We start from the raw sequence: 54,913 nt of genomic DNA on the forward strand, positions 1-54,913 counted from the left end.
CTTTGGTGCGTGGGTGAGGCAGGCCCCACCCGGACCGCCGCCTCACCCCGGTCCCTGACACGCCTGCTGCGGCCAACGTGGGCCGCAACGTACCCGACCAAACATAAAGCCCGCTGATGCGGGCTTTATTGTTTTTGTTGCCGAGTTGCTGCTGGGTCGCGGGGTTGGAGTGAATCGCTTAGCACTACTCCGCGCTACACAACCCTGCCGTGCTCTTGCAGGCGAATGGAATTGCGAGAGAGCGGCTGCAGTCAGAGCAAGCGATAAAATAGCCGGTCGATGCGAAACTTTCCTAGCCGGCCGAGGAGTTTGCGCACTTTTTCCGGATAGTCCTGCAGTTTCTGCAATTGTCGGTAGTGGCTCAGTACTGTGGTGTGCTGACGAATATTAGTTAATTCCTCAGTGATCTGGGCCTGCAGGATATGTTGCGGATCGTGAATTAGCAGGCCGTTTTCCAGATCGAGGTTGAAGGCGCGGGGGTTCAGGTTGTTGCCGGTGATCAGCATGTACTGTTGGTCAATCCACAGGCCTTTCAGGTGGTAGCTGTTGCCATCATGTTTCCACAGGCGCAGCGTGAGTTGGCCATTTTGCAAGTAGGATTGGCGCTTGCGGGCAAAGCGCCGCAGGTTCATTTCATACAGATAGGGCAGGCAGCCAATGACCTTGAATGCTTGCTCTGGTGGAATGTAGAAATCGTTGGCCTGCTTGTCGCCAACAATGATTTCGACATTAACGCCGTGCGCGAGCAGGGCGTCTATTTGCAGCAATACGCTACGAGGCAAGTTGAAATACGGTGTGCAGATGACGAGTTGCCGCATTGGCTGCCGCAGTAATTGCAGCAGCAGGCCATTGAACGGGTTGCCGCGGCCTTGTCCGCAAACTGGATGAATACTGGTGCTGCGGTGTGTGCCCGGCGGCAGCCGGTATTGCGTGTGCGCCAGCTTTTGGCGTAGCTGGCGTATCAATTGGCGTTGGGTGCGGCCATCCGTTTCTGATGGGCGATCCAGGCGGATAACCGCTGGGTCGGTGGCTAACTGCGCTATCAGGTAGTGCGACATGCTGTCGGCGAGCTCGGCATGGTGCAGCAGGTGGTAGCGATCAAAGCGATAGCGCTCGCCCACGTGCAGATAGACGTTGTTGAGGCTGGCACCGCTGTAGAGCACATCGCTATCGATGATGAAGCCCTTCAGGTGCATCACGCCGAACAGCTCTTTGCTTTGTGCCGGGACGCCGTAGATGGCCAGATTGGCTAACGGCTGCTGTTGTGCGCGTTGGCGATACCAGGCGGCATTGCCGGCCTGCTTTCCTTGTCCGATCAGACCGCGTTGCGCGCGGTGAGCGTCAACAAACAGCCGCACATCCAGTTGCGGGTTGCTGCTGGCGGCCTGATAGAGCGCCTCCAGCACCTCTTCTCCGCCTTCGTCCTGCTGCAGATAGAGTGCGGCCAGATGAATGCGGACTTTGGCGCTGCGAATCAGTTCGAGCAGGGCCTGTCGGAACGCGCTGGCTGAATGCAGGGTTTGCATGCAGTCAGCTGGCATGGCGAAGCCTGGCAGGCTTTCCAGCGAGGGTTTACGAGAGAAAAACGGCATGAGGGTTAACTGTCGAGGCAACAAGCGATGCTAACACTTGTGCCAAGAAAAAGGGCCGGCTAGGCCGGCCCGGTTGGCTTACTTGCCGGTCTTGAATTCTTGCCACAGGCGAGTGGTCAGGCGCTGGGTTTTCGGATCCATGCTCGGCATCACGAAACTCTTGGCCACGACGTCTTTGCCCGGGAAGATGGATGGATTAGCCAGGTTCTGCTTGTCGATGAACGGGCGGGCTGCCAGGCTGCCCGGTGCATAGCTCACCGAGTTGGCATTGGCTGCTGCCACCTTGGCGTCCAGCATGTAATTGATCCAGGCGTAGGCGTTATCCACGTTCTTGGCGTCTTTCGGCATCACCATGCTGTCTACCCAGATCGCCACGCCCTGTTTCGGTACCAGTGGTTGTACCTTCACGCCGTTCTTGGCTTCTTCTGCGCGCTTCTTGGCGATGTTCAGGTCACCACCGTAGCCCAGCACCATGCACAGCGAACCGCCGGCCAGCTCGTTGATGTAACCGGAGGACGAGAAGCGGGTGATGCTGCTACGCAGCGGCTTGAGCAGCGCTGCGGCGGCCTTGTAATCGGCTTCGCTGGTGCTGGCCGGGTTTTTGCCCATGTAGTGCAGGATCACCGGGAACACTTCCGCCGGGGAGTCCAGCATGCTCACGCCACAGCTTTTCAGCTTGGACAGGTATTCCGGCTTGAACAGCAGGTCCCACTGGTTGTCCGGCAGCTTGCCGCCCAGTGCCTTGTTGACCTTGTCCGGGTTGATACCGATGGTGTTAATGCCCCAGAAGTACGGTACCGCGAACTTGTTACCCGGGTCGAAAGCGGTCATCAGCTTCATCAACTCCGGGTCCAGGTTCTTGTAGTTCGGGATCTTGGCGCGATCCAGCGGTTGATACAGACCACCCTGGATCTGCTTGGCCAGGAAGGTGTTGGACGGGTGCACCAGATCGTAGCCGGATTTGCCGGTCAGCATCTTGGCCTGCAGGATCTCGTTACTGTCGTAGACGTCGTAACGCACCTTGACGCCGGTGGCTTTCTGGAAGTTCGGGATGGTGGACTCGGCAATGTAGTCCGACCAGTTGTAGACGTTCAGTTCTTTGGTGGCGGCAGCAGCGCTACCAGTGATACCTGCCAGGGCCAGCCCGAGTGACAGGGCCAGGATAGATTTCTTCATGGTTTCTCCTTGAAGTGCTCCCGCAGAAGCCTGTAAGCGTTATATACAACAAGCCTGCTAATTAAACCCCCCCGTAGGGGAGAAAACAACTCTGATGAGTTAATAAATCGAAGTGCATAAACCAATGGCACGGCTTACGCCTGATCCAGAAGATGCGTGCGTTCCCATTGGCTGATCTGCTGCTGGAAGTCGGCCAGCTCTACCTGTTTGAGGGCAATGAACTGGCTGACAAATTCACTTCCCAGCATTTGGCTCAGCCTGCTGTCTGCCGCCAGCGCGGCTAATGCGGCCGCCAGGTCCGCTGGCAGCGTGGCCTGCTTGCCATAGGCACTGCCAGCGAGTGGCGGAGTGGCCGACAATTCGGCCTGCAGACCAAGCAAACCACAGGCCAGCGTGGCGGCCAGCGCCAGGTAAGGATTGCAGTCGATGCCGGGCAGGCGGTTTTCCACCCGCCGTGCCTGCGCGGCAGATGCCGGTACGCGCAGGCCGCAGCTACGGTTGTCGTAACCCCATTCCACATTGATGGGGGCGGCGGTGTTGGCTGCCAGCCGGCGGTAGGCATTGGGGTTGGGGGCCAGTAGCGCCATGGCGGCCGGCAGATGCTGCTGCAGCCCGGCGATGTAGTGTGCAAAGCGCGGATGCTCGCTGCCGTCGTCATGGCTGAAGACATTGCGGCCAACCTTGTCCAGCAGGCTCTGATGAATGTGCATGGCGCTGCCGGGCTGGCCGGCAAACGGCTTGGCCATGAAGCAGGCTTTCAGGCCGTGCGCTGCCGCCAGCGCGCGCAGGGTGCGTTTCAGCAGAAAGACCTGGTCCGCCAGCTGTAGTGCATCGCCGTGTTGCAGATTGAGTTCGTACTGGCCGTTGCCGACTTCGTGCAGCAGGATGTCGGTGGCGATACCCTGCTGATGACATTGTTGCTCCAGTGCGGCAAAGAACCCTTCGTGTCGCTGGGCATGGTCCAGCGAGTAGGCGGCGCCCAGCGCCTCTGCCTGTTGGCCGTCGGCATTCAGCAGGTAAAACTCGATTTCCGGTGCCACCTGTGGCGTCAGCCCGGCCTGCTGGTATTGTGCCAGCACGTGCTTGAGAACGCTGCGCGGGGCAAATGGCACCATGCGGCCATCTTCATAGTGGCAATCGTGAATCAGCTGGGCAATGCGGCGCCCGTTGCCCGGCTTCAGACTGAGGCTGCCGTCATCCGGCAGTAGCAGCATGTCCGGGTCGTTGTCTGGTACCAGTTGTTGCTGTGGTTCGCCCATCAGCGTCTGCAGCAGGCTGACTTGCGGAAAATGCAGCTGGCCGCTGCCCGGGTAGTGGCTGACCGGTACCAGCTTGCCGCGTGGCAGGCCGTTCAGGTCGGGGATAAGGCATTCAATGTGGGTGATGGCGTGCGCGTGCAGCCAGTCCTGGCGTGTTTGACTCATGGGGTAGCTCCGTCATTTGGACAGTGGAAAAAACAGCGATGCGATGCTGTTTGCTGCCCCCGACGGCACTGAGTGGCTGTTCGAACACGCCAAACGCCAGCTGACTGCCGCGGCGGGGTGGCCAAGGCGCAGAACTGCAGTCCATGAGTGGCTCCAGGTGGAGGTGTGTCTAATTTTTTAGCCGAATATTCGATAATTCGTCAATTTTATTTAACGAATGGCATCGGGTGGGGCGCGGTGTTGTGACGCCGGCGCCACGCTCGTGGCAACCGGCGCTGCATGGCGCACAAATGCGAAATGTGCAAAAATCGAGCCAACTAACGAACTACAGGTTTTTCCATGCTGGACCGGGACGGATATCGCCCCAATGTCGGAATCATCCTCGTGAATGGCAAGAACGAGGTGTTCTGGGGCAAGCGGGTGCGTGAGCACTCGTGGCAATTTCCGCAAGGAGGCATCAAACCTGGCGAAAGCCCCGAAGCCGCCATGTACCGCGAGCTTTTGGAGGAAGTCGGCCTGCTGCCGCAACATGTCAAGATTCTGGGGCGCACCCGCGACTGGCTGCGCTACGACGTGCCTACCAACTGGGTGCGTCGCGAATGGCGCGGTAGTTACCGCGGCCAGAAACAGATCTGGTTTCTGTTGCGCATGGTTGGCCGCGAGTGTGATGTCTGCCTGCGGGCAACCAGTCACCCCGAGTTTGATGGCTGGCGCTGGAACGACTACTGGGCGCCGGTGGATGCGGTGATTGAATTCAAGAAAGATGTGTACGAGCGTGCGCTGACCGAGTTGACCCGCTTTCTCAAGGGCGTGGAAAGCTACAGCGACTATCTGAAACGGACAGGCGGGGGCGACGCGCCCTAGCCCGGAGTGGCCGGACTCGTGATGATCTCTTCTTTGCCACGGCCACGCGCTGCATTTGCAGCCGTGGCCGTTGTTGCTGCCTGGTCGGCATGGCAACCGCATGATGCCGCCACCTGGTGGCTGGAAGCGCTGCCCGCCGTGCTGGGGCTGCCGTTGGTGTGGCTGCTGTGGGGGCGTTTTCCGTGGACCAGGTTGGCCGCATGGGCGATGGCGCTGCATGCGATCATCCTGCTGATCGGTGCGCACTACACCTACGCACTGACGCCGCTGGGCTTCTGGCTGCAGGATTTTTTCGATTTTAGCCGCAATCACTACGATCGCATCGGCCACCTGGCGCAGGGCTTCTTTCCGGCATTGCTGGCGCGCGAGGTGCTTAGCCGCCGTACGCCCTTGCGTGGCGGCTGGCTGGCCTTTCTTGCCACCTGCTTCTGCCTGGCATTTTCCGCGCTGTACGAGCTGATTGAATGGTGGACCGCGCTGGCGCTGGGCTCGGGCGCCGATGCCTTTCTCGCCACCCAGGGCGATCCGTGGGACACGCAGTGGGACATGTTCCTGGCGCTGTGTGGCGCCTTGCTGGCCCAGCTGACGCTGACGCCGGCCCACAACCGACAACTCGCGACGCTGCAGGCGGCGCGTTACTGATCTGAATAACAGCCATGACACAACAAAACTACGACGAATCCTCGGTACGGGTACTCAAGGGGCTGGAGCCGGTCAAAGAGCGGCCCGGCATGTACACCCGCACCACCGATCCCACCCACATCTGCCAGGAAGTGATCGACAACGCCGCCGACGAGGCACTGGGCGGTTTTGCGCGCAAGATCGCGGTGACCGTGCACCAGGACGGCTCGCTGACAGTGGAAGACGACGGCCGCGGCATTCCGGTCGGGCTGCACCCGCAGGAAGGCGTGCCGGTGGTGGAACTGGTGTTCACCCGCCTGCACGCCGGCGGCAAGTTCAACAAGAAGGACGGCGGCGCCTACGCCTTCTCCGGCGGCCTGCACGGCGTCGGCGTGTCGGTGACCAACGCACTGTCCACCCGGCTGGAAGTCGAGGTCAAACGCGAGGGCGGCGTGCACCGGCTGGTATTCGCCGGCGGCGACGTGATCGAGCCGCTGGCCCGCGTCGGCGACTGCGGCCCGCGTACCAGTGGCACCCGCGTGCGGGTGTGGCCGGATGGCAAATACTTCGAAAGCCCGCGCTACTCGATGCAGGAGCTGGAGCGCCTGCTGCGCGCCAAGGCGGTGTTGCTGCCTGGCGTGGCGGTAACTCTGACGGTGGAGCGCCCCAGCGGCGACGAAGTCAAGGTATGGCAGTACCCGGAAGGGCTGAAAGGCTATCTGGCCGAGCTGTGCGGCGATGACGACCCGGTGGCGCCGCTGTTCGCCAGCGAAGCCTACATCGGCGACGATCACGAGCAGTTCGCCCGTGGCGAAGGCGCACAGTGGGCGATGGCCTGGTTCGAGGATGGCGCCAGCGGCGAAAGCTACGTCAACCTGATTCCCACCCCGGTGGGTGGCACCCACGAGGCCGGCCTGCGCGCTGGCGTGTACGAGGCGGTGAAGAGCTTCATCGACCACCACAACCTGCTGCCGCGCGGCGTCAAGCTGATGGCGGAAGACGTGTGGAGCCGGGTGCGCTTCGTGCTGTCGGCGCGGGTGCTCGATCCGCAGTTCCAGGGCCAGACCAAGGACAAGCTCACCAGCCGCGACGCGCTGAAGCTGATCTCCGGCCTGTCGCGCGATCCGGTGGAGCTGTGGCTGAACCAGCACGTGGAAGCCGGCAAGAAGATCGCCGAGCTGGCCATCCGTCAGGCGCAGAGCCGCCTCAAGTCCGTGAAGAAGGTGGAAAAGAAAAAAGGCTCCGGCGTGGCGGTGCTGCCGGGCAAGCTTACCGACTGCGAGAGCGAGGATATCGAGCGCAACGAGCTGTTCCTGGTGGAGGGTGACTCCGCCGGCGGCTCGGCCAAGCTGGCGCGCGACAAGGAATACCAAGCCATCCTGCCGCTGCGCGGCAAGGTGCTCAACAGCTGGGAGACCGACCGCGACCAGCTGTTCTCCAATGCCGAGATCCACGATATGGCGGTAGCCATCGGCGTCGATCCGCATGGCCCGGACGACACGCCGGACCTGTCCGGCCTGCGCTACGGCAAGATCGCCATCCTGTCCGATGCCGACGTCGACGGCTCGCACATCCAGGTGCTGCTGCTGACGCTGTTCTTCCGCCATTTCCCGCGCCTGATCGAGAACGGCAACATCTACATCGCGCAGCCGCCGCTGTTCCGCGTCGACGTGCCGGGGCAGGGCAAGAACCGCCCGCCGCGCAAGCTGTACGCGCTGGACGAGGGCGAGATGACCGCCATTCTCGACCGCCTGCGCAGCGAAGAGGTGAAGGAAAACGCCTGGAGCATCTCGCGCTTCAAGGGTCTGGGCGAGATGAACCCGGAGCAGCTGAAGGACACCACCATGAACCCGGATACCCGCCGCCTGTCCTGCGTGCAGGTGCGTCCGGGCGCGCTGCAGGAAACCCGCGACATGTTCATCAAGCTGATGGGCAAGGGCGAGGCCTCCAGCCGCCGCAGCTGGATGGAAGAGAAAGGCAACGAGGTCGAAGCCGACATCTGATGCTGGATGGCGGCGGCTGGCGCTTGCCCGTCGCCAGCGCCAGCATAGCCTGCTACGGCGACACAATAATGGCCATGGTTTGCTCCATGGCCATTGTCATTGCCGCGGCACTCAGCCGCTGCTACATGCTGCCAAGGTGTGGCGGCCGTGCCGGGGGCTCAGCGCAAGCGGGTCATGTCGTGACGGCGTTCGGTGCAGCCGGTGGACAGGGTCAGACCGTGCAGCTTGGCCAGTAGCCGCGCCTGGCCGGCGCCCAATTCCTCCACCGCGGTCTGCTGCTTGCTGCTGACCATGCTGCCGTCGGCGGCGAAGGCTTCGTGCGCGGCGCCAACCGCCAGCTGCTCCGGCAGCACGATCACGCCGAGGTTGCCGAGAATGGCGCGCACGTGCACCAGCCCGCGCAGGCCGCCGAAGCCGCCGGGCGAGGCGCTCAGCAGCGTGGCCACCTTGCCGCCGTACGGCGATGGTCCGTTGCTGCCGGGTACCGGGCGCGAGGTCCAGTCGATCAGGTTCTTCAGCAGCGGCGAGATGGAGCCGTTGTATTCCGGCGAGGCGATCAGCAGGCCCTGGTGCTCCAGCATCAGCTCGCGCAGCGTCAGCACATTGGCCGGCATGCCGTATTCGCTTTCGTCGTCGCCATCGTAAAGCGGGATCGGAAAGTCGCGCAGGTCGATCTGCGTCACCTCGGCGCCGGCGATTGCCGCGCCTTCCGCCGCGATGGCCACCAGTTTCTTGTTCCAGGAATCCCTTCGCGCGCTGCCGGCAAAGGCCAGGATTTTGGGGGCGTTGCTCACACTGTTCTCCTTGTCGCAGGTCTTGCCCGGTGGGGTAGGAAGACTCAGCTTCCAGTGTAGGTAACGGCGGCCAAAACCCAAGCCGCGACATGTAGCGCGACCATCGCGGGCATGGCGTCATGCCCGCGATGGTCGCTCAGGCGGCGCGGCTGTGGCGCGCCTGGGCCGCCAGCGCCAGCCAGCGTTGCACCGCCGGGCGCTGCCATTGCTGCCGCGCGTAGTGCGCCAACCTCTCCGGCACGGCATCTCCATGCAGCACCAGGCGGTTCAGCGTGGCGGCCAGATCCAGGTCGGCGATGCTCCAGTCGCCGAACAGGTTGGCCGCAGCGTCCGGCAGCAAGGCATCGGCGATGCTGAACAGCTTGCTGGCGGCCTCCTGGGCCGCCGGTGTCAGCGCCGCCTTGCGCGCTGCGGCAAAGATCACATCACTGCCGCGTTCCTGGCGCAGCAGTTGCAGGTCGCTACGCAGCCAGGCTTGCAGCTGGCGGGCGCGGGCCCGCAGTTGCGGCGCAGCCGGGTACAGCGCGCGGCCGGCAAACTGCTCGTCCAGGTATTCGCTGATGGCGGAGGATTCCGACAGCGCAAAATCGCCGTGCTGCAGCGTGGGCACGCGGCGGGTCAGCGACAGCGCGGCATAGCCGGCGGCGTGCTGGGCACGGGCGGCCAGGTCGACGGTGTGGAGCTGGAAGTCGAGATTTTTCTCGGTCAGCGCCACGAATGCCGATAGTGCGTACAGGCTGGAGAACTGGCTATCGACATACAGGTGCAGTGCGGATTGAGACAAGATGATCCCCTTGCTGGTGATGGATACGGCCGCCGCGGCGGTGCGGCCGGCGCAAGGGCAGGTATAGCAGGCGGGCGGGGCACCACGAAGCGAGAAGAAATGCTAAACAAATCAGCGTGGCAAGGTTGGCCGCATGGCGCGCGGGCGCTGCCGCATGCTCAAGCCTGCGGCCAACCATGCCGCGCCTGGCGGCGGCCGGCGTAACAGCCCGCCGCCGTGCGGCCGCCGGTCTGGCTACAGCCGGGCCAGCAGCGCCGCCAGCTGGTCGGTGGCCTGGCCCCAGCCGCTGTGGAAGCCCATTGCCTCGTGCGCTTCGCGGTCGGCCACGCTCCAGTGCCGCACCAGCGCGGTATAGCGCGTGCCGCCGGCCTCGGCGGCAAAGGTCAGGATCACGGTCATGAACGGTTTTTCCGCCGGCTGCCAGGCACGGCTATAGGCATCGGTGATCACCAGCTTCTGGTTGGGGATCACTTCCAGGTAGACGCCGGCATTGGGGTAGTCGTTGCCGTCCGGGTCGCGCATCACCACCAGGTTGCTGCCGCCGGGGCGCACGTCCAGCTCGGCGTGCGGCGTGGTATAGGGCAGCGGGGCAAACCACTGGCACAACAGCGCGGGTTCGGTCCAGGCGCGGTATACCTGTTCGGGCGTGGCGGGTAACAGCCGGCTGAGTTGCAGTTCGCGCGGGTCGCTGTGTGCCTGGGTGCTCATGGTGCCTCCTGGGGGGGCGGTGGGGACGCTTCAGTGTAGACGCTGACGCGACCGGCGCCGCCCCCCGCCTCAGGGGGGCGGTATGCTGGCGATCGCCCACTGGGTGAAGGCGCTGGCCAGGGCCGAGGCGGTGGCCTGCACCAGCACCACCCGTTGTGGCGGCAGCGGCTCGGCCAGCGGCCGGCAGGCGATGGCCACACCGTCGTAGCTGTAATCGCCCGTTGGCCGCATGCAGGCCAGCGCCACGCCGCAGCCATGCGCCACCAGCCCGCGCTGCATCTCGAAGCTTTGTACTGTCTGCACCACCCGCGGCGTCAGCTGCTGCTGCCAGAACAGCGACAGCAGGTATTCGCGGCTGTGCGGGATGTCTTCCAGCACCAGCGGCTCTGCGGCCAACTGTTGCAGCGACACCTTGTCCTGCGCGGCCAGCGGATGATCGGCCGGCAGCAGCGCATATGGTGGTAGCTCGGCCAATATCTGGCGCGGCATCTGTGGGTCGGTGGCCAGCTCGTAGGTCAGCGCCAGCTCGGCCTTGCCGCTGCGCAGCGCGCGCTGCACGCTGGCCAGATCGCCTTCCAGCAGGGTGATCTCCACCTGCGGGTGCTGGCGACGGAAGCCGGCCAGCAGCCGCGGTGCGAAGTAAGGGGCCAGATCCTGAAAGCAGATCAGCGACAGTTGGCCGCGCAGCGGTGCCGCGGCGTCCTGTTGCCCCAGTGCGGCGGCCAGCGCCAGTAGCTGGCGCGCCTGCTGCAGCACCTGCTGACCGGCATCGGTCAGCTCCACGCGGCGGCTGGCCTGGCGGCGGAACAGCGGCGTGTCCAGCGTGCGTTCCAGCTCGGCGATGGCCTGCGATACCGACGGTTGCGACACATGGCGCGCCCGGGCGGCGGCATTCACCCCGCCGTGTTCGGCGGTGGCGACGAAGTACTCTAGCTGGCGCAGCGAGAAGGTGATCATGTTTTCCGATATTGCAGAATAGAAAAGAGATATTTTTATTATTACCTGATGCGCGGAGATACTGCACTGGCCTTACCACCCACCCGGAGTCCCCCATGTCCACCGTAAGCCTGAGTCAGCAACAGATTGCAGATTTCCAACGCGATGGCGTCATCGTGCTGCGCGGCGTGTTCCGCGACTGGATCGACACCCTGCGCGACGGGTTCGAGCAGGTGCTGGCCGCCCCCGGCCCGTTCGCCATCGAAAACGTCGGCAACGGCGAAGCCGGCCGCTTCTTCGAGGATTACTGCAACTGGCAGCGCATCGCGCCGTTTAGCCAGTTCATCCGGCAGTCACCGGCCGCCGACCTCGCCGGCCGGCTGATGCAGTCGCAGCTGGTGCAGATCTTCCACGAGCACATCCTGGTGAAAGAGCCGGGCACCGCCAAGCCGACGCCGTGGCACCAGGACATCCCGTACTACTGTGTCAACGGCGAACAGACCGCCAGCTACTGGATTCCGCTGGACCCGGTGCAGGCCGACAACACCCTGCGCGTGGTGCTGGGCTCGCACCGCTGGCCCAAGCTGGTGCGCCCCAAGCGCTGGGCCAGCAACGAGAACTTCTTTGCCGGCGAAGACGATTACATGGAAATGCCGGATGTCGAGGATGGCAGCTACACCATCCTGGCGCCGGAAATGCAGCCGGGCGATGCGGTGGTGTTCGACTTCCGCACCGTGCACGGCGCCGCCGGCAACCTGGGCGGCAATCGCCGCCGTGCGTTCTCGGCGCGCTTTCTCGGCGACGACGTGCGCTTCGAGCAGCGCCCGGGACGTACCTCGCCGCCGTTCCCCGGCATTGACCTGCACACCGGCGAACGCATGCGCGAGGACTGGTTCCCGGTGGTGTGGCGCGCGGCCAACTAGTCGCCATGCATGCCGCGCCGGCGGCAGTGTCGGCGCGGCGGCAGCTCGTGCCCACGGCTGCCGCCGACACGGCCACGCGGCTACAATTGAAGTATCCAACTGCCCGTGGCTGCACCATGTCCCGTCTGCTGTACCTGCAATCCGGCGGCCCCACCGCCGTACTCAATACCTCGGCGCAAGGCGTGATCGAGACCGCGCGTGCCCACGGCGTTGCCGTGTGCGCGGCGGCCGATGGCCTGGCCGGGCTGCTGGCCGGTCGGCTGCTGGATTGCGATGCGTTGCCGGCGGCTGCCATCGCCCGGCTGGGGTTGCTGCCGGGCGCGGCGTTTGGCAGCAGCCGGCAGATGCTGCCGCCACAGGCGGAGGCGCCGCAACAGTGGCAGCAACTGGCCGCACTGCTGCAGCGCTTCGACATCTGCCAGATTCTGCTCAATGGCGGCAACGGCTCGATGGAAACCGCCTTGCTGCTGCAACAGTTGGGTGAGCAGTTCGGCCTGCCGCTGACGGTGGTGGGCATCCCCAAGACCATAGACAACGATCTGGAAGGCACCGACTTCAGCCCCGGCTTCCCCTCTGCCGCCAAATACCTGGCCAGTAGCCTGCGCGAGGTGCTGCTGGACATGCGCAGCATGGCGCAGGGACGGGTGTTCATCCTGGAAACCATGGGCCGCCATGTCGGCTGGCTGGCTGCTGCCGGTAGTCTGGCGGCGCTGCCGGACGAGGCGCCGCCGCTGTTGCTGCTGCCGGAGGTGGCCTACGACGAGGCGCGGCTGTTTGCCGCCGTGCGCTGCCAGATCGACGCGCAGGGCTACTGCGCCATCGTGGTGTCGGAAGGGCTGCGCAGTGCCGATGGCCGCTTCGTGGCGCAGATGCATGCCGACCGGGTGTATGGCCACGAGCAGTTGGGCGGCGCTGGCGTGTGGCTGGCGCAGCGCATCCAGCACGGCCTGCAGCTGCACGCGCACGTGGCGGTGGCCGATTGCCTGCAGCGCGCGGCGCGGCATTTGCTGTCGGCGGTGGATGCGCGGCTGGCGTACCAGGTTGGCCGCATGGCGGTGGAATGGGCGCTGGCCGGGCAGGGCGGGGTGATGGCCGGCTTGCAGCGGATCGCAACGCCGCATGGCTGCGACTGGCAGGTGGTGCCGCAGCCGCTGGCAGCGGTGGCCAATCTGGAGCGCGCGCTGCCGGCGGCCTTCATCGCCGCCGATGGTCTGGACGTGACGCCGGCCTGTCGTGCCTACCTGCAACCGCTGCTGCTGGGCGAGGTGGCGCTGCCGTTCGTGGCCGGGCTGCCGGACATGCAGCCGCTGCAGTTTCCGCCGCTGCCGGGCTGACGGTATGCGGCCAACGTTGGCCGCATTGCCGCGCTGGTGTGGCCTGTGCCTGTCCACCGCCAGCCGCTGTTCACTCCTCGCCTTCTTCCTCCAGCCAGGCACAGAAATCAGCGCACAGCGGGTCTTCCGCCAGCGCCAGTGGCAGTACCCAGGAATAACCGCGCACCCGCACCCGCGGGCCATCCAGCGGCGTCACCAGCTTGCCGCTGGCCAGCAGTTCCTCGATCACCGGCAGCGGCCCCAGCGTCACCCCCAGGCCGTCGATGGCCGCCTGCAGCGCCAGGTAGTAGTGATCGAAATGCTGCTGCCCGGCGGCCTGCAGCGCCGGCTCGCCGGCTGCCGCCAGCCAGCGCTCCCACGCTACCGGGCGGGTTTCCGAGTGCAGCAGCGTGTGCTGCGCCAGATCTGCCGCGGTGTGCAGCGGCAGCCGCGCCAGCAGCGCCGGGCTGGCGGCCGGCAGCTCGTGCTCGGTGAGGAAGGTGTGCGACACGAAACCATGCCAGTGGTCGTTGCCACGACGGATGGCGATGTCGAAATCGGCATGCTGGTTGTTGATGGCGGCGTCCGAGGTGGCCAGCCGCAGCTCCACCCCGGGGTGGCGGCGCTGGAAGCGGGTCAGCCGTGGCAGCAGCCAGTGCATCGCCAGCGTGGGGGTGACATTGATGCGCAGCAGCCGCGGCCGGTTGCTTGTGAGTTTTTCGGTGGCGCTGGCGATGCTGTCAAACGCGGTTTGCAGCACCGGCAGATATTGGCGGCCGGCGTCGCTCAGCTGCACGCGGCGGCCGTGGCGCACAAACAGCGCCACGCCCAGCCACTCTTCCAGCTGGGCGATCTGGCGGCTGACGGCGCCGTGGGTGACATTGAGCTGCTCGGCGGCGGCAGAAAAACTGTCCAGCCGGGCGGCGGTTTCAAACACGCGCAGGGCGTTGAGCGGGGGCAGGCGGCGGTTCATGCTGGTGAGTTTATTGCACAACGCTTGCCGAAAAAACTCGTTTGTGAGCGCGGCGGTCAGCGGACTAAGCTCAACACCATGATGACGAGCGTAGTGCCTGACCGGCGGGCCTTGTTTGCCGGTTTCTTTATCGTGGGGCTGTCCGGCTTTGGCGGCGTGCTGCCGCATGCGCAGCACATGCTGGTGGAGCGGCGGCGCTGGCTGTCGGAGCAGCAGTTTGCCGAGGTGCTGGGGCTGGGGCAGGTGTTGCCGGGGCCGAATATCGTCAACGTGGCGGTGGCGGTGGGGGCGCGCTTCCATGGCGCCAGCGGGGCGCTGGTGGCTTGCGCCGGTCTGCTGCTGGCGCCGCTGGGCGTGGTGCTGCTGTTGGCCGCACTGTATGCCGGCTACCAGCAGCTGCCGCTGGTGCAGGGGCTGCTGCGCGGACTGGCGCCGGCGGCGATCGGGCTGATTTTCGGCATGGGGCTGAAACTGGCGGCGCGGCTGCCGCGCAAGCGGCGGCCATGGGTGCTGGCGCTGCTGACCTTTGCCGCGGTGGCGCTGTGGCAGCTGCCCTTGTTGCTGGTGTTGCTGCTGCTGGCGCCACTGGGGGTGGCGCTGGCGTGGCACTGGCCGGAGGGCGCGCAATGATGCTGCTATGGGTGTTGTTTCTCTTGTTCGCGCAGTTTTCGCTGCTGGCGGTGGGCGGCGCCAACGCGGTGGTGCCGGAAATCCACCGCGTGGTGGTGGGCGAGCTGGGCTGGCTCAGCGGCCAGCAGTTTGCCGATCTGTTTGCCATTGCCCAAGCGGCGCCAGGGCCGAACGTGCTAATCGTCAGTCTGATCGGCTGGCATATGGCCGGCGTGCCGGGGGCGGCGGTCAGCCTGCTGGGTATCTGCCTGCCGTCGTCACTGCTGAGCTTTGCTGTGGCGCGCTGGTGGCAGCGGGTGCAGGGCAGCCGGCTGGCGCTGGCGATAGAGCGCGGCCTGGCACCGCTGACGGTGGGGCTGGTGTTGGCCGGCGCCAGCATGATGCTGCACGCGCTGACGCTGGACGCGCGCGGGCTGCTGCTGTGTGCCGCCAGTGCGCTGCTGGCCTGGCGCCTGCGCCTCAATCCACTGTGGCTGCTGGCGGGCGGGGGGCTGCTGGGGATGCTGGGCTGGGTGTAGCGGCGGGCGGCACCGGGTTGCCGTCGTCGTCGAACTGGCAGCCGCACAGCGGCTCGTCTACCGCGGCTGGCGGGGTGTCGCACCAGGCGGCGCGGAAAAAGCGCGGCGAACCCCAGCGCTGGTGCGGCTGCCAGCCGTCGGCCGGCAGCTGCAGGCCGCGGATGCCGAAGCGCGCCAGATCCTGTGGCGAGTAATCGAACCCCAGTGCCTGTGGCACTGCGCGTCGCCACTGCTCATGTTGGCCGCAGACGCTGATCAGCTGGCTGACGCCGATGCTGGCGTAGAAGTCGCGTTCCTGCTGCTGCCACAAGGCGAGGTCGTCGCGTGCCGCCTGTTGCCGCGCTGGGTTGTGCGGCCAGCGGGCGCGGATGATGGCCTGCCAGTCCGGCTGCAGCGCACCGCCATGCCACAGCAGCATGCTGCCGGCTGCGAGATATTTGTTGCGCCCGGCCGGAAACACATAGTTGGCGCAGGCCGACGCGCACTGCTCGCGCACGCGCACGTCCAGCCCCCACCCGTGTACCAGATAGCCCAGCAGCAGCCCCAGCCGCGCGTCGCCGCCTGGGCTGTTGATCAGCAGCTCGCGCGGTTTTGCCGCGCTGCGCTGGTATAGCGCCTCCAGCTGCTGGATGGCGGGCAGCAGCAGCGGGCCATCGTACTGCAGGGTCTGCCCGTCGGCGCTGAGGCTGGCGCTGGCGCTCTCCTCTGCCTGGCTGCTGCCGCACAGCAGCGCCAGCAGGGCTGCAATCAGGTGGCGGCTGACGCTGGATTGGCAGGGCATGGCTGGCTCCGTGCAAGGTTGGCCGCAGGCTGGCTCAGTCGGCCAGCGCGATCACCACGCGCTTGTTGCGCGCGCCCTTGCTCTCGATCTTCTTCACCAGCACCTGGCCGATTTCGCCGGTGCGGCGCACGTGGGTGCCGCCACAGGGCTGCAGGTCGATGCCGTCGATGGCGATCAGGCGGATTTCCGGCAGCTCCAGCGGCGGCGTCACCGACATGGTCTTGATCAGCTCCGGCTGCGCCTTCAGCGCCGCGCCGCTGGTCATCTGCACGCTTACCGCATGGTCGGCGGCAATCAGCGCGTTCAGCTCGCGTTCGATGTGATCCTTGTCCAGTTCCATGCCTTCCGGCAGGTCGAAATCCAGGCGCCCGGATTCGGCGGACAGATTGCCGCCGGTGACGCCAGCCTTGATCACGCAGGACAGCAGGTGCAGACAGGTATGGATGCGCATGTGGCGGTGACGGCGCGCCCAGTCCAGCTGCAGCGTCACCGCCGTGCCGGCGACCAGCCGTGGCGCGTCGGCGGCCACCTGATGCACGATGGCGCGGCTAGTCTTGTCGCGGCGGGTGTCGCTGATGGCGAGGCTGCTGCCGTCGGCCAGCTGCAGCGTGGCCGTGTCGCCGGGTTGGCCGCCGCCCAGCGGGTAGCACAGGGTATCGGCCAGCACGATGCCGGCATCGTCATGGCTGACGACGGTGGTGCTGAGGCTGGTCTGGTACGGGTCGAGATAGAAGCGTTCCGGCATGATGTCCTCTGTTGTTATGCGGCGCGTAGCGCCAGTCATGACAGAGTGCTGGCGGCGGGCGCGCTTTTCAAGTGCCGCTGACGCCGGAGGCGGGCTTGCGCGATAATCGGCGACTGTCTTTTCCGCGTTATCGCCATGTCACTGCACACCCTGGATCACTACACCCCGCCGCCGGATGAGGGGCTGTCGCTGCTGTACGCGGATGAAGCGCTGCTGGCGGTGGATAAACCGGCCGGCCTGCTGAGCGTGCCGGGGCGCGGCGCGGCGTTTGCCGATTGCCTGATTGCCCGCGTGCAGCGGCAGTATCCGGAGGCGCTGATCGTGCACCGGCTGGATATGGCCACCTCCGGCATCCTGCTACTGGCGCGCGGTGCGGCGATGCAGCGCACGCTGTCACTGCTGTTTGCCAGCCGGGTGGTGCGCAAGTGCTACAGCGCGGTGCTGGCTGGCCGCTTGCAAGGGGAGGGGCGCATCATGCTGCCGCTGGGGCGCGACTGGCCGAACCGGCCGCGGCAGCGGGTGGATCTGCTGGCAGGCAAATCGGCGCATACCGACTGGCAGGCCCAGGACTACGACCGCGACGCCGACTGCAGCCGGGTGTTGCTGTGGCCGCATACCGGCCGCACCCACCAGCTGCGGGTGCATATGCAGGCGCTGGGGCACCCGATTCTGGGCGACGGCCTATATGCCCCGGCGGAAAGCTTGGCCGCCGCGCCGCGGCTGCTGCTGCATGCCAGCCGGCTGCAACTGCCGCATCCACTGACCGGCGCGGCGCTGGATATCGCCTGCCCGGCACCGTTCTAGACCGCGGCCGCGCCGCCAAACAGCAGCGCACCGGCGAACACTGCCAGCATGGCAAAGGCGCAGGCGATCTTCACCGCCGTGCCGGCGAGAAAGCCGACAAAGGTGGCCACGCCGACTTTGCCGGCCTGCGGCAGCGAGCGCCGCGCCTGTAGCTCGCCGATCACCGCGCCGACGATGGGGCCGATGATGGCGCCAAACAAGCCCAGGAACATGCCCACCACGCCGCCGATAAAGGCGCCGAGCAGTGCCTGGCGGCTGGCGCCGCTTTTCCTGGCACCCAGCAGGCCGGCCAGGTTTTCCACTACCATGCCCAGCAGCGCCAGCAGGCCGATGACGACCAGCGGCCACATGCCGACATGGGCAAAATCCCCCAGCCATGCCGCCAGCAGCATGCCGCCGCCCAGCAGCAACAGCCCAGGCAGCGCCGGGTAGACGGTGCCGGCCAGACCGGCCAGCATCAGTATCACGGCGAGGGCGTAGCCCAGCCAGCTCCATTCCATGAGAGTGCTCCTGCGTGGGGTAATGGCAGAAAAGAACACGGCGCCGACGGTAAGTTCCGCCAGCGCCGTGTTGCGGCCAACCTTCGGACCAGGCTCAGCTGGTGTATTCCAGCTGCAGGATCTCTTGTGCGCAACGGCCCTTGCCACGCGCCACACGGCGGCGATAGCTACCATCCGGCTGCATTTCCCAGGTGTTGGCGTTGTCTTCCAGGTAGATTTTCAGGCCTTCCTTGATGATGCGGCGCTTGAGCTTGGCATCCAGGATCGGCACGCAGGTCTCGATGCGACGGAACAGGTTGCGACCCATCCAGTCGGCACTGGCGATAAACAGATTTTCCGCCTTGTCGTTGGAGAAGTAGAACACGCGGGTGTGTTCCAGGAAGCGGCCAACAATGGAACGCACGGTGATGTTTTCCGACAGCCCTTCCACTCCCGGGCGCAGCGCGCACACGCCGCGGATGATCAGCTGGATCTTGACCCCGGCCTGGCTGGCGCGGTACAGCGCGTTGATCATCTGCGGCTCCAGCAGCGCGTTCATCTTGGCGATGATGTGCCCCTGGCGGCCTTCCTGCGCATGCTGGATTTCGCGGTCGATGGCGCTCATCAGCATGTTGTTGAGGGTGAACGGCGACTGGTACAGATGGGTAAGTTCGCTGGCGTGGCCGAGGCCGGTGATCTGCACGAACAGGTCGTTGACGTCGCTGGCGATTTCCTCGTTGGCGGTCAGCAGGCCGAAGTCGGTGTACAGCCGCGCGGTGCGCGGGTGGTAGTTGCCGGTACCCAGGTGCACGTAGCGCTTGAGCAAGCCTTCCTCGCGGCGTACCAGCAGCAGCATCTTGGCGTGTACCTTGTAGCCGAACACGCCGAACACCACGTGCGCGCCGGCGTCTTCCAGCCGGTTGGCCCAGCTGATGTTGGCTTCTTCGTCGAAGCGCGCCATCAGCTCCACCACCACGGTGACTTCTTTGCCGGCGCGGGCGGCGGCAATCAGCGATTCCATCAGCACCGAGTCGGTGCCGGTGCGGTACACCGTCATCTTGATCGCCAGTACGTCCGGGTCGGTGGCGGCCTCGTTGAGCAGGTCGATCACCGGCTGGAAGCTCTGGAACGGGTGGTGCAGCAGGATGTCGTGCTGGCGGATGGCGGCGAACAGCGGCGCCTTGTTAGCCAGCTCCGGCGGCAGCGACGGTTCGAACGGGGTGAATTTCAGCTCCGGGCGCTCCACCTTGTCCGGCACCTGCATCAGCCGCACCAGGTTGACCGGGCCATCGACGCGGAACACGTGTTCCTTGCTGAGGTTCAGCGTACCGGTGAGGAAGTCCTCGACATGCTGCGGGCAGGTGTCGGCGATTTCCAGCCGCACCGCATCGCCAAACTGGCGCTGGCGCAATTCGCCCTGCAGCGCGGTGCGCAGGTTTTTCACGTCCTCGTCTTCCACGTTCAGCTCGCTGTCGCGGGTGACGCGGAACTGGTAGCAGCCTTTCACCGTCATGCCCGGGAACAGCTCCTGCACATGCGAGTGCAGGATGGAGGACAGGAACACGAAGGTATCCGGGTTGCCGCCACAGATCTCGGCCGGCAGCTTGATCACCCGCGGCAGGATGCGCGGCGCCTGCACGATGGCGATGCCGGATTCGCGACCGAAGGCGTCGGTGCCTTCCAGCTCCACGATGAAGTTCAGACTCTTGTTGAGCAGGCGCGGGAACGGGTGCGACGGATCCAGCCCGATCGGGGTGAGGATGGGCATCAGCTCGCGGAAGAAATAGCCGCGCACCCACTCGCGGTGATGGCTGTCCCATTCGTTACGGCGCAGGAACACGATGTTCTGCTCGCGCAGCGCCGGCAGGATTTCCTCGCGCAGCAGCCGGTATTGCTCGCGCACCAGCTCGTGCGCGGCGGCGGCAAGCTGGCTCAGCGCCTCGCACGGGGTGCTGCCATCGGCCAGGATGCGCTTGGGTGTCAGCTCGGCGGCTTCTTTCAGCCACGCCACCCGTACTTCGTAGAACTCGTCCATATTGGACGAGACGATGCACAGGAACTTGAGTCGCTCGAGCAGTGGCAGGCGTTCTTCTTCGGCCTGCGCCATCACGCGGCGGTTGAATTCGATCAGACCCAGTTCGCGGTTGAGCAGATTGTCGTTTGGCGTGGACATTTTTTATGCAATTTAAATGATTTGAGCGGCAAAAAAAGCCCTCTTGCGAGGGCTGCGGCTTATTGCTGCGGGGTAAACCCGGCTACCTGATCGGCACCCTGGCCGAAGAAGTAGGCCTCCAGCTGGGCGGCCAGGTACTGACGGGCGCGCTGGTCGGCCAGGCTGAGGCGGTTTTCGTTGATCAGCATGGTCTGGTAACGCAGCCAGCCCTGCCAGGCTTCCTTGGACACGTTCTCGAACACGCGCTGGCCCAGTGCGCCCGGCAGCGGCGGGAAATCCATACCTTCAGCTTCGCGGCCGAGTTTCACACAGTTAACCATTCTTGCCATGGTGCATTCCTTACTAAAAGTTTTGACACAGTAGAGGGCAATTGTGACACAGCGATGACAGGTCACCAACCTTGCTGCCGCTATCGGCTGTCGCCGGTCAAGCCAGCGGCTTGATGAATACCTTGGAGCGGCGGTTGTGGTTGTAGAGTTCCTTGCGTGCCGCCGGCAGGTCGGCGATCTCGGCCGGCTGGAACCCGCGCTCCATGAACCAGTGCGCGGTCTGGGTGGTGAGGATGAACAGCTTCTTCAGTCCGCGCAGCTGCGCCTGTTTTTCCACATGCCCCAGCAGCAGGTCGCCAAAGCCGCCCTTGCGCCGCTCCTGGCTGACCGCCAGGCAGGCCAGTTCCGCCATGCCTTCGTCCGGGAAGCTGAACATCGCCACGCAGCCGCAGATGCGCTCGTCGTGCTCCACCACGAAATACTGGCGGATGCTGATCTCGAAATGCTCGCGGCTGCGCTTGATCAGGATGCCCTGTTCTTCCAGCGGACGGATCAGCGCCATGATGTCGCCGACGTCGTCGATAGTGGCTTCGCGCACTTTCACCAGCGAATCGCGGGCGATCATGGTGCCGGTGCCGTAGTCGGTGAACAGCTCTACCAGCAGCGCGCCGTCGGCGGCATGGCTGACCAGATGGGCGCGGCCAACCCCTTCGCGGGTGGCGCGAATGGCAAACGGCAGGCTGACATTCACCTCGTCGCTGTCGATGCCGCGCTGCTGGATGCTTTCCGCCTGTTCGGCGGAGATGGCGCTGTGCAGCACGCCGTCGGCATCCACCAGACCATTGCTCTGCATCATGAAGATCAGCTTCTCCGCCTTCAGCTCGATGGCGGCCTGGCAGGCGACTTCTTCCATGGTCATGTTGAAGGTTTCGCCGGTGGGCGAGTAGCCGATCAGCGACATCAGCACCAGTTCGCCCTGGTCCAGCCGCTTGTTGATGGCGCTGGTGTCGATCTTGCGCACCCGGCCGCTGTACTGCATGTCCACGCCGGCGATCACCCCCAGCGGCTGCGCGGTGACGAAATTGCCACCGGCCACGTGCAGGCAGGCGCCGTGCATCGGTGAATTGGGCATGCCCATCGACAGGAAGGCTTCCAGATCGTGGCGCATGCCGCCGACGGCGGCCTTGACTGCTTCCAGCGTGGCGGCATCGGTAACGCGGCGGCCGTGGTGGAACTGGCGCGGCAGGTTGCGGATGCGCAGCTGTTCGTCGATCTGCGGACGGGCGCCGTGTACCAGCACGATACGCACGCCCAGGCTGACCAGCAGGTTGATGTCCTGCGCCAGGCCGTACAGATTGCCACGGGCGATGCACTCGCCGTTGACGGCAATCACGAAGGTCTTGCCGCGGAAATTGTTGATGTAGGGCGCGGCCTCGCGAAAGGCCAGCACGAAATCGGGATGCAGCATGCACAGCTCCAGACGGAAGGGGCCGGAAAAAGCGCAAGGTTAGCAGGAATGCGCCGCGCACGGGGCGGCCAACGTTGGCCGCAGGCGATCAGCGCTCCAGGCGCAGCTCTTCCGGGGTGTCGTCGTGGTCGCCGTGCGGATGCTGCTGGTACAGCTGGCAGAACACTTCGCGCACCCGGGCGCTGCCGGGCGTGTCGTCCAGATTGTCCAGCTGCACTTGTTCGCTATAGCCGATCAGTCGGCAGTGTGCGCGCTGCCACCAGGAGCCGGCCAGGGGGATGCCGGCGGCGGCCAGCGCCGGCAGCAGCTGCGCCAGGCTGTGCTGCGGCAGCTGGTAGTGCAGGACCAGCCGCGACTGTTGCGGCAGGGCCAGCACCTGCAGGCCGAACTGCTGGCGCAAAAAAAGCGCCGCACGCTCCACCTGCTGAGCATCAGCCAGGTGCAGGGTGCGGCACTTGTGGAGTTCCGACGGTGTCATGGTGGCCTCCAGTCTGGCGGCCAACCATGCGCGGGCGCGTCAGGACGGGTTTTTCTTCAGCAGGATCTGCTGCACCTTGAGCACATTCAAGGCTTGCTCCAGCTGGCTGTCAACCGGCTTGGCGTTGCTGTCGCTGTCGCCGTTCTTGGCCGCAGGCTTGGCTGCCGGGGCGGCCGGCTTGCTCTTCGGTGCTTCCTCGCCGCCGTTCGGGTTGCTCAGATGCTTGTCCAGATCGGCTTCGCGGATGCGGAAGCCGGCATCGCTGTTGTCCTCGGCGGTAATGTCCGGGGTGATGCCCTTGGCCTGGATGGAGCGGCCGCTCGGGGTGAAGTAGCGCGCGGTAGTGAGCTTGATGCCGCCCTCGTTGGACAGCGGCAGCACCGACTGCACCGAGCCCTTGCCGAAGGTCTGGGTGCCGACGATCAGCGCGCGCTTGTGATCCTGCAGTGCGCCGGCGACGATTTCCGAGGCCGAGGCCGAGCCGGCATTCACCAGCACCACCAGCGGCACGGTTTTCAGCTCGGCCGGGGACTTGGTGTAGTAGTCGCTACCGCCGCGCAGGTAGTACTTCGGACTGGCGTACAGGCGCATCTGGGCATCCGCCACGCGGCCTTCGGTGTACACCACCAGCGCATCCTTGGGCAGGAAGGCGGCGGACACGCCCACCGCGCCGTTGAGCAGGCCACCCGGGTCGTCGCGCAGGTCGAGGATCAGGCCGTTGAGCGGCGCCTTGTTGTCCTTGTACAGGCTGCCCAGCGCGCTGGCGAAGTTCTCCACCGTGTGTTCCTGGAACTGCGACACTCGCACGTAGCCGAAGCCCGGCTCCAGCAGGCGCGATTTCACGCTCTTGGTCTGGATGGTGGCGCGAGTCAGCGTCAGCACGATGGGCTTGGTTTCGGTCTTGCGGGCGATGGTCAGCGTGACCTTGGTATTGGGCAGGCCGCGCATGCGTTTTACCGCATCGTTGATCGACAGGCCGCGTACCGGGGTGTCGTCGATCTTGACGATGAAGTCGCCGCTCTTGATGCCGGCCTTCTGCGCCGGGGTGTCCTCGATCGGCGACACCACTTTCACCAGGCCGTCTTCCATGCTGATCTCGATGCCGAGACCGACAAACTCGCCCTGGGTGCCTTCCTTGAAGTCCTTGAATTCCTTGGGATCAAAGTAATCCGAGTGTGGATCCAGCCCGGACAGCATGCCGCGGATGGCTTCGTTGATCAGCTTCTTGTCTTCTACCGGTTCAACGTAATCCTGCTTGATGCGGCCGAAGACCTCGGCAAAGGTGCGCAGCTCGTTCAGCGGCAGCACGCTGTCGCCCTTGTCGGCGAAAGCCTGGATGCTGAGGGTGAGTGCGCCACCGAGCAAGGCACCGGTGGTCAGCAGAGTCAGCTTGCGGATGCGTGTATTCATATCGGGTTCTCGTCTGTTGCCTGCGTGCCGTCAGCGTGCCCACGAAAGCGGGTTGATCGGTCTGCCCAGGTAGCGTAATTCAAAATAAAGGCCGGTTTCGCCGCTTTCCATGCTGCCGGAGGTGCCCAGCACGTCGCCGCCGCGGATCGGTGCGCCATTGCCGCGCACCATGGTGCCAAAACCGGTGTATACGGTGAGATAGCCGCCGCCGTGATCGACAATCATCGCATTGCCGAAGCCGCGCAGCCAATCGGCATAGACCACGGTGCCGTCGGCCACCGCGCGCACCGGTGTACCCGGCGCGGTGCGGATGTAGATGCCTTTCCAGCTGTTGCCTTCGCCGCGGCGGGCGCCGAAGCGGCCGGCGATATCGCCGGACACCGGCAGCTTGAGCCTGCCTTGCAGGCTACGGAACGCCTTGCCGGCGGCGCTGCCATCCACCACTTCATCCACGGATTCGACTGGAGGCAGCGATTTCGGTTCCGGCGGCGGTGCCTTGCCTTGTTTCTTCGCTTCGGCCACCTGCTGGCGGCGTTTCTCTGCGGCCAACCTGTTGGCTTCTTCGCGTGCCTTCTTGCGTTCTGCCGCCTTGCGCATGGCGTCCTGGCGTCGGCGCTCGATGTCGGCGTTGATGCGGGCAATCAGGTTGGACAGCTGTTTTTCGTCTTCTTTCAGCTGCAGCAGCTTGTTCTGCTGCGCCTTGATGCTGGCGTCCAGCTGGGTGGCCTGGGCCAGGTGCTGGTTCTTGGCTGCCTGCAGCTGGCGCTTCTCGCGTACCTTGTCGGCGGACAGTCGTCCCAGCCGCACCAGCTCGTCTTCCAGCCGCTCGGCCACGGCGGCGAGCTGGATTTCCTGCTCGTGCAGCTTCTCGATCAGATGCTGTTGCGCGCGGGAGATATGGGTGTAGTAGGTCAGGTCGCGGCCGGCCTGGTTGGGGTCGGCCTGATTGAACATTAGCGCCATGGCGTCGTGCTGGCCGCGCTTGTAGCTGCCCTGCAGCAGCTTGCCCACCCGCTGGCGCGTTTCCGCCACCTTGAAGCGGATGGCCTGCAGCTCTTGCTGGTATTGCTCCAGCTGGTTGCTGGAGCTGCCTTTTTTCTGCTCCAGTGCCGACAGCGCCTGATGTGTCTCTTGCAGCGCCTCTTCCGATTCGGCTATCGCACTAGCCGCCTGCTGGCGCACCACTTCCTTCTTGGCGATGTCCTGCTGCAAGGTGGTGATTTCCTTGCGCACAGCCTGCAGATCCCGCTGCGGGGCAGCGGGATCCGGCTGGGGCTTGCCGGTGGCGGCGGCAACGTTGGCCGCGGCCGCCAGCAAGCTGAGCAACAACAGTTTGTTCACTGGAACTCGATCAGCGATTGGCCGGTCATCTCGGCCGGTTGGTCCAGGCCCATCATTGCCAGCAGGCTGGGGGCGATGTCGCGCAGCGCGCCGCCCGCTTTGATGCTGGCGTTGCGGCCAACGTACAGGAACGGCACTTTTTCCAGCGTGTGCTGGGTATGCGCCTGATGATGCAGCGCATCGTGCATCTGTTCGCAGTTGCCGTGGTCGGCGGTGATCAGCACCTCGCCGCCGTTGGCCAGCATGGCATCCACGCAGCGCTGCACGCAGCCATCCAGCGTTTCCACCGCCTTGATCGCCGCTTCAAAGATGCCGGTATGGCCGACCATGTCGCAGTTGGCGTAGTTGCAGATGATGGCGGCGTACTGCTGGCTGTTGATGGCGGCCACGATCTTGTCGGTGACTTCCGGCGCGCTCATTTCCGGCTGCAGATCGTAGGTGGCCACTTTCGGCGAGGCCACCAGGATGCGGTCTTCGCCCGGGTACACCTGCTCTTCGCCACCGTTGAAGAAGTAGGTGACGTGCGGGTATTTCTCGGTCTCGGCGATGCGCAGCTGCTTCAGTCCCTTGGCGGCCAGGTATTCGCCCAGGCCGTTACTGATCTTCTGCGGCGCGTAGGCCACCGGGTTGTGGTACGCCTCGCCATAGCTGGTCAGAGTCACATACTGGGCGAACTTGGGCTGGCGGGCCTGGAAGCCATCGAACGCCGGGTCGGTCAGCGCGGAGGTGAGCTGGCGGGCGCGGTCGGCACGGAAGTTCATGAACACCACCACGTCGCCATCCTGCATGCGCTGCGGCTCGCCGATCACGGTGGCTTTGACGAATTCGTCGTTTTCGCCGCGTTCATAGGCGGCGGCCAGCGCGGCTTCCGGCGTGGCGGCACTGAACTCGCCGACGCCTTCCACCAGCGCGTTGTAGGCGGTAACCACCCGTTCCCAGCGCTTGTCGCGGTCCATCGCCCAGTAGCGACCGCAGACGGTGGCCACGCGGGCATGCGGGCAGTCGGCCAGCACCTCGGCCAGGCGCGCGAGATAGGTCTCGGCGCTGCGCGGCGGGGTGTCGCGACCATCGAGGAAGGCGTGGATGGCGATGCGGCCAACCCCGGCGGCTTCCGCGGCGCGGATCAGGGCGAAGATATGGTTTTCATGGCTGTGCACGCCGCCATCGGACATCAGGCCCATGATGTGCAGGGTGCTGCCCTGGGTCTTGGTGGTGGCGATGGCGCCGGCCAGTACCGGGTTCTGCGCGAAGCTGCCGTTCTCGATGTCGCAATCGATGCGGCTGATGTCCTGCTGCACCACACGGCCGGCGCCGATGTTGAGGTGGCCGACTTCGGAGTTGCCGAACTGGCCGGACGGCAGGCCGACGAAACCTTCGGAGGCGTCGATCACGCCATAGGCGTAGCGGGATTTCAGGGCGTCGATATGGGGGGTGTTGGCGGCCAGGATGGCGTTGTCGTCGCCTTCCAGGCGATGGCCGAAACCGTCAAGAATCAGCAGAAGAACCGGCTTTACCGTACTCATGTCTTTTCCGTGCATGCAATGTCGTGGGTGGGGGCAGCGAACAGGTGCTGGCTGGCCCCGCAGAGGCGCAAGAACGGAATAGTACAGGCTGCGCCGTCGGGGGGCGAGTGCCATGCCGGCACCCAAGGCTGTCGCAGCGATGGTATTGGATCGCGGCGTGGCTGTCAGGTGCGGCGGGGCGGGGTGTTGGTAGCCCGCCCGTTACGCGCGGCTAGCGGTCTTGCTTGCGGCGGATGTACAGCGTCTTGTGCACCCGCGCTACCACCTCGCCGTGGCGGTCGGTGATGTCCACGCAAAGCTCCGGCAGGTGTTTGCTGCCATCGGCGGTGGCGGCGCGCGCCTGCTCCAGCCAGTCCGCATCCAGCTGGAAGTGCGCGGTAACGGTGCCGCGCCCCGGCTTGATGTAATCGATGCTGCCGGCCTTGTCCCACACGATGTAATCCTTGCCCAGGTTTTTCAGCGTCATCAGCATGAAAAACGGGTCGGTCATCGAATACAGGCTGCCGCCGTAGTGCACGCCGACGTAGTTGCGATTGGTCAGCCCCAGCCGCAGGCGTACTTCCACCTGCCGCCAGTCCGGGCTGATGCGGCCAACCCGGATGCCGGCACCCAGAAACGGTGGCCACAGGTTGAAGATGGTTTTGGCGAGACGATGGTGCATGGCGATGGCGTGAAACGATTGTTTGAATAACTGCATCGTCGGGAAAACCTCCCGCCACGTCAAGCCCTTGCCGCGCTCAGACCACGCTGCTGGCGGCCAGCACACCGCCCAGGGTGGCGAGTATCGCGCCGATCACGCGATTGAGCTGCTGCTGTCGTTGCAACAGCCGCGCGCGCAGGCTGGCACTGGACAGGCACAGCGCCACCAGGGCAAACCACAGCAGGTGGGCCGCCGACATGAACAGCCCGTAAGCCGCCTGCTGCCACAGCGGCGTGCTGGCGCTGACCAGCTGGCTGAAGGTGCTGACCACGAACAGCGTGGTCTTGGGGTTGAGCGCATTGCACAGCAGACCGCTGCGCAGCGCCTGCCAGCGGCTGCGGCTGGACAGGTTGGCCGCAGCGGTTGGTTGCGCCGGCAGCGGCGGGCTGCGGAACGTCTGGATGCCGATGTAGACCAGATACGCTGCGCCCAGCCACTTCAGCAGGTTCAGCCACAGCGGCGAGGCCGCCAGCAGCAGGCCGACGCCCAGCAGGGTGTACAGCACATGCAGCAACACCCCCAGCGCGATGCCCAGCGCCGCCAGCAGGCCGTCGCGGCGGCCGTGCAGCAGGCTGTAGCGGGTAATCATGGCAAAATCCGCCCCCGGGCTGATGACGGCAAGAATGGTGATGGTGGCGACGGCCAGCAGTTCCAGCATGGTGTTCTCTCCCAATCGGGTAATCGATGATTGCTGCTCACGCATTACCGGCTGCCTCGCGGCAGGGGCTTGCGGCTGGCAGCTATTTTCTGCATTGTCGCCGGTAAGGAAAAACGATGATTGCGAACGCCGATGCGTGAAGAAAACTCACTGATATTGCGCGATCTGCCCAGCCTGAACTGCCTGCGGGTGTTCGAGGCGGCGGCGCGCTGGCAAAGCTTTGTTCGTGCGGCGGACGAGTTGTGCGTCACCCACGGCGCGGTGAGCCGGCAGGTGCGCCAGCTGGAGCTGCAACTGGGGGTGGCGCTGTTTGAGCGGCGCAACCGCGCGGTGTTCTTGACGCAGGCGGGGCAGCAGCTGCTATCCGGCTGCAGCGAAGCGCTGGCCACTCTGGCCACCACGCTGGCTGCCGTCCGGGCACAGCCAGCGGTGCGGCCGCTGGTGTTGTCCTGCGAACCGACGCTGGCCATGCGCTGGCTGATTCCACGCCTGCCGCGCTGGCAGCAGCGGGCGCCGGAGCTGCCGCTGCACTTGTTGGCCGCCGGCGGGGCGGTGGATTTTGTGCGTACCGGGGTGGATGCCGCCTTGCGGCGCAACGATTTTGCCTGGGGCAGCGACTGCCACGCCGAAGCGGTGGCGCCGGAGCTGATGGCGGCGGTGTGCGCCGTGGGGGCGAGCCCGGAGCAGGGCGCGTTGTTGCACAGTCTGAGCCGTCCGCAGGCCTGGCCGCGCTGGCAGGCCTTGGGCAAGCCCTTGCCGCCATGCCCGGCGCAGCAGCGCTTCGAACACTTTTATCTCAGCCTGCAGGCGGCCCAGGCCGGCGTGGGCTATGCCCAGGCATCGCTGTACATGGTGGTGGACGAATTGCGCGCTGGCCGGCTGGCGGCGCCGTATGGCGCGCTGGCCGATGGTTCGCACTACGTGCTGCTCTGCGCCAGCGGCCGCCAGCAGGAGCCGGCGCTGCAGCGCCTGCTGGCCTGGTTGCGCGAGGAGATGCAGCTCAGCCGCGAACAACTGCAGGGCGTGGCCGGGCTGGAGCTGCCTGCGAGTTGAGCGGCGGTTGCGGCCAACGTTCAGAACGGTAGCTGGCTCTGGGTGCCGTGTTCCAGTTCCACCCGCGCCCGTGCGCTGCCGTCGGCCAGTTGCAGGCGGATGGCCTCGCCCTCGTGCAGTTCGGCGGGGGAGTGGATCACCTTGCCGGCCTCGTTCTGCACGATGGCGTAGCCGCGCGCCAGCACCGCTTCCGGGTTCATCGCCAGCAGGGTCGCTTCCAGCCTGCCCAGCGCCAGCTGCTGCTGTGTCAGCTGGCGATGCACCGCGCCTTGCAGCTGCTGCTGGCGTTGCTGCAGTGCCTGCTGCAGCCGTGGCAGCGCCGGTTTGCCCTGTGCCAGCTTGTAGCGCAGCGCATCCAGCCGCCATTGCCGCTGCCGCAGCATGTCCTGCAGCCGCTGTTGCAGTTGCTGCCGGTACTGCGTCAACCGGGTCTGCTGCCGTTGCAGCCGCTCGCCCGGGTGCTGCAGGCGGCGGCCGAGGTAATCCAGTTGCTGCGTCTTGTCGGTCAGCAGCCGCGACAGCGCGCGTTCCAGCTGGCGGCGGGTGAGGTCCAGCCCCTGCTGCAGCGCCTCGCGGCTGGGCGACACCATCTCCGCTGCCGCGGTGGGGGTGGGCGCGCGGCGGTCGGCGACGAAATCGGCAATGGTGAAGTCGGTTTCATGGCCGACGCCGCTGAGCAGTGGCAGCTTGCTGGCGGCAATGGCGCGTGCCACCGCCTCGTCGTTGAACGCCCACAGGTCTTCGATGCTGCCGCCGCCGCGACAGACGATCAGCACATCGACCTCGGCGCGCAGGTTGGCCGCATTGATGGCGGCCACGATCTGTGCCGGGGCAGTACTGCCCTGCACCTGGGTGGGGTAGAGAATCAGCTCGATGGCCGGCATGCGCCGGCGCAGGGTGGTGACCACGTCGCGCAGCGCGGCGGCGGCAGGCGAGGTGATGATGCCGACCCGGCGCGGGTTGGCCGGTAGCGTTTTTTTACGTTGATTGTCGAACAATCCTTCGGCTTCGAGTTTGGCCTTCAGTCGGGCAAACGCCTCGTACAGCCGACCCAGCCCGGCGGCACGCAGGGTGTCGACGTTGATCTGGTAGTCGCCGCGCGCCTCGTACAGCGTCACGGTGCCGCGCAGCTCTACCTGCATGCCCTCGCTGAGGCGAAAATCCAGCTGCGACAACTTGTTACGGAACATCACGCAGCGGATCTGCGCATTGCTGTCCTTCAGCGAAAAGTAGCCATGGCCGGAAGCGGCCAGGGTGAGATTGGAAATCTCGCCGCCGATCCACATCGGTGGCAGGCCGGATTCCAGCAGGTCGCGCGCCATGCGGTTAAGGGTGGCGACCGAGATGACATCGTTTTGGTTGGCGGGGAAAAACATGCTTGTCAAGTCATCCACAGCTGGTTGTGAGCAGGAAAGGGCGGCGATTGCATATCATGTATGTCATGCGACACGGGCATAAATAAAATCAAAAACCTTTTAAAACAATGATTTAGGCGCGTGGTGCATTTTGTGGGCAGGGCAGCGGCAGGCTTGTTGCTGCTGGTTTTTTGGCCATTGCCGGCAGTTCATCCACAGAGTTGTCCACAGCTTTTGTGGATGAAAGGCAAAAGCCCTGCAAAAATCGATACTTAGCCCGGGAACTTAAATAGCATTCAAGAAGCATGATGCAGCACCCATGCGTGTTGCGCCAATGCAGCCTACCCGATAAAGTTTAGCGCTTGCCCAATGAAGGGAGAATCCCCATCGTGTTGTCTATCATCGAGGCCGCCGGCTGGCCGATCTGGACCATTATCCTCGCCTCTGTCATCTCCCTCACCATAACCCTGGAACGCTTCTACAGTCTGCGTGCGCCGCTGGTGGTGCCCAAGGGCCTGCTGGCGCAGACGCTGCAGGAATTCCGCCGTACCGGCGCCTCGCGCGATGTCATCGTGGAACTGCAGCGCCATTCGCCGCTGGGCCGGCTGTTTGCTGCCGGCCTGCGCCAGGTCGGCAGTTCGCGCGAGGTGATGAAGGAAGCGATCGAAGACGAAGGCCGTATCGTGGTGCACCAGCTGGGCCGCTATCTCACCACGCTGGGTACCATCGCCGCCATGTCGCCGCTGCTGGGGCTGTTGGGTACCGTTATCGGCATGATCGAGATCTTCGGCTCGCAATCGCCGGCCGGTACCGACCCGCGCGTGCTGGCGCATGGTATCTCGGTGGCGCTGTACAACACCGCCATGGGCCTGGTGGTGGCCATTCCCAGTATGATGTTCTACCGCCATTTCCGTGCCCGGGTGGATGATTTCCTGGTGGACATGGAAGCACAGGCGGTACGGCTGGTGGAAGCGATTCACGGCGACCGCCGCGGAGACTGAGCATGAACTTTCGCCGCCACGGCCAACGTGAAGAGCCGGAAATCAACTTCATTCCGCTGATCGACCTGCTGCTGGTGATCCTGATCTTCCTGATGGTCACCACCACTTACTCGCATTTTTCCGAGCTGCAAGTGAATCTGCCGCAGGCCGAAGGCAAGGCGGACGAGCAGAAGAACAGCCCACTGCGGGTGGAGGTGAGTCGGCAGGGCGAGTACCGGGTCAATGGTCAGCCGCCGGCGGCCGCCACGGTGGCTGCGCTGACCGAGCTGCTGAAAACACAGGCCAGCGGCAAGACGCAGCCGGTGGTGATCATCAATGCCGATGCCCAGGCCACCCACCAGGCGGTGGTGACGGTGATGGAGGCAGCACGCTACGCCGGTCTGGCGCAGCTGACCTTTGCCACCCAGATGGGGCCCAAGTGAATCGGCTGGAACGACACTGGTACCAGCCACGCTGGTGGATGACAGCCCTTCTGGCCCTGCCCGAAGGGCTGTTTGCACTGTTGGCCGCGGTGCGCCGCCGGCTGTTCCGCTACGGTATCAAGCGCAGCCGTGCGTTGTCGGTGCCGGTGGTGGTGATCGGCAATATCAATGTCGGTGGCGTCGGCAAGACGCCGCTGACCCTGTCGCTGCTGCAGGCCTTTGCCGCGCGCGGGGTGACGGTAGGGGTGATCAGCCGCGGTTATGGCGGCAGCCACCGTCAGCCCACCGAGGTTGGCCGCGACACGCCGGCCAGCCTGGTGGGGGACGAGCCGCTGCTGCTGGCCGCCACTGGTGCCCCGGTGGTGGTGGGGCGCGACCGGGTGGCGGCGGGCGAATGGCTGCTGGCGCATCATCCGGAAGTCGAATTGCTGCTCAGCGACGATGGGCTGCAACATTACGCCTTGCGGCGCACGCTGGAGATCGTGGTGATCGATGGCGAGCGCGGGCTGGGCAACGGCCACCTGCTGCCGGCCGGGCCGCTGCGCGAGCCGGCATCGCGGCTGCTCAGCGTGGATGCCATCGTGGTCAATGGCGACAACCGCGCCGGCATCGACTGGCCGCCGCAGGTACCGCTGTTCGGTCAACGTCTGCTGCCGGGCGCCTTCCAGCATCTGGCCGGCACCCAGCCGCCGCGGCAGGCAGCCGATTTTGCCGGCCTGAAAGTGGTGGCGCTGGCCGGTATCGGCAACCCGCAGCGCTTCTTCGATACCTTGCGTGGTCTGGGGCTGGTGTTGCAGCGCACGATAGCGTTGCCGGACCACCACGACTTTGTAGCGGCGGACATTCCGGACGATGCCGATGCCGTGATCGTGACCAGCAAGGACGCGGTGAAGTTGCAGTGCGTCAATCATGCTAGACTATGGTTCCTGCCGGTAACGGCACAGCTGCAGCCTGATTTGGCCGGCTGGATTTTGTCCCGATTGAAAGAACTCCATGGACGCTAAATTTCTCGAGATTCTGGTTTGCCCACTGTGCAAGGGTCCGCTGCTGCTGGACAAGGCAAAGCAGGAACTGATCTGCAAGGGTGACCGCCTGGCCTACCCGATTCGCGACGGCATCCCGATGATGCTGGAAAGCGAAGCCCGCGAACTGGCGCCCGAGGAAGAGGTGCAATGACCGGCTTTCTGGTGGTGATTCCGGCACGGCTGTCTTCCAGCCGGCTGCCGGAAAAACCGCTGGCCGACATCGGCGGCAAGCCGATGGTAGTGCGCGTGGCCGAGCGTGCCCGCTTGTCTGCGGCCAACCGCGTGGTGGTGGCGACCGATCACCCGCGCATTGTGGCCGCGTGCGAGCAGTACGGGGTGGAGGTGGTGCTGACCCGTGCCGACCATCCCAGCGGTACCGACCGCCTGGCCGAGGTGGCCAGCCTGCTGGCGCTGCCGGACGACGCCGTGGTGGTGAACGTGCAGGGCGACGAACCGCTGATCGAGCCGGCGCTGATCGACCGCCTGGCCGCGCTGCTGGGCGAGAGCAGCGCGCCGATGGCAACGCTGGCCCACGATATCCATAGCGCCGCTGACATGTTCAACCCGAACGTGGTCAAGGTGGTGCTGAATAAACACGGGCACGCGCTGTACTTCAGCCGTGCACCGATCCCCTTTGCGCGCGATGCCTTTGCTACCAGCAAGGAATCGTTGCCGGCCGGTTTGCCGGTATATCGCCACATCGGCATGTACGCCTACCGCGCCAGCCTGCTGCACACCTACAGCCAGCTGGCACCCGCCCCACTGGAGCAGTTCGAGGCGCTGGAACAATTGCGCATGCTGTGGCATGGCCATGCCATTGCCGTGGAATGCGTGGCCGAAGCGCCCGCTGCCGGCGTGGATACCCCGGAAGACCTGGAACGGGTACGCGCCGTGGTGGCAGAAACCACCCGATAACACAACAAGTACTGATGGGAGTAAACGATGAAGCTGATTCTGTTGGGCGCTCCGGGCGCTGGTAAAGGCACCCAGGCCAACTACATCAAGGAAAAATTCGGCATTCCGCAGATTTCCACCGGCGACATGCTGCGTGCGGCGGTAAAAGCCGGCACCCCGCTGGGGGTGGAAGCCAAGCAGATCATGGATGCCGGCGGCCTGGTGCGTGACGACATCATCATCGGTCTGGTGAAAGAGCGTATCGCCGAAGCCGATTGCGCCAACGGCTTCCTGTTCGACGGCTTCCCGCGCACCATTCCGCAGGCGGAAGCGATGAAGCAAGCCGGCGTGGACATCGACTACGTGGTGGAAATCGACGTACCGGACGCCACCATCATCGACCGTATGTCCGGCCGCCGCGTGCATGTGGCTTCCGGTCGCACCTACCACGTGAAATACAATCCGCCGAAGGTGGAAGGGGTGGACGACATCACTGGCGAAGCCCTGGTGCAGCGTGACGACGACAAGGCGGAAACCGTGAAAAAACGCCTGGACGTATACCATGAGCAGACCGAAGTGCTGGTCGGCTTCTACTCGCAGATGGCGGCTTCCGGTGACAGCAAGGCACCGCAATACGTCAAGGTAAACGGTGTGCAGGCGGTGGAAACCGTGCGCGACGAGGTGTTTGCCGCCTTGGGCGCCTGATGCGCTGATGGCCGGTAACAAAAAAAGGCGGGGGCAACCCCGCCTTTTTTTCATGCCTGCGGCCAACCTTGCGGCGGCTAGCCGCGTTGCAGCGGCCCCAGCAGCAGCGGTGGCAGCTTGTTGCTGCTGATCAGCCGTTGCAGGGCCTGCACCACCTTGGGGTCGAACTGGGTACCGGCGCGGCCGGCGATATAGTCCATGACCTCGTGCAGTGGCCACGGCTGCTTGTACGGCCGCTTGTGCAGCAGCGCATCGAACACGTCCACCACCGCCACGATGCGGGCCGACACGGGGATGGCCTGCCCCTGCAGCTGATGCGGGTAGCCGCTGCCATCGAAATACTCGTGGTGGCCGCCGGCGATCTCCGCGCCCACCGACAGATAGCTGACGCCTTCCACCATCGCGCTGGCCTTGGACAGGATGCTGGCGCCGATACTGGCATGCTGCTCCATGATGACGCGTTCATCCGGATCCAGCTTGCCCGGCTTGAACAGGATGTGGTCCGGGGTACCCACCTTGCCGACATCGTGCAGGATGCTGGCCATGCCGATCATGTCCATGAAGGCCGGTGTCAGCACCGCAGGATACTCGCCCATCGCCTGCAGTTCGCCGGCGATGGCATCGCTCAGCTGTTGCACGCGCAGCACGTGCTCGCCGGTATCGCTGTCGCGGAATTCCGCCAGGTCGGCCAGCGCCACCACGGTGGCCTCCTGCGCTTTGAGCAGCTGGGTGTACAGGTACAGGTTGTCGTAGGCGGAGGAAATGCGCTGGCAGAATACTTCCAGCAGGTCGCGCTCTACGTCCTCCAGCGGCCACGGCGGTGAAAAGTGCACCACGAATTCGCGGCCGTTCTGCGAGGCGATATACAGCACGTCCACCGGGTGGCGGAACAGGCTGTGCTTGGATTGCAGCGTCTCGAGGATGGCGGCGTGCAGCTCCGGGTAGAGCGGCGCCATTTCTTCGGCCGAGCGGCCCAGCAGCGGTTCAAACGCCCCGGTGGCGGCCAGCACCTCTAGATTGGGGCGGTTGTGCTCCTGCTGATGGGTGTTTTCCATGCACAGCACGCCGTCGGTGCCGATATCCAGGATGGCGCTGATCTGCTTGAGCACGCCGGAGGCGAACTCCTTCAGTGAGCGCAGCTGGTACAGGTCGGCGGCGCCCTCCAGAATCTTGGACAGCCCCTGGCGGTTTTTCTCGATGGTGACCAGGTTCTCGTAGGCGCGCAGCGAGGCGATCACGGTAGTGAACAGCTTCTGCACCGTCAGTTCGGTCTTGGTCTTGTAGTCGTTGATGTCGTAATCGAGGATGACTTCCTGCTCCGGCGCCTGCCCCGGCTGCCCGGTACGCAGCACGATGCGCGCCAGGTGGTTGTGCAGTTCTTCGCGGATGCGCTGTACCAGCAGCAGGCCGGCGTTATCGGTTTCCATCACCACATCCAGCAGGATCAGCGCCACATCGTCATGCTGGCGCAGCATGTCGAAGCCCTCGCGCGCGCTGTAGGCGCTCAGCAGCTGCAGCGGCCGCTCCTTGTACTGCATATCCTTGATCGCCAGCCGGGTGGCGCTGTGCACGTCCTTCTCATCGTCGATGATCAGGATCTTCCACGGCTTGCGGGTCGGGCACGGCTCTTCCGCCTGCTCGGCCTCATCGTCCAGCAGCCAGTCGTCGTTATTGTTGTCAATGCTGCTCATGATTGCTCCTCATGCTTGGGTTCCGGGGCGTTGCAGGGCAGTACCAGGGTAAATCGGGTCCCCTTTCCCGGGGTACTGTCTACATTGATCACGCCGCCCAGACGTTTGAACACGATGTTGAAAACGATATGCAGGCCAAGGCCGCTGCCGCCATTGCCGCGCTTGGTGGTGAAAAAAGGCTCGAAAATGCGGCCCATGTTTTCCGTCGCGATGCCCTTGCCGTCGTCGCTTACCACCAGCCGCACCTGTGTGTCGCCCAGGCGGCTGGCGCGCAGCGCAATAATGCCTGCCTGTTCTTCATCATAGGCATGCAGCAGGGCATTCATGACCAGGTTGGTAATCACCTGCGACAGCGCGCCGGGGTAGCTGTCCATCTGCAGCCGGTCGGGGCAGTCGATCACCACCTGTACCTGGCTGCGACGCAGCTTGGGCCGCAGGCTGGTGATGATTTCGTTGAGGTAGTCGCTGAGGTCGAAGGCGCGGCGCGCTTCACTGGTCTGATCCACCGCCACCTGCTTGAAGCTGTGGATCAGGTTGGCCGCACGTTCGGCATTGGACAGGATCAGGTCGGTGGATTCCTGCGCATTGAGCAGATAGTCCTGCAGATCGCTTTTCCGGATCTGGCCGCTGCTGAACTGCTTGTTGATCTGCTCGGTGGTGAGCGACAGATGCGAGGCGGCAGTCAGGGTGATGCCCACCGGCGTGTTGATCTCGTGCGCCACGCCGGCCACCAGTGAGCCCAGCGACGCCAGTTTCTCGGTCTTGATCAGCGTGTCCTGGGTATCCAGCAGCTGGCGGTAGGCCGACTCGGCGCGCTCTTTTTCTGCCAGCGCGATGGTTTCCGCCTGGCGACGCAGCCCCAGTTCGCTGCTGATCTTGTGGATGATGGCGTTGACGCCGTGCACCAGCTCGGAAAACTCGCTGAAACGCGCTTCCGGCAGCTGCGGCTTGTCGCTGCCCTCCAGCGCCGCGGCCCGTTGCAGCGCCTGCTGCAGCTGCTTGAGCGGGGCAAACACATAGCTGCGCAGCAGCAGGGTGAGGATGATGGACAGCATCACCACAATCAGCAGCGCCTGCATGCCCTGATGCAGGATTTCGCGCTCCAGCCGTTCCAGGATGCGGGCGCGGGACAGGTAGACCTTCACCGTGCCCAGATTGTCGCGCTGCTGGTAGATCACCGGCAGCGCCAGAATTTCGTCGCTGGCAGGTTCGATATTGCGGCCCAGATACACCGGCTCGCCGCGGCTACTGCGCTGGCGGCCAAGGTACAGCCCGGCATCGCCCTCCACCCGCAGCGCCACCACGGCCGGGGATTTCAGTTCGGCATCCAGCGTCAGGCGAATGAACTCGTCGTCCAGTTGCCACACGCCGTGCGGCAGCGACAGCGACAGCCGCTGCTTCAGGCCTTCCTTCTGCGCCGCATAGTCGCGTTCCTCGCTGCCCAGCGTGGTCTGATAGGACACATAGCCGGTGGTGCCCAATACCAGCAGCAGCACCAGCACAATCCAGATGATCAGTCGCGTCTTGATACTACGCATTGCAGGCTTCCAGGCAGCGCAGACGGCTTTATCTTAAGCCATCTACTTTGCCATCATGGGTAAATTCTGAACCCCGCCCCGCATCGGGCTGCGCCGCGGCCATGCGCCGGGCCGGGTGCGGCTATTGAAATATGCCGCGGCGGCCCTATTTTTCTCCTGTCTTGTTCAACCTAAGTACACCGATACCATGAGCGCACAGAAAGAAACCCTGGGTTTTCAGACCGAAGTCAAACAGCTGCTGAAACTGATGATCCACTCCCTGTATTCCAACAAGGAGATCTTCCTGCGTGAGCTGGTTTCCAATGCCAGCGATGCCGCCGACAAGCTGCGTTTCGAGGGGCTGCACAATGCCGCCCTGTTCGAGAACGATCCGGAGCTGAAAATCCGCATCTCCTTCGATGCCGAGGCCAAGACCATCACCATCGCCGACAACGGCATCGGCATGAACCGTGACGAAGTGATCGCCAACATCGGCACCATCGCCAAATCCGGCACCAAGGCCTTCTTCGAGCAGCTGTCGGGCGATGCCAAAAAGGATGCCAACCTGATCGGCCAGTTCGGCGTCGGCTTCTATTCCGCCTTCATCGTCGCCGACAAGGTGACGCTGACCACCCGCCGCGCCGGCAGCGCGGCCAGCGAAGGCGTGCGCTGGGAATCGCAGGGCGAGGGCGAGTTCACCCTGCAGCAGGTGGACAAGGTTGGCCGCGGCACCGAGATCGTGCTGCACCTGAAGGAAGGCCAGGACGAGCTGCTGAACGACTGGGCGCTGAAGCGCATCGTGCGCACCTATTCCGACCACATCTCCATCCCCATCGAGATGAAGAAGGGCAACAGCTATGGCGAAAACGGTGAAGTGATCGTCAGCGACGACTTTGAAGCCGTCAACGCCGCTTCCGCGCTGTGGACGCGCAGCAAGAACGACATCAGCGACGAGCAGTACCAGGAATTCTACAAGCACGTGGCGCATGACTTCAGCGAACCGCTGGCGTGGAGCCACGCCCGCGTCGAAGGCCGCCAGGAGTACACCGAGCTGCTGTACATCCCGTCGCGCGCGCCGTTCGACATGTGGGACCGCGACCGCAAGCAGGGCGTCAAGCTGTACGTGCGCCGCGTGTTCATCATGGAAGACAGCAACAAGCTGATGCCGCAGTACCTGCGCTTCGTACGCGGCGTGATCGACAGCAACGACCTGCCGCTGAACGTGTCGCGCGAGATCCTGCAAGAATCCAAGGACATCGACGCCATCCGCGCCGGCTGCGTGAAGAAGGTGCTGGGCCTGCTGGAAGACCTGGCGGCCAACGAGCAGGACAAGTACGCCACCTTCTGGCAGGAGTTCGGCCAGGTGCTGAAAGAGGGCGTCGGCGAGGACTTTGGCAATAAGGAACGCATCGCCAAGCTGCTGCGTTTCGTGTCTACCAGCTCGGAAGGCGATGTGCCCACCGTGTCGCTGGCCGACTACGTTGGCCGCATGAAGGAAGGCCAGGACAAGATCTACTTCATCACCGCCGATACCCTGTCCGCCGCGCGCAACAGCCCGCACCTGGAAGTGTTCAAGAAGAAGGGCGTGGAAGTGCTGCTGCTCACCGACCGCGTCGACGAGTGGGTAACCGGCTCGCTGCTTGAGTTCGACGGCAACAAGCTGCAGTCGGTGGCCAAGGGCGCGCTGGACCTCGGCGCGCTGGAAGACGAAGCCGACAAGGAAGCGCAAAAGCAGGTGGAAGAAGTCGCCAAACCGCTGGTAGAGCTGGTGCAGAAGGCGCTGGGCGAGCGGGTGAAGGATGTGCGCGCCACTTCGCGCCTGACCGACAGCCCGGCCTGCCTGGTGGTGGGTGAGCACGATATGAGCGCCCACCTGGAGCGCATGCTGAAGGCCGCCGGTCAGCCGGTGCCGGAAGGCGCCAAGCCGACGCTGGAGATCAACCCGGAGCACGTGCTGGTCAAGCGTCTGGCCACGGAAAACAACGACGCCCGCCGCGAGGATCTGGCGCACGTGCTGTACGACCAGGCGCTGCTGGCCGAAGGCGGCAAGCTGGAAGACCCGGCGGCATTCGTGAAGCGTATCAACAAGCTGATGCTGGAGCTGTCGGCCTGAGTCACGCCAAGGTCGGCAATAAAAAACCGCCCCACGCGTGGGGCGGTTTTTTATTGCCGACCGCGCCGCGCGCTTACTCGAACGGGCAGGCGAGGAAGGCCGGATGCGTCTCTGCCTGCTGGCTCCAGGCGCACAGCGCCGGGTAGTCGTCCAGCCGTACCTGTGCCGTCGCGCGCTCGGCGATGAAACGCCAGGCCACGGCGATGCTCAGCGTGGCCTGGTCCAGCTGGGTAAGCTGCGGTGGCTGGCGTTGCAGCAAGGCTTCCATCTGCAGGCAGGCGGCATTCAGCTGCTCCGCCACCCGCGCCAGCCACGGGGCGTGGCGTGCCTCGGCCGGGCGCAGCTGGCATTCGTAGAACGCTTGTACCGCCTTCTCCATCGCCGCCAGCGCCAGGCCGATGCCGTGCAGGCAGTGCTGCCGCGCCGGCAATGCCTCCGGTGTCAGGCGGCGCTCCGGCGGCACCAGCCGCTCCAGGTAGTCCAGGATCAGGCTGGAATCCATCAGCAGCTCGCCGTCGTCGCACACCAGGGTCGGCACCTTGAGCACCGGGTTGATGTCGCGGAACTCCGGCATGTTGCGGAACACCGACAGCGGCAGGTGCTGGTAGTCGATATCCAGCAGTCGCAGTGAAATCGCCACCCGTCTGACGTAGGGTGAATCCAGCATGCCGATCAGTTGCATGACACCTCCCGTTGTTCGTTGCGTACCGAAATAAAGCCCAGTTGCAGGGCGCCGCCTTGCGGTGCCGGTGCGGCCAGGCCTTGCAGGTCGAGGCGGCCGTCGCCTTCCAGTAGCAGTTTACCGGCCGGCAGCCGCGCCTGCTCGCCGGCATACAGACAGATGTCTTCGCCGTTGATGGTCAGCCAGTGCGCGCCGCTGACGGCGCGTACCTGTCCGGGGCGCACCAGTTGCAGCACCAGCAGCTCGCGCCGTTGTAGGGTCAGATGCAGTACGTGTTCCATTGCGTTTCCCTCCAAGTAGTGTTGCTACTATAAGCAAGTGAAACACAAAGAAAAATTGATGATTTCTGCCGCTACATGTTAGTTTTTCTTACATGAAAGCCTTGCCGCCCCTCACTGCGCTGCGCAGTTTCGAAGCCGTTGCCCGCCTCGGCGGCATCACCCGTGCCGCCGGCGAACTGCACGTCACCCACTCCGCCATCAGTCAGCAGATCCGCCTGCTGGAAGAGCTGCTGGGGGTGGCGCTGTTCGTGCGCGAGGGCCGCGGGCTGCGGCTGAGCGAGGAAGGGCGTATCTACGCGATGCAGATTCGCACCGGGCTGGCGGAGCTGGGCGAGGCGACCCGCCTGATCCAGGCGCGGCCGCGCGAGGGCGACCTGGCCGTGGCGGTGCTGCCGTCGTTCGGCTCGCAGTGGCTGCTACCGCGGCTGCACCGCTTCCAGGCCTTGTACCCGCGCTACCGGGTGAGCATCCGCGCCAGCCTGGACATCCTCGACCTGCGGCAGGGGCTGGTGGACGTGGGCATCCGCATCGGCCAGGGCAACTGGGAAGGCTTGCAGCAGCAGAAGCTGTTTGACGACGAGCTGCTGATGGTGGCAGCGCCGACATTCAACGGCGGCCGCCTGCCGCAGACGCCGCAGCAGGTAATGGCCGGGCCGCTGATCCGTTCGGTGGAAAGCTGGCAGCCGTGGTGCCAGCTGGCCGGCATCGAGGAGCCGGGCGAGGCGTGGCTGTGGATCAACGACTCCAACCTGATCATCGACATGGTGCGCCAGGGACAGGGCATCACCCTGGAGCGGCGCAGCCTGGTGCAGCGCGAGCTGGATGCCGGCCGGCTGGTACAGCTGACCGACATCGTGGCGCCGTATCCCTACCCGTGCTGGCTGGTGTGGCCGCCGCGTGAAAGCGCCCGCTACAAGCAGGAGATATTCGCCGCCTGGCTGCAGCAGGAAGTGGCCGACTATCAGGCCGGACTCGCGCGCCGGGCGGCAGGCTAGCGCGGCAAGGTTGGCCGCAGGTGGCGCACTTTTTACGCGCCGTCACGCGCTGCAGGCACTGCCCGCTCGGCATGGATGCGTACTGCCGAGGTTTTCCTGGCCGGCAGCTTTTGGTACCGTGTCGGCCATGAAGATCACCCGCCATATCCCCCGCGAAGAAATCAAGGCGCTGCCGCTGTTTGCCGGCCTGACGCTGCCGCAGATCACCCTGGTACGGGACGACGCCATGTTGGCCGCCGCCACCGCGCGCCTGGCCACCGAGCCGGTGCTGGGCTTCGACACCGAGTCGCGGCCAACCTTTCACAAGGGGCAGCAGCCCACCGGGCCGCACCTGGTGCAGCTGGCCACCGCCGACCACGCCTGGCTGTTCCCGCTGGGCGAAGGGCCGATGCCGCCGGCGTTGGCCGCGCTGCTGGCGCGGCGCGACCTGACGCTGGCCGGTTTCGACCTCAGTTCGGACCGCGCCCACCTGAAAAACCGCTTCGGGGTGACCGATCTGCAGCTGCTGGACATCGGCAAGCTGTTCCAGTGCGAAGACAAGCGGCTGACCATCGGCGCAGTACAGGCGGTGGCGCAGCTGTTCGGCCAGTACTTCCGCAAGTCGAAGAAGGTGTCCACCTCCAACTGGTCGCTGCGCGCCCTGTCCGAGGCGCAGCAGCTGTATGCGGCCAACGATGCCTGGGTGGCCTACCGCGTGTGGCAGGTGCTGCAGCCGGCCGGCTGATGGCTGCCGGTCGCAGGCAGGGTGAAGCGGCGGGCGAATCGTGGTAGTCTCTTCGCCCCGCCGCGTGGCGGGATTCCCCTGTGTAATCACCGAGTTCCCGCATGCTGTTTGACCGTCCCCTCGCCATTGTCGACCTGGAAACCACCGGCGGCCACATTACCCGCGACCGCATCACCGAAGTGGGCATGATCCTGATCGATGGCGAGCAGGTGCAGCGCTTCGACATGCTGGTCAACCCGGGGCAGAACATCCCACCGTTCATCGAAGAGATGACCGGCATCAGCAATGCCATGGTGGCCGAGGCGCCGCCATTTGCCGCCGTGGCCGAGCAGCTGCTGGAAAAACTGCAGGGCCGGTTGTTCATCGCTCACAACGTGCGCTTCGACTACGGCTTTCTGAAGAACGAATTCAAGCGCGTCGGCATCAAGTTCCGCAGCGAGGTGCTGTGCACCGTCAAGCTGTCGCGCAAGCTCTACCCGCAGCATTACAAGCACAATCTGGACAGCATCATCCAGCGCCATGAAATCCAGCTGCCGTCGCGCCACCGCGCCATGGCCGATGCCGAAGCGTTGTACCAGTTTCTCGGTCAGTCGCTGACTAATCTCGGGCGCGAGGCAGTTGAGACGGCGGCCAGTGAGCTGATGGCGCAGGCGATGGTGCCGCCGGGGCTGGATCCGGAGGTGATGGAGCAGCTGCCGGATGTGCCGGGGGTATACCTGCTGTATGGCGAGCATGACCTGCCACTGTACGTGGGCAAGAGCAGCAACCTGCGCAATCGCGTGCTGGCGCACTTTGGCAGTGGCCAGCAGCAGCACAAGGAAGTGCGCCTCAGCCAGCAGATCAAGCGGGTGGCCTGGCATGAAACCATCGGCGAGTTTGGCGCCCAGCTGCTGGAGCTGGAGCTGGTCAAGTCCTTGCAGCCGATTCACAACCAACGCGGCCGGCTGGAGCAGGAGCTGTGTTCCATTCAGCTGCAGCCGGCGGGCAGCGGCTTTTTGCTGCCGCGGGTGGTGTACGCACACGAGGTGGATTTCTCGCAGCTGACCAGCCTGTACGGGCTGTTCCGCAACCAAAAGGAAGCCAAAAAGACGCTGACCGAGCTGTGCGAATTCAACGGCCTGTGCCAGACCTGTCTGCAGCTGGAAAAACGCGGCGCACGCAAGGGCGCCTGTTTTGCGCACCAGCGTGGCCGCTGCAAGGGCGCCTGCGTCGGCAAGGAAGACGCCGCCGCGCACAATATCCGCCTGCTGCAGGCGCTGTCGCGGCTGCAGTTGAAGGCATGGCCGTATCCCGGTGTGGTGGCAGTGCGCGAGACCGACCCGGTGAGCGGTGAGTGGGAGGAGTTCCTGTTCGAGCGCTGGTGCTATCTGGGCTCACGCCGCGCCGACAGCAAGCAGCCGCAGGCCAAGCCGCGCTTCGACCATGATGTGTACAAGCTGCTGGCGGCCTTTATCAAGAAGCCGCCGGAGCATGCGCAACTGCTGGAGCTGCCGCCGTCGGCCTGAGCGGAAGTATCCGCCGTTGTAAGCAAAACGACCGCGAGTAGCGGGCGTTGTCGTTGGCGGCGGGGCTGGGCTCAGTCGGTAATGGCCTGGAAGCCGCGCAGCCGTGCCTCGATCTGGCGCGGGTTTTCGCCGTTGGCGATGGCGACGATGCCCTCGATTACCAGTTCGCGCGCGGTGCTTTCCAGCGTGATCAGGTGCTTGAGTTTCTGTGCCATCGGCAGGAACAGCAGGTTGGCTGCCCCAACGCCGTAGACGGTGGCGACGAAGGCCACGGCGATGCCGCCGCCCAGCTTGGACGGGTCGGACAGGTTTTCCATCACGTGGATCAGCCCCAGCACCGCACCCATGATGCCCATGGTAGGCGAGTAGCCGCCGGCGGATTCCCAGATCTTAGCCGCCAGCTTGCGCGCGTGTTCGTGGGCTTCCAGCTCCACTTCCAGCACCTCGCGGATCATCTGCGGTTCGCCGCCATCGACCAGCAATTGCAGCGCCTTCTTGGTGAACGGGTCCTTCTGCGCGTTGAGGTAGCCTTCCAGCGCCAGCAGGCCGCTGCGGCGGGAGGTGTTACTCCAGCCGACGATGTCGCGGATCTGCTTTTCGAACTCGAAGTTGGGCGGCACGAACACCCACTTGGCCATCTGCAGCCCGGTCATGAACTGGCGCGGGGTAGATTGCAGCATCACCGCACTGGCGGTGCCGCCGATGACGATGAGAAAGGCGGTGACCTGAATCAGCGAGGCGATGTGGCCGCCTTCCAGCGCCTGGCCGGCAAGAATGGCGGTCAGCCCGCCAAGGATGGCGATAAAACTGATCTTGTCCAAAATGTAGGGTTCCGTTTACTGGCGGCGCAAAAGGTTGGCCGCATCAAATCCAGTCGCGCAGGCGGCTGCGCAGGCGAGTTACGGCCTGGCTGTGCAGCTGGCAGACGCGCGATTCGGAGACGCCAAGCACGGCGCCAATTTCCTTCAGGTTCAACTCTTGTTCGTAGTACAGGCTCATCACCAGCTGGTCGCGTTCTGGCAGCAGCTTGATTGCGTCCACCAGTGCACTGCGGAAGGCGCCGCTGGCCAGGATGTCGGCCGGCTCGTGGCTGTTTTCGTCCACCACGTTTTCCACGTGGTGGCCACTGCTGTTGCCTTCGTCGTCTTCGAAATCGGAAAAATGCACCAGGCTGATGCCGCGGCACTCGCCCAGCATCTCCTGGTACTGCTCCAGCGGCAGTTCCAGGTGCTCGGCGATCTCGCTTTCCAGCGGCGGGCGGCCCAGCTGCTGTTCCAGCGTGTGGATGGCGGTTTCGATCTGGCGCGAGTTGCGCCGCGTCTGGCGCGGCATCCAGTCTTCGCGGCGCAGTTCGTCCAGCATGGCGCCACGGATGCGCTGACTGGCGAAGGTTTCAAACTGCACGCCCTGGCTGGCATCAAATTGCTTGGCCGCTTCCATCAGTCCGATGATGCCAACCTGGATCAGGTCATTGATATCGACGCTGGCCGGCAGCCGGGCCACCAGCATGCTGGCCAGCTTCTTCACCAGCGGCGTGTGGCGCTCGATGTCGATCTGTTCGCGCGTGGCGGCAACCTGGGCGTAGGCGCGTATTTTATGGGGGGCTGCCATGTCAGCTTCCTGTCAGATCTGCAAGCGATTTGGTGGTCATCAGCAAGTGTTCCAGATAGCTGGCGCGCTGGGTGGCACTGTCCGGGCCATGCCAGCGCGGCAGCATCTGCGCCAGCTGGCGGCAGGCCTGCGCCGCTTCGCTGTCGGCAAAGGCTTCGACGGTGGGGCGGCGCAGAGTCTGGCTCTTGCGCACGGTGTGGTCCAGCGGTACGAAGCCCACCCAGCGCAGTGCTACCGACAGATAGTCGCCGGCTACGCCGCTGAGGCGGTTGAACACGGCCTGGGCTTCGTTGAAATCCTGGGCGCGGTTGACCAGCACGTTGAAGCGGCGGCGGGCGTAATCGCCGGCCAGGCGCTTCAGGCTGGCATAGCCCTGGGTGAGGCTGTCGGCATCCGGGCTGAGCACCAGCACCAGATTGTCGGCAATGCACAGCGGCGCCGGGTCTTCGGTCAGCGCCGGGGCGTCGATCAGCAGCATGCTGTTGTCGGCTTCCAGCGCGGCGAATTCGCTGGCCAGCCGCCGCCACAGTCGCGGCGACAGGCGGGTGCGTTCCTCGCTGCTGGCCACCAAGTTGATCAGGTTCAGGCCGTAGCGGTTGCTGACCAGCAGGTCGCTGACACCGCCCAGGCTGATGGACAGGCTGGCAAAGCTGGCACTGGTGGGCAGCCCCAGGCGGCGCGCCTGATGGTTGCCCGGCTGGTGTTCCACCAGCAGCGGACGTTGGCCGCTCATCGCCAGCGCCGCCGCCAGCTCGCCCACCACGGTGCTGACGCCGCTGCCTTCGCCGCCAAAGAAGGCGAACGAGGGCGGGTAGTGGGATTGTGCACGTGCCTGGCGCAGGCTGGAGGCTTGGTCGCTCATGCTGTCAGCCCAGCCAGCCGGATTGCGCGGCGTTGACCAGATTCAGCTCGTCGCCGGACGGGCTGAACGGCGAATGCTGCTGCGCGGCGCGCAGCGCGCGGTCGATCAGCAGCTCGGCATGGGCGGCGTGGATGTCTTCCGGTACGCGCTGGCCGTTGGTGACGTAGAACAGGCGCAGGCGGTTGCGGATCACTACGTCCAGGCTGGGGCCCAGCGCCAGCGCCTCGTCGATCTTGGACACGATGGCGCCGGTCAGGCCTTCGCCCTTGTAGTGGCGCACCACGTCTTCCAGGGTGTGGCCGTCGGCGTTGGCCGCCAGCAGCAACAGGCGCTGCACCGGGCGGCCGGCCTGCTTGAACATTTCCAGCTGGCTTTGCACCCGCGCATCGCGCTGGCTCATGCCCACGGTGTCGATCAGCACGATCTTGCGCGGAGTCAGGTCGGCCAGCGTCAGTTGCAGATCACCTTCATTCTGTACCGAGAACACCGGCACCCCGAGGATCTTGCCGTAGATGCGCAGCTGATCCTGCGCGCCGATACGGTAGGTATCGGTGGTGATCAGCGCCACGTTCTGCGCGCCGTGGCGCATGGTGGCGCGTGCGGCCAACTTGGCGACGGTGGTGGTCTTGCCGACGCCGGTAGGGCCGACCAGCGCAAAGATGCCGCCGGCCTCGATTGGGTCGTGCTGCGGATCCATGCACTTGAGGTTGTGGATCAGCGCCGAGCGCGCCCATTTCTGTGCGATTTCGCCATCGTATTGCGGCGGCAGTTTCTGGGTGAGCTGGCGGATCAGTGCGGAGCTGAAGCCGGCGGTGAGCAGGTGGCGGAACAGCTCGGCGCGGTTGGGGCTGCGCTGCTCCATGTCCGACCAGGCAAAGCCGGCCAGCTGACTTTGCAGCAGGCTGCGCAATTGCTTGATCTCGTCGCTGATCTGCTTGAGCTCCTGCGACATCTGCTCGCGCTCGGCATCCGTCTCCGCGGCATTGCTGCTGCGCGGCGTGGTAGGCGGCGGGGCTGCCGGGCGACGGCTATTGCTTTGTTGCACGTGCTGCAGAAACGGCTGCGGCTGGTTGCGCGCAGGTTCCGGCGCCGGTGGGGGCGCAGGTGGCGTCGGCGGAGCCGGCGGCTCATCCAGCGGCTCCACCGGCATGGCGTAGGTACGTGCCAGCGCGCGGTTGACGGCGGGGGCGCTGCCGCTAGCGGCGCTGGACGGTGGTGTCGGGTTGGCCGCAGTCTGCGGCGCGGCATTGCGCGGCGGCTTGGGCTGCGCCGGCGGCGTAAGCGTGGTGGCAATCGCGGACACGTCAGCATCGGCAACCGCCATGATCTCTACCCCACCGCCCAACGTCGGGCGATTGGACAGGATCAACGCATCAGCGCCAAGTTCTTCCCGAACCTGGCGCAGCGCGTCGCGTGTAGTTTTGCCGTAGAACTTTCTGACGACCATTGTGCGTTAGCCTTTGCTCCCCCCGATCACCGCAATTATACGAATGGATTTGCTGTCGGGTATCTCATTATGAGAAATGACCCGCAGTTGCGGCAGTGCCCGGCGCAAGAAGCGTGCCAAAAGCGGCCGCAATCCAGGCGGTGTGAGCAGCACCGGATTGTACCCTTGATTTTCAACATTTTCTGTTTGATGAGCGGCATTGGACAACAGGTTCTCTGCAAGACCCGGTTCCAGGCCGCCGCCCGCCTTGCTGTTGACCGCCTGCATCAGGATATTTTCCAGCTGCGGCTCCAGCGTCATCAGCGGCAGTTCCTGTTCGCCCGGGAACAGCTGCTGCACGATGGCACGCGACAGCGCGGTACGCACGGCGCTGGTCAGGTCGTCGATATCCTGGGTAATGGCCACGTGGTCGGCCAGCGTTTCGATGATGGTGCGGAAGTCTCGCAGGTGAATGCCGTCCAGCAGCAGCTGTTGCAGTACTTTCTGCAGGATGCCGATTGGTACCACCTTGGGCACCAGGTCTTCCACCAGCTTGGGCGCTTCCTTGGCCACGTGTTCGATCAGTGCCTGTACCTCTTCGCGGCCTAGTAGTTCGGCGGCATGGGTCTGCAGCAGGTTGGAAATGTGGGTCGCCACCACGGTACTGGCATCCACCACTGTGTAGCCCAGGTTTTGCGCCTCGTCGCGCTTGCTGGCATCGATCCAGATCGCCGGTAGGCCAAATGCAGGATCGGTGGTGGGCGTGCCTTGCAGATCGCCGCTGACCTGGCCGGGGTTGATGGCCAGGAACTGGCCGATATAGGCCTCGCCATTGCCGATCTCCACCCCTTTCAACAGGATGCGATAGGCATTGGGGCGGATTTCCAGGTTGTCGCGGATGTGGACCGGTGGCACCAGGAAGCCCAGTTCTTGCGCCATCTTCTTGCGGATGCCGCGGATACGGCGCAACAGCTCGCCATCTTGGTCGCGATCGACCAGCGGAATCAGGCGGTAGCCGACTTCCAGTCCCAGCGCGTCTACCGGCTGCACGTCCTTCCAGCCCACTTCGGCCAGTGGCTGCTCCAGTACCGCCGGCGGCGGCTGTTCGCTGACCGTCGCCACCGCTTGTTCTTTCTGTTGACTGAGTTTTTCCAGCCAGCGAGCGGTGCCGGCCAGGGTGGCGGCAATCAGCAGAAACGCCAGGTGCGGCATGTTGGGGATCAGGCCCAAGAGGCCGATGACACCGGCGGTGAGATACAGCACGGTGGGGTTGGCGAACAGCTGGCCAGCCAGTTGTTCGGAAATGCCTTTTTCGGTACCGACCCGGGCCACCACCATACCGGCGGCGGTCGAGATGATCAGCGCCGGAATCTGCGCCACCAGGCCGTCACCGATGGTCAGCAGAGTGTAGGTTTCGGCGGCGCTGGCAACATCCAGATCATGCTGTACCACGCCGATGATCAGGCCGCCGACAATATTGATCACCATGATCAGGATGCCGGCGACGGCATCGCCGCGCACGAACTTGGAGGCACCATCCATGGAGCCAAAGAAGTTGGCCTCTTCGGTGATCTTGGCGCGGCGGCGGCGCGCGTCGTCTTCGCCGATCAGGCCGGCGTTCAGGTCGGCGTCGATAGCCATCTGCTTGCCGGGCATCGCATCCAGGGTGAAGCGGGCCGACACTTCGGCGATACGGCCGGCGCCCTTGGTGATCACCACGAAGTTGATGATGGTGAGGATGACGAACACCACGATACCGATGGTGATGTTGTCGCCGATCAGGAAGTGGGCGAACGATTCGATCACCTTACCGGCGGCACTGGTGCCGGTGTGGCCTTCCAGCAGGATGATGCGGCTACTGGCCACGTTCAGCGACAGGCGCAGCAGGGTGGTGATCAGCAGCAGGGTAGGGAAGGAGGAGAACTCCAGCGGCTCGCGTGTGTTCACCCCGACCATCAGCACGATGATGGAAATGGCGATGTTGAAGGTGAAAAAGATGTCGAGCAGCAGCGGTGGCAGCGGCAACACCATCATCGACAACACCAGCATGATCAGGATCGGCCCTGCCAGGGTGTTGACGTCGATTTTCTTGAGCAGTTCGAGCAGCTTGTTCATGCCTCGTTACGGGGTGCCGGTGGGCGCAGTATGTTGATTGCGTTTGGATTCGGGGTCAAGTTCGGGCGGTACCTGCAGTTTTTCCGGGAACACCGGTGAAACGCCGCCGCTCTGCTCATACTGCTGCAGCTGGTAAACATAAGCCAGCACTTGCGCGGCGGCAGTATACAGCTTGGCCGGAATGGCTTCGTTCAGCTCGACATTGAAATACAGTGCACGGGCAAAGCTGGGCGCGCGCAGCACCGCCACGCGATGCTCCTTGCCCTTGCCGATGATGCGCTCGGCCAGTTTCAGCGAGCCTTTGGCGATCAGCTTGGGTGCACCCATGCCTTCTTCGTATTGCAGTGCTACGGCATAGTGGGTCGGGTTGGTGACGATCACGTTGGCCTTCGGCACTTCCTGCATCATGCGTTTGCGTGCGGCTTCACGCTGCAGCTGGCGGATGCGGCCTTTGACTTCCGGTGAGCCTTCCTGCTCCTTGTATTCCTGCTTCAGCTCTTCCTTGGTCATGCGCAGGTTCTTCTGGTATTGCCACAGCTGGAACGGCACGTCGATCAGCACCAGCAGCAGCATGGCGCCCACCACCATCAGAAAGGTGTGCTCCATCAGTTTGATCAGCTCCGCCAGCGCGCGATCCAGCGGCATGCTCACCAGCCCGACCAGCTCGCCGCGCTCGCTCCAGATTACCCAGGTGGCGACGCCGCCAATCAGCGCGCTTTTCAGGATCGCCTTCAGCCCTTCGGTGGCGGCCTGTACCGAAAACATGCGCTTGATGCCGCTGGCCGGATTGAGCTTGCCAAAGTTGGGCATGAAGCCCTTGCTGGTCAGGTTCCAGCCGCCGATGCTCAGCGGCGTCAGCGCGGCGACCAGAAACAGCGCCCCCAGGATCGGTGCCAGGATCATCAGCGAATCCAGCAGGCTGCTGCGGAAGTGCTCGAGAATCTGCACGCCATCGAATGCCTTGCGCTGATCGAAGGTGAACCAGTCGATCATCAGCTTGTGCAAAAACTGGTAGATGCTGCTGCCGGTTGCCATCAGCAGCGCCAGGCCGGTGGCGGTAACGGCAAAGGTGGACAGTTCGCGCGAACGCGGCACATTGCCCTCGGCGCGGGCCTGTTCCAGCCGCCGGGGCGAGGGTGCTTCGGTGCGGTCTTCCTTGTCGCTTTCTTCTGCCATTGCTCGCGGGTATTCAATAAGTAGCTGCCAAGCGGCGATGTTAGCCGATTGCAACCGGGCTGCGGGGGAGTTTGATCAAGTAGCCAGGCGGTCGGGTCGGCACGCAGGTTGGCCGCAAGCGGCAATAACCGTACAATCGCGCGGTTTCTCTACTGTGTTTTCGAGGTACCGATGAAGCAATATCTAGATCTGATGCGCCATGTGCTGGAGCACGGCGTCGACAAGTCCGATCGCACCGGTACCGGCACGCGGTCGGTATTCGGTTACCAGATGCGCTTCGACCTGGCGCAGGGCTTTCCGCTGGTGACCACCAAGAAGTGCCACCTGCGCTCCATCATCCACGAGCTGCTGTGGTTCCTGAGCGGCGATACCAATATCCGCTATCTGAAGGAAAACGGCGTATCGATCTGGGACGACTGGGCCGACGACAACGGTGACCTCGGCCCGGTGTACGGCTACCAGTGGCGCAGCTGGCCGGCGCCGGATGGCCGCCATATCGACCAGATCAGCAATGTGCTGGACATGATCCGCCGCAACCCGGATTCGCGTCGGCTGATGGTGTCGGCGTGGAACCCGGCGCTGGTGGATGAGATGGCGCTGCCGCCTTGCCACAGCCTGTTCCAGTTCTACGTGGCGGATGGCCGCCTGTCCTGCCAGCTGTACCAGCGCTCGGCCGATATCTTCCTCGGCGTGCCGTTCAACATTGCCAGCTATGCGCTGCTGACCATGATGGTGGCGCAGGTGTGCGGCCTCAAACCGGGTGATTTTGTGCACACGCTGGGCGATGCCCACCTGTACAGCAACCATCTGGAGCAGACCCGGTTGCAACTGTCGCGTGAGCCGCGCTCGCTGCCGACCATGCGCCTCAATCCGGAGGTCTGCGACCTGTTCGCCTTCAAGTTTGACGACTTCACACTGGAAGGCTACGACCCGCATCCGCACATCAAGGCGGAGGTGGCGGTATGAGCCTGCGGCCAACCTCGCGTCCGGTCATTACCCTGGTGGCGGCGATGGCGCACGACAATGTGATTGGCATCGACAACACCCTGCCGTGGCATCTGCCGGAAGACCTGAAGCATTTCAAGGCGGTAACCCTGGGAAAGCCGGTGATCATGGGGCGCAAGACTTTCGACTCCATCGGTCGCCCGTTGCCGGGACGTCTCAATATCGTGATTACCCGCCAGCAAGACTGGCAGCATGACGGCGTCAGCGTCGCGCATTCGCTGCAGGATGCACTGGCGTTGGCCGGTGCGGTGGACGAGGTGTGCGTGATCGGTGGCGCCAATCTGTATGCGCAGGCGCTACCGTTGGCCGACAAGCTGTGCCTGACCCATATCGACCTGGTGGTGGCCGGCGATGCGCGTTTCCCGGCCTGGGATGCCGCCGAGTGGCAGTGCACCACCCAGCCCGCCCTCGTTGCGGCCAACGGTGTGCAGTATTACTTTGCCGACTATCAGCGGCTGGCCTAGCGAGTAACCACATGCAAAAAAAGCGGCCAGACGGCCGCTTTTTTATTGCCGGCTGGTCTCAGCCCAGTAGTTCCGCGGCAGCCGCCTGCGCGGTATGGCTGTACTGGATGGCGAACTCGCGCAGCATCTGCTGCAACTGGCTGCCGTCGCGCGCCACGATGGCCTTGAGCAGGCGGTCGAGGAAGTCGTAGGTGCGGTCGATCTGGTTCTTGCCGGCGCGCAGGATGGCAAACAGGCAGCGTTGCGACTGTGGCAGCAGGTCGAACAGGGTCTGCTGCAGGTAGCGGTTGCCGCAGTGCTGATACAGTAGTTCCAGAAACTGTACCCCGGTGCGGTAGAAGCCTTCACTGTCGCTCTTGCGCTGCTGCTCGCCCAGTTCGGTCATCAGTTCGATGAAGCCGGCCAGATCATCGTTCTGCCAGTGGCCAGCCAGATTCTGCACCGCTTGTTCCAGCAGCAAGAACCACAAGGCAAACAGTTCGCGCACGTCTTCCGGGCTGATGCTGGAGACGATGGCGCCACGGCGCGGGTAGATGTCCACCAGATGGCGGCGTTGCAGGATCAGCAACGCCTCGCGCACCGAGCCGCGGCTGACGTCCAGCTCGGCGGCAATGCGCAGTTCCTGGATGCGTTCTCCCGGCTGCATGTCGCCGCTGACGATCTTGTGCCCCAGGTATTGGGCGATCTGTTCGGTAAGCGAGTCGTTGGCCTTGAAGCTCACACGCGCCTCCTGCTGGCTGCTAGTCATGATGATGATCGGGATTGAAGTTTGTCGATTGTCCGGCAATCGGACGGCGGGATTCTAGCATTGCCGGCATTACTGGCGCCTCGCCCTGTGCTATCGAACAGGCGGCGGGTATGACTTGTGGCGTAAAAACAAACGGTTGTTTCGTTTTTGAGAGAAAAATCTTGCCTGCAAGGAGCGGCAAAAGTACCATTCAAACGCTTGTTTAAGCAAGGCCAAGCGAGGAATCAGGGGCTAACACGACAAGTGGCTCGCAAGGTAGGTTTGAACAGCTGCTTCAAGAGCAATAACGCCGTTATTGCGTGTTCCATTGGGAACCTTGCAGGTACGACACGGGTGTTGACCTCTCCCTTTTGTGGGAGAGGTCTTTTTTTTGCCGCTGTCAGCGCGCGCCACGCTCGCGTTCGGCGGCGATCAGGTCGGACAGCAGGATATTCAGTGCATCGGTCGACATGCGCAGCTCCAGCAGCGACATGCCCAGCGACATGATCATCAGCAGCAGGCTGGCGCCAAAGGTGACCTGCGCCACCTGCGGCCAACCGGTATAGATCTGCAGCATGGCCAGCACGCACAGAAACAGGCTGCCGACTCCCAGGCTCTGCATCCATTTGATCAGCGCGATGCGCCGGCGCAGGTTGCCGATCTGCTGCACCAGTTTTTCGTCCGGCGCTTGCTGGTAGTCGTCGTACAGGTTGCGAATGATGCTGGCCAGCGCCAGATAACGGTTGGTATAGGCCAGCAGCAGCAGGGAAATCGCCGGGAACAGCAGGGCAGGGGTAGTGAGATTGAGCATGGGTCAGAGGTTTTCGTTGATCAGGACGTCCAGGCCGTTACCGGTGAGGGCAAACAGCTCGACGATGTCTTCATTGCGCATGCGCACACAGCCACGCGAGGTCGGGGTGCCGAACGCCACGTGTTCGCCGGCGCCATGGATGTAGATGGCACGGTCATAGCTATCCACCGCTCCACCCTGGTTCTTGCCGGGCTCCATGCCACACAGCCACAGGATGCGGGTCAGAATCCAGTCCTTGTCCGGGTATTCCTGGTGCAGCTGCGCGCTATACATCCACGGGGTGACCTGGCGGCGGTAGATAATGGTGCCCGGCGTTACGCCATCGCCGATACGCTCGCAAACCCTGTGCCAGCCACGCGGGGTCTGATAGCTGTTGGCCAGTTCACCGACGCCGTTCTTGGCGGTAGAGATGGCGTAGTGGGCACGGGCAACGCCCAGCGCGTCATAAAACACCAGCGACTGGCTGCGCACGCCCACCTCCAGCCACGGGCTACCCGGGGTGTAGGGATTGTGTTTGATCACTGCGGCTTGCACCGGCTGCAACTGGCTGGCGAGAAGGTAATCCGCCTCCGGTGGGTTGGCCGCAACGGCAGGCAGCGTCAGCAGCGCAAGCAGGGCCGGCAGATAGGACAGGCGAGTGGACATGCTGCTCTCCTCGGTTACCT

The 54,913-nt window shown here is 64.4% G+C and carries 56 protein-coding genes (1 of these 56 cut by a window edge); 21 read left to right on the forward strand and 35 right to left on the reverse strand.

Annotated features, from left to right (window positions below; translation table 11 throughout):
- Window positions 1-251 precede the first annotated feature (251 nt).
- From pssA to ABNW52_RS13480, 3 genes are all read right to left on the reverse strand, one after another.
- Window positions 252-1,592 carry a CDP-diacylglycerol--serine O-phosphatidyltransferase gene (pssA, locus tag ABNW52_RS13470; protein ID WP_349588745.1) on the reverse strand — a complete coding sequence of 447 codons (1,341 nt, stop codon included), beginning with the start codon at window positions 1,590-1,592 and terminating at the stop codon, window positions 252-254.
- Between the two features lie 78 nt (window positions 1,593-1,670).
- Window positions 1,671-2,768 (reverse strand): polyamine ABC transporter substrate-binding protein, encoded by a 1,098-nt coding sequence (locus ABNW52_RS13475; protein ID WP_349588748.1) that lies wholly within the window; start codon window positions 2,766-2,768, stop codon window positions 1,671-1,673.
- A gap of 134 nt (window positions 2,769-2,902) precedes the next feature.
- Window positions 2,903-4,192, reverse strand: a complete 1,290-nt coding sequence (locus ABNW52_RS13480; protein ID WP_349588750.1) for a glutamine synthetase family protein — start codon at window positions 4,190-4,192, stop codon at window positions 2,903-2,905.
- A 339-nt stretch (window positions 4,193-4,531) separates the two neighbouring features.
- Between ABNW52_RS13480 and ABNW52_RS13485 the strand changes: the two genes are divergently transcribed.
- The 3 genes from ABNW52_RS13485 to parE are packed head-to-tail and all read left to right on the forward strand — an operon-like array spanning window position 4,532 to window position 7,680.
- Window positions 4,532-5,056, forward strand: a complete 525-nt coding sequence (locus tag ABNW52_RS13485) for an RNA pyrophosphohydrolase (protein ID WP_349588753.1) — start codon at window positions 4,532-4,534, stop codon at window positions 5,054-5,056.
- 21 nt (window positions 5,057-5,077) lie between these two features.
- On the forward strand, window positions 5,078-5,698 hold the full coding sequence (locus ABNW52_RS13490; protein WP_465270727.1) for a DUF2238 domain-containing protein: 621 nt from the start codon (window positions 5,078-5,080) through the stop codon (window positions 5,696-5,698).
- A 14-nt stretch (window positions 5,699-5,712) separates the two neighbouring features.
- Window positions 5,713-7,680 carry a DNA topoisomerase IV subunit B gene (gene parE, locus ABNW52_RS13495; RefSeq protein ID WP_349588759.1) on the forward strand — a complete coding sequence of 656 codons (1,968 nt, stop codon included), beginning with the start codon at window positions 5,713-5,715 and terminating at the stop codon, window positions 7,678-7,680.
- A 158-nt stretch (window positions 7,681-7,838) separates the two neighbouring features.
- Here the strand turns inward: parE and ABNW52_RS13500 are convergent, their stop codons facing one another.
- The 4 genes from ABNW52_RS13500 to ABNW52_RS13515 form a co-directional block, all read right to left on the reverse strand.
- On the reverse strand, window positions 7,839-8,474 hold the full coding sequence (locus ABNW52_RS13500; protein ID WP_349588762.1) for an NADPH-dependent FMN reductase: 636 nt from the start codon (window positions 8,472-8,474) through the stop codon (window positions 7,839-7,841).
- A 136-nt stretch (window positions 8,475-8,610) separates the two neighbouring features.
- Complete coding sequence (gene yfcF / locus ABNW52_RS13505) at window positions 8,611-9,258, reverse strand: glutathione transferase (RefSeq protein WP_349588764.1); 648 nt, start codon at window positions 9,256-9,258, stop codon at window positions 8,611-8,613.
- A 234-nt stretch (window positions 9,259-9,492) separates the two neighbouring features.
- Window positions 9,493-9,966: an SRPBCC family protein gene (locus ABNW52_RS13510; protein ID WP_349588766.1), complete on the reverse strand. Its 474-nt coding sequence runs from the start codon at window positions 9,964-9,966 to the stop codon at window positions 9,493-9,495.
- Between the two features lie 69 nt (window positions 9,967-10,035).
- On the reverse strand, window positions 10,036-10,923 hold the full coding sequence (locus ABNW52_RS13515) for a LysR family transcriptional regulator (RefSeq protein ID WP_349588768.1): 888 nt from the start codon (window positions 10,921-10,923) through the stop codon (window positions 10,036-10,038).
- Window positions 10,924-11,018: 95 nt separating this feature from the next.
- On the opposite strand from ABNW52_RS13515, the gene ABNW52_RS13520 reads away from it, so the two are divergent.
- Window positions 11,019-11,825: a phytanoyl-CoA dioxygenase family protein gene (locus ABNW52_RS13520; protein WP_349588770.1), complete on the forward strand. Its 807-nt coding sequence runs from the start codon at window positions 11,019-11,021 to the stop codon at window positions 11,823-11,825.
- A 116-nt stretch (window positions 11,826-11,941) separates the two neighbouring features.
- The gene (locus ABNW52_RS13525) at window positions 11,942-13,159 is read left to right on the forward strand and encodes a diphosphate--fructose-6-phosphate 1-phosphotransferase (RefSeq protein WP_349588773.1); all 1,218 of its coding nucleotides are present in this window, start codon (window positions 11,942-11,944) and stop codon (window positions 13,157-13,159) included.
- A gap of 70 nt (window positions 13,160-13,229) precedes the next feature.
- Here ABNW52_RS13525 and gcvA read toward each other — a convergent pair whose 3' ends face one another.
- Entirely contained in the window at window positions 13,230-14,111 is an 882-nt protein-coding gene (gene gcvA, locus ABNW52_RS13530) for a transcriptional regulator GcvA (RefSeq protein ID WP_349588776.1), read from the reverse strand.
- 78 nt (window positions 14,112-14,189) lie between these two features.
- Here gcvA and ABNW52_RS13535 point away from each other — a divergent pair, with 78 nt between their 5' ends.
- Both ABNW52_RS13535 and ABNW52_RS13540 read left to right on the forward strand, forming a co-directional pair.
- On the forward strand, window positions 14,190-14,741 hold the full coding sequence (locus tag ABNW52_RS13535) for a chromate transporter (protein ID WP_349588778.1): 552 nt from the start codon (window positions 14,190-14,192) through the stop codon (window positions 14,739-14,741).
- Window positions 14,738-15,259, forward strand: coding sequence for a chromate transporter (locus ABNW52_RS13540; RefSeq protein ID WP_349588780.1), 522 nt, complete (start codon window positions 14,738-14,740; stop codon window positions 15,257-15,259). The genes ABNW52_RS13535 and ABNW52_RS13540 overlap by 4 nt, the downstream gene beginning before the upstream one ends.
- Here ABNW52_RS13540 and ABNW52_RS13545 read toward each other — a convergent pair.
- Together ABNW52_RS13545 and ABNW52_RS13550 are read right to left on the reverse strand one after the other, a co-directional pair.
- Window positions 15,201-16,040 carry a hypothetical protein gene (locus ABNW52_RS13545; protein WP_349588783.1) on the reverse strand — a complete coding sequence of 280 codons (840 nt, stop codon included), beginning with the start codon at window positions 16,038-16,040 and terminating at the stop codon, window positions 15,201-15,203. The two genes, ABNW52_RS13540 and ABNW52_RS13545, sit on opposite strands and share 59 nt — an antisense overlap.
- Window positions 16,041-16,074: 34 nt before the next feature.
- Window positions 16,075-16,824: an alanyl-tRNA editing protein gene (locus ABNW52_RS13550; protein WP_349588785.1), complete on the reverse strand. Its 750-nt coding sequence runs from the start codon at window positions 16,822-16,824 to the stop codon at window positions 16,075-16,077.
- A 96-nt stretch (window positions 16,825-16,920) separates the two neighbouring features.
- Between ABNW52_RS13550 and ABNW52_RS13555 the strand changes: the two genes are divergently transcribed.
- Window positions 16,921-17,589 carry a pseudouridine synthase gene (locus ABNW52_RS13555; RefSeq protein ID WP_349588788.1) on the forward strand — a complete coding sequence of 223 codons (669 nt, stop codon included), beginning with the start codon at window positions 16,921-16,923 and terminating at the stop codon, window positions 17,587-17,589.
- Here the strand turns inward: ABNW52_RS13555 and ABNW52_RS13560 are convergent.
- From ABNW52_RS13560 to ABNW52_RS13605, 10 genes are all read right to left on the reverse strand, one after another.
- Window positions 17,586-18,089 (reverse strand): DUF456 domain-containing protein, encoded by a 504-nt coding sequence (locus ABNW52_RS13560; protein ID WP_349588791.1) that lies wholly within the window; start codon window positions 18,087-18,089, stop codon window positions 17,586-17,588. The genes ABNW52_RS13555 and ABNW52_RS13560 overlap by 4 nt on opposite strands.
- A 94-nt stretch (window positions 18,090-18,183) precedes the next feature.
- Window positions 18,184-20,241, reverse strand: a complete 2,058-nt coding sequence (gene ppk1, locus ABNW52_RS13565) for a polyphosphate kinase 1 (RefSeq protein ID WP_349588793.1) — start codon at window positions 20,239-20,241, stop codon at window positions 18,184-18,186.
- A 59-nt stretch (window positions 20,242-20,300) separates the two neighbouring features.
- On the reverse strand, window positions 20,301-20,570 hold the full coding sequence (locus ABNW52_RS13570) for an oxidative damage protection protein (RefSeq protein WP_088965124.1): 270 nt from the start codon (window positions 20,568-20,570) through the stop codon (window positions 20,301-20,303).
- A gap of 97 nt (window positions 20,571-20,667) precedes the next feature.
- Window positions 20,668-21,978, reverse strand: coding sequence for an amino-acid N-acetyltransferase (gene argA, locus ABNW52_RS13575; RefSeq protein ID WP_349588795.1), 1,311 nt, complete (start codon window positions 21,976-21,978; stop codon window positions 20,668-20,670).
- 88 nt (window positions 21,979-22,066) lie between these two features.
- Entirely contained in the window at window positions 22,067-22,456 is a 390-nt protein-coding gene (locus ABNW52_RS13580; protein WP_349588798.1) for a hypothetical protein, read from the reverse strand.
- A 39-nt stretch (window positions 22,457-22,495) separates the two neighbouring features.
- Entirely contained in the window at window positions 22,496-23,866 is a 1,371-nt protein-coding gene (locus ABNW52_RS13585) for a S41 family peptidase (RefSeq protein WP_349588800.1), read from the reverse strand.
- Between the two features lie 30 nt (window positions 23,867-23,896).
- The gene (locus ABNW52_RS13590; RefSeq protein WP_349588802.1) at window positions 23,897-25,207 is read right to left on the reverse strand and encodes a murein hydrolase activator EnvC family protein; all 1,311 of its coding nucleotides are present in this window, start codon (window positions 25,205-25,207) and stop codon (window positions 23,897-23,899) included.
- Window positions 25,204-26,730, reverse strand: coding sequence for a 2,3-bisphosphoglycerate-independent phosphoglycerate mutase (gene gpmI, locus ABNW52_RS13595; protein WP_349588804.1), 1,527 nt, complete (start codon window positions 26,728-26,730; stop codon window positions 25,204-25,206). The genes ABNW52_RS13590 and gpmI overlap by 4 nt, the downstream gene beginning before the upstream one ends.
- 211 nt (window positions 26,731-26,941) lie before the next feature.
- Entirely contained in the window at window positions 26,942-27,427 is a 486-nt protein-coding gene (locus ABNW52_RS13600) for a DUF4442 domain-containing protein (protein ID WP_349588806.1), read from the reverse strand.
- 40 nt (window positions 27,428-27,467) lie between these two features.
- Window positions 27,468-28,088: a LysE family translocator gene (locus tag ABNW52_RS13605; protein WP_349588808.1), complete on the reverse strand. Its 621-nt coding sequence runs from the start codon at window positions 28,086-28,088 to the stop codon at window positions 27,468-27,470.
- Between the two features lie 132 nt (window positions 28,089-28,220).
- On the opposite strand from ABNW52_RS13605, the gene ABNW52_RS13610 reads away from it, so the two are divergent.
- Entirely contained in the window at window positions 28,221-29,141 is a 921-nt protein-coding gene (locus ABNW52_RS13610; protein WP_349588810.1) for a LysR substrate-binding domain-containing protein, read from the forward strand.
- A 20-nt stretch (window positions 29,142-29,161) separates the two neighbouring features.
- Here ABNW52_RS13610 and xseA read toward each other — a convergent pair whose 3' ends face one another.
- Window positions 29,162-30,517 (reverse strand): exodeoxyribonuclease VII large subunit, encoded by a 1,356-nt coding sequence (gene xseA / locus ABNW52_RS13615; protein ID WP_349588811.1) that lies wholly within the window; start codon window positions 30,515-30,517, stop codon window positions 29,162-29,164.
- Window positions 30,518-30,885: 368 nt separating this feature from the next.
- Here xseA and ABNW52_RS13620 point away from each other — a divergent pair, with 368 nt between their 5' ends.
- Genes ABNW52_RS13620 through adk form a run of 6 tightly spaced genes read left to right on the forward strand, consistent with a single transcriptional unit; the run spans window position 30,886 to window position 34,543 of the window.
- The gene (locus tag ABNW52_RS13620) at window positions 30,886-31,497 is read left to right on the forward strand and encodes a MotA/TolQ/ExbB proton channel family protein (RefSeq protein ID WP_349588813.1); all 612 of its coding nucleotides are present in this window, start codon (window positions 30,886-30,888) and stop codon (window positions 31,495-31,497) included.
- A gap of 2 nt (window positions 31,498-31,499) precedes the next feature.
- Window positions 31,500-31,919 (forward strand): ExbD/TolR family protein, encoded by a 420-nt coding sequence (locus ABNW52_RS13625; protein ID WP_349588815.1) that lies wholly within the window; start codon window positions 31,500-31,502, stop codon window positions 31,917-31,919.
- A 38-nt stretch (window positions 31,920-31,957) separates the two neighbouring features.
- Window positions 31,958-32,923: a tetraacyldisaccharide 4'-kinase gene (gene lpxK / locus ABNW52_RS13630; protein WP_349588817.1), complete on the forward strand. Its 966-nt coding sequence runs from the start codon at window positions 31,958-31,960 to the stop codon at window positions 32,921-32,923.
- Window positions 32,913-33,095: a Trm112 family protein gene (locus ABNW52_RS13635; protein WP_349588819.1), complete on the forward strand. Its 183-nt coding sequence runs from the start codon at window positions 32,913-32,915 to the stop codon at window positions 33,093-33,095. Before lpxK ends, ABNW52_RS13635 begins: the two co-directional genes overlap by 11 nt.
- A complete protein-coding gene (gene kdsB, locus ABNW52_RS13640; protein WP_349588821.1) occupies window positions 33,092-33,859 on the forward strand; it encodes a 3-deoxy-manno-octulosonate cytidylyltransferase in 768 nt (255 codons plus the stop codon). Before ABNW52_RS13635 ends, kdsB begins: the two co-directional genes overlap by 4 nt.
- 27 nt (window positions 33,860-33,886) lie before the next feature.
- A complete protein-coding gene (gene adk / locus ABNW52_RS13645) occupies window positions 33,887-34,543 on the forward strand; it encodes an adenylate kinase (protein ID WP_349588823.1) in 657 nt (218 codons plus the stop codon).
- Window positions 34,544-34,620: 77 nt separating this feature from the next.
- On the opposite strand, the gene ABNW52_RS13650 is transcribed toward adk, so the two are convergent.
- Window positions 34,621-36,234 (reverse strand): DUF3369 domain-containing protein, encoded by a 1,614-nt coding sequence (locus tag ABNW52_RS13650; protein WP_349588824.1) that lies wholly within the window; start codon window positions 36,232-36,234, stop codon window positions 34,621-34,623.
- Window positions 36,231-37,772: a sensor histidine kinase gene (locus tag ABNW52_RS13655; protein WP_349588826.1), complete on the reverse strand. Its 1,542-nt coding sequence runs from the start codon at window positions 37,770-37,772 to the stop codon at window positions 36,231-36,233. Before ABNW52_RS13655 ends, ABNW52_RS13650 begins: the two co-directional genes overlap by 4 nt.
- A gap of 187 nt (window positions 37,773-37,959) precedes the next feature.
- Here ABNW52_RS13655 and htpG point away from each other — a divergent pair, with 187 nt between their 5' ends.
- Window positions 37,960-39,864, forward strand: a complete 1,905-nt coding sequence (gene htpG / locus ABNW52_RS13660; protein ID WP_349588828.1) for a molecular chaperone HtpG — start codon at window positions 37,960-37,962, stop codon at window positions 39,862-39,864.
- 73 nt (window positions 39,865-39,937) lie between these two features.
- Here htpG and ABNW52_RS13665 read toward each other — a convergent pair whose 3' ends face one another.
- A complete protein-coding gene (locus ABNW52_RS13665) occupies window positions 39,938-40,546 on the reverse strand; it encodes a glutathione S-transferase family protein (RefSeq protein WP_349588830.1) in 609 nt (202 codons plus the stop codon).
- Window positions 40,537-40,827, reverse strand: a complete 291-nt coding sequence (locus tag ABNW52_RS13670) for a DUF2917 domain-containing protein (RefSeq protein WP_349588832.1) — start codon at window positions 40,825-40,827, stop codon at window positions 40,537-40,539. The genes ABNW52_RS13665 and ABNW52_RS13670 overlap by 10 nt, the downstream gene beginning before the upstream one ends.
- 92 nt (window positions 40,828-40,919) lie before the next feature.
- Between ABNW52_RS13670 and ABNW52_RS13675 the strand changes: the two genes are divergently transcribed.
- From ABNW52_RS13675 to ABNW52_RS13685, 3 genes are all read left to right on the forward strand, one after another.
- Window positions 40,920-41,822, forward strand: a complete 903-nt coding sequence (locus ABNW52_RS13675; RefSeq protein ID WP_349588834.1) for a LysR substrate-binding domain-containing protein — start codon at window positions 40,920-40,922, stop codon at window positions 41,820-41,822.
- 127 nt (window positions 41,823-41,949) lie between these two features.
- Window positions 41,950-42,546 carry a 3'-5' exonuclease gene (locus ABNW52_RS13680; protein ID WP_349588836.1) on the forward strand — a complete coding sequence of 199 codons (597 nt, stop codon included), beginning with the start codon at window positions 41,950-41,952 and terminating at the stop codon, window positions 42,544-42,546.
- A 101-nt stretch (window positions 42,547-42,647) separates the two neighbouring features.
- On the forward strand, window positions 42,648-44,051 hold the full coding sequence (locus tag ABNW52_RS13685) for an exonuclease domain-containing protein (protein ID WP_349588838.1): 1,404 nt from the start codon (window positions 42,648-42,650) through the stop codon (window positions 44,049-44,051).
- Window positions 44,052-44,122: 71 nt separating this feature from the next.
- On the opposite strand, the gene ABNW52_RS13690 is transcribed toward ABNW52_RS13685, so the two are convergent.
- Genes ABNW52_RS13690 through flhB form a run of 6 tightly spaced genes read right to left on the reverse strand, consistent with a single transcriptional unit; the run spans window position 44,123 to window position 51,241 of the window.
- Window positions 44,123-44,872 (reverse strand): flagellar motor protein, encoded by a 750-nt coding sequence (locus ABNW52_RS13690; RefSeq protein ID WP_349588840.1) that lies wholly within the window; start codon window positions 44,870-44,872, stop codon window positions 44,123-44,125.
- 43 nt (window positions 44,873-44,915) lie between these two features.
- Entirely contained in the window at window positions 44,916-45,662 is a 747-nt protein-coding gene (locus ABNW52_RS13695; protein ID WP_349588843.1) for an RNA polymerase sigma factor FliA, read from the reverse strand.
- Between the two features lies 1 nt (window position 45,663).
- Complete coding sequence (locus ABNW52_RS13700; protein ID WP_349588845.1) at window positions 45,664-46,524, reverse strand: MinD/ParA family ATP-binding protein; 861 nt, start codon at window positions 46,522-46,524, stop codon at window positions 45,664-45,666.
- A gap of 4 nt (window positions 46,525-46,528) precedes the next feature.
- Window positions 46,529-47,971, reverse strand: coding sequence for a flagellar biosynthesis protein FlhF (flhF, locus tag ABNW52_RS13705; protein ID WP_349588848.1), 1,443 nt, complete (start codon window positions 47,969-47,971; stop codon window positions 46,529-46,531).
- 6 nt (window positions 47,972-47,977) lie between these two features.
- The gene (flhA, locus tag ABNW52_RS13710; protein WP_349588850.1) at window positions 47,978-50,065 is read right to left on the reverse strand and encodes a flagellar biosynthesis protein FlhA; all 2,088 of its coding nucleotides are present in this window, start codon (window positions 50,063-50,065) and stop codon (window positions 47,978-47,980) included.
- Between the two features lie 6 nt (window positions 50,066-50,071).
- Window positions 50,072-51,241 (reverse strand): flagellar biosynthesis protein FlhB, encoded by a 1,170-nt coding sequence (flhB, locus tag ABNW52_RS13715; RefSeq protein WP_349588852.1) that lies wholly within the window; start codon window positions 51,239-51,241, stop codon window positions 50,072-50,074.
- Window positions 51,242-51,412: 171 nt separating this feature from the next.
- Between flhB and ABNW52_RS13720 the strand changes: the two genes are divergently transcribed.
- Window positions 51,413-52,207, forward strand: coding sequence for a thymidylate synthase (locus ABNW52_RS13720; protein ID WP_349588855.1), 795 nt, complete (start codon window positions 51,413-51,415; stop codon window positions 52,205-52,207).
- Window positions 52,204-52,710: a type 3 dihydrofolate reductase gene (folA, locus tag ABNW52_RS13725; RefSeq protein WP_349588857.1), complete on the forward strand. Its 507-nt coding sequence runs from the start codon at window positions 52,204-52,206 to the stop codon at window positions 52,708-52,710. Before ABNW52_RS13720 ends, folA begins: the two co-directional genes overlap by 4 nt.
- A 58-nt stretch (window positions 52,711-52,768) precedes the next feature.
- Here the strand turns inward: folA and ABNW52_RS13730 are convergent, their stop codons facing one another.
- The 4 genes from ABNW52_RS13730 to tadA form a co-directional block, all read right to left on the reverse strand.
- Window positions 52,769-53,458, reverse strand: a complete 690-nt coding sequence (locus ABNW52_RS13730; RefSeq protein ID WP_349588859.1) for a GntR family transcriptional regulator — start codon at window positions 53,456-53,458, stop codon at window positions 52,769-52,771.
- Between the two features lie 379 nt (window positions 53,459-53,837).
- The gene (locus tag ABNW52_RS13735) at window positions 53,838-54,248 is read right to left on the reverse strand and encodes a DUF2721 domain-containing protein (protein ID WP_349588861.1); all 411 of its coding nucleotides are present in this window, start codon (window positions 54,246-54,248) and stop codon (window positions 53,838-53,840) included.
- 3 nt (window positions 54,249-54,251) lie between these two features.
- Window positions 54,252-54,893: a L,D-transpeptidase gene (locus ABNW52_RS13740; protein ID WP_349588864.1), complete on the reverse strand. Its 642-nt coding sequence runs from the start codon at window positions 54,891-54,893 to the stop codon at window positions 54,252-54,254.
- A 14-nt stretch (window positions 54,894-54,907) separates the two neighbouring features.
- Window positions 54,908-54,913 carry the 3' portion of a tRNA adenosine(34) deaminase TadA gene (gene tadA / locus ABNW52_RS13745; RefSeq protein WP_349588867.1) on the reverse strand. It continues 708 nt past the right edge of the window, so the window shows 6 of its 714 coding nt (coding positions 709-714); its start codon lies beyond the right edge, outside the window; it ends in the stop codon at window positions 54,908-54,910.

This window comes from Vogesella oryzagri (genome assembly GCF_040148885.1).
Classification (GTDB): Bacteria; Pseudomonadota; Gammaproteobacteria; order Burkholderiales; family Chromobacteriaceae; genus Vogesella; species Vogesella oryzagri.

Bases quoted from the DNA above. Each gene is read 5' to 3' on its own strand.
- xseA (WP_349588811.1), bottom strand. From the start codon at position 30,517: ATGTTTTTCCCCGCCAACCAAAACGATGTCATCTCGGTCGCCACCCTT.
- ABNW52_RS13545 (WP_349588783.1), bottom strand. From the start codon at position 16,040: ATGCCCTGCCAATCCAGCGTCAGCCGCCACCTGATTGCAGCCCTGCTG.
- ABNW52_RS13635 (WP_349588819.1), top strand. From the start codon at position 32,913: ATGGACGCTAAATTTCTCGAGATTCTGGTTTGCCCACTGTGCAAGGGT.
- ABNW52_RS13665 (WP_349588830.1), bottom strand. From the start codon at position 40,546: ATGCAACTGATCGGCATGCTGGATTCACCCTACGTCAGACGGGTGGCG.
- flhF (WP_349588848.1), bottom strand. From the start codon at position 47,971: ATGGTCGTCAGAAAGTTCTACGGCAAAACTACACGCGACGCGCTGCGC.
- lpxK (WP_349588817.1), top strand. From the start codon at position 31,958: ATGACAGCCCTTCTGGCCCTGCCCGAAGGGCTGTTTGCACTGTTGGCC.
- ABNW52_RS13525 (WP_349588773.1), top strand. From the start codon at position 11,942: ATGTCCCGTCTGCTGTACCTGCAATCCGGCGGCCCCACCGCCGTACTC.
- ABNW52_RS13605 (WP_349588808.1), bottom strand. From the start codon at position 28,088: ATGCTGGAACTGCTGGCCGTCGCCACCATCACCATTCTTGCCGTCATC.
- folA (WP_349588857.1), top strand. From the start codon at position 52,204: ATGAGCCTGCGGCCAACCTCGCGTCCGGTCATTACCCTGGTGGCGGCG.
- htpG (WP_349588828.1), top strand. From the start codon at position 37,960: ATGAGCGCACAGAAAGAAACCCTGGGTTTTCAGACCGAAGTCAAACAG.
- ABNW52_RS13685 (WP_349588838.1), top strand. From the start codon at position 42,648: ATGCTGTTTGACCGTCCCCTCGCCATTGTCGACCTGGAAACCACCGGC.
- ABNW52_RS13485 (WP_349588753.1), top strand. From the start codon at position 4,532: ATGCTGGACCGGGACGGATATCGCCCCAATGTCGGAATCATCCTCGTG.
- ABNW52_RS13520 (WP_349588770.1), top strand. From the start codon at position 11,019: ATGTCCACCGTAAGCCTGAGTCAGCAACAGATTGCAGATTTCCAACGC.
- ABNW52_RS13680 (WP_349588836.1), top strand. From the start codon at position 41,950: ATGAAGATCACCCGCCATATCCCCCGCGAAGAAATCAAGGCGCTGCCG.
- ABNW52_RS13560 (WP_349588791.1), bottom strand. From the start codon at position 18,089: ATGGAATGGAGCTGGCTGGGCTACGCCCTCGCCGTGATACTGATGCTG.
- ABNW52_RS13670 (WP_349588832.1), bottom strand. From the start codon at position 40,827: ATGGAACACGTACTGCATCTGACCCTACAACGGCGCGAGCTGCTGGTG.
- ABNW52_RS13700 (WP_349588845.1), bottom strand. From the start codon at position 46,524: ATGAGCGACCAAGCCTCCAGCCTGCGCCAGGCACGTGCACAATCCCAC.
- ABNW52_RS13625 (WP_349588815.1), top strand. From the start codon at position 31,500: ATGAACTTTCGCCGCCACGGCCAACGTGAAGAGCCGGAAATCAACTTC.
- ABNW52_RS13540 (WP_349588780.1), top strand. From the start codon at position 14,738: ATGATGCTGCTATGGGTGTTGTTTCTCTTGTTCGCGCAGTTTTCGCTG.
- ppk1 (WP_349588793.1), bottom strand. From the start codon at position 20,241: ATGTCCACGCCAAACGACAATCTGCTCAACCGCGAACTGGGTCTGATC.
- ABNW52_RS13740 (WP_349588864.1), bottom strand. From the start codon at position 54,893: ATGTCCACTCGCCTGTCCTATCTGCCGGCCCTGCTTGCGCTGCTGACG.
- ABNW52_RS13570 (WP_088965124.1), bottom strand. From the start codon at position 20,570: ATGGCAAGAATGGTTAACTGTGTGAAACTCGGCCGCGAAGCTGAAGGT.
- ABNW52_RS13515 (WP_349588768.1), bottom strand. From the start codon at position 10,923: ATGATCACCTTCTCGCTGCGCCAGCTAGAGTACTTCGTCGCCACCGCC.
- ABNW52_RS13585 (WP_349588800.1), bottom strand. From the start codon at position 23,866: ATGAATACACGCATCCGCAAGCTGACTCTGCTGACCACCGGTGCCTTG.
- ABNW52_RS13555 (WP_349588788.1), top strand. From the start codon at position 16,921: ATGTCACTGCACACCCTGGATCACTACACCCCGCCGCCGGATGAGGGG.
- ABNW52_RS13675 (WP_349588834.1), top strand. From the start codon at position 40,920: ATGAAAGCCTTGCCGCCCCTCACTGCGCTGCGCAGTTTCGAAGCCGTT.
- parE (WP_349588759.1), top strand. From the start codon at position 5,713: ATGACACAACAAAACTACGACGAATCCTCGGTACGGGTACTCAAGGGG.
- ABNW52_RS13510 (WP_349588766.1), bottom strand. From the start codon at position 9,966: ATGAGCACCCAGGCACACAGCGACCCGCGCGAACTGCAACTCAGCCGG.
- ABNW52_RS13550 (WP_349588785.1), bottom strand. From the start codon at position 16,824: ATGACTGGCGCTACGCGCCGCATAACAACAGAGGACATCATGCCGGAA.
- pssA (WP_349588745.1), bottom strand. From the start codon at position 1,592: ATGCCGTTTTTCTCTCGTAAACCCTCGCTGGAAAGCCTGCCAGGCTTC.
- adk (WP_349588823.1), top strand. From the start codon at position 33,887: ATGAAGCTGATTCTGTTGGGCGCTCCGGGCGCTGGTAAAGGCACCCAG.
- ABNW52_RS13720 (WP_349588855.1), top strand. From the start codon at position 51,413: ATGAAGCAATATCTAGATCTGATGCGCCATGTGCTGGAGCACGGCGTC.
- ABNW52_RS13600 (WP_349588806.1), bottom strand. From the start codon at position 27,427: ATGCAGTTATTCAAACAATCGTTTCACGCCATCGCCATGCACCATCGT.
- ABNW52_RS13650 (WP_349588824.1), bottom strand. From the start codon at position 36,234: ATGAGCAGCATTGACAACAATAACGACGACTGGCTGCTGGACGATGAG.
- flhB (WP_349588852.1), bottom strand. From the start codon at position 51,241: ATGGCAGAAGAAAGCGACAAGGAAGACCGCACCGAAGCACCCTCGCCC.
- ABNW52_RS13695 (WP_349588843.1), bottom strand. From the start codon at position 45,662: ATGGCAGCCCCCCATAAAATACGCGCCTACGCCCAGGTTGCCGCCACG.
- gpmI (WP_349588804.1), bottom strand. From the start codon at position 26,730: ATGAGTACGGTAAAGCCGGTTCTTCTGCTGATTCTTGACGGTTTCGGC.
- argA (WP_349588795.1), bottom strand. From the start codon at position 21,978: ATGCTGCATCCCGATTTCGTGCTGGCCTTTCGCGAGGCCGCGCCCTAC.
- ABNW52_RS13480 (WP_349588750.1), bottom strand. From the start codon at position 4,192: ATGAGTCAAACACGCCAGGACTGGCTGCACGCGCACGCCATCACCCAC.
- ABNW52_RS13610 (WP_349588810.1), top strand. From the start codon at position 28,221: ATGCGTGAAGAAAACTCACTGATATTGCGCGATCTGCCCAGCCTGAAC.
- gcvA (WP_349588776.1), bottom strand. From the start codon at position 14,111: ATGAACCGCCGCCTGCCCCCGCTCAACGCCCTGCGCGTGTTTGAAACC.
- ABNW52_RS13730 (WP_349588859.1), bottom strand. From the start codon at position 53,458: ATGACTAGCAGCCAGCAGGAGGCGCGTGTGAGCTTCAAGGCCAACGAC.
- ABNW52_RS13475 (WP_349588748.1), bottom strand. From the start codon at position 2,768: ATGAAGAAATCTATCCTGGCCCTGTCACTCGGGCTGGCCCTGGCAGGT.
- kdsB (WP_349588821.1), top strand. From the start codon at position 33,092: ATGACCGGCTTTCTGGTGGTGATTCCGGCACGGCTGTCTTCCAGCCGG.
- ABNW52_RS13490 (WP_465270727.1), top strand. From the start codon at position 5,078: ATGATCTCTTCTTTGCCACGGCCACGCGCTGCATTTGCAGCCGTGGCC.
- ABNW52_RS13655 (WP_349588826.1), bottom strand. From the start codon at position 37,772: ATGCGTAGTATCAAGACGCGACTGATCATCTGGATTGTGCTGGTGCTG.
- ABNW52_RS13580 (WP_349588798.1), bottom strand. From the start codon at position 22,456: ATGACACCGTCGGAACTCCACAAGTGCCGCACCCTGCACCTGGCTGAT.
- ABNW52_RS13535 (WP_349588778.1), top strand. From the start codon at position 14,190: ATGATGACGAGCGTAGTGCCTGACCGGCGGGCCTTGTTTGCCGGTTTC.
- flhA (WP_349588850.1), bottom strand. From the start codon at position 50,065: ATGAACAAGCTGCTCGAACTGCTCAAGAAAATCGACGTCAACACCCTG.
- ABNW52_RS13735 (WP_349588861.1), bottom strand. From the start codon at position 54,248: ATGCTCAATCTCACTACCCCTGCCCTGCTGTTCCCGGCGATTTCCCTG.